This is a genomic window from Achromobacter sp. NPDC058515, assembly GCF_042721735.1.
In the GTDB taxonomy this organism is placed as follows: domain Bacteria; phylum Pseudomonadota; class Gammaproteobacteria; order Burkholderiales; family Burkholderiaceae_B; genus Achromobacter.
In genome coordinates this window covers 1-57671 of sequence record NZ_JBHXNI010000023.1, presented here as the reverse complement: position 1 = coordinate 57671, position 57671 = coordinate 1, and the positions used below count along the sequence as shown (strand labels likewise).

Annotated in this window: 48 protein-coding genes and 2 tRNA genes (1 of these 50 running past the window's edge); 26 read left to right on the top strand and 24 right to left on the bottom strand. The window is 65.7% G+C overall.

Annotated features, from left to right (window positions below; all coding sequences use genetic code 11):
- The 11 genes from ACFWP0_RS28040 to ACFWP0_RS27990 form a co-directional block, all read left to right on the top strand.
- On the top strand, positions 1–289 hold the 3' portion of the coding sequence (locus ACFWP0_RS28040) for a MarR family winged helix-turn-helix transcriptional regulator (RefSeq protein WP_377847836.1). Its footprint begins 203 nt before the window's first position; the window shows 289 of its 492 coding nt (coding positions 204–492); the start codon falls outside the window, past its left edge; the stop codon is at positions 287–289.
- Between the two features lie 188 nt (positions 290–477).
- Positions 478–1614: an NAD(P)/FAD-dependent oxidoreductase gene (locus tag ACFWP0_RS28035; protein WP_377847834.1), complete on the top strand. Its 1137-nt coding sequence runs from the start codon at positions 478–480 to the stop codon at positions 1612–1614.
- A 29-nt stretch (positions 1615–1643) separates the two neighbouring features.
- Entirely contained in the window at positions 1644–2057 is a 414-nt protein-coding gene (locus ACFWP0_RS28030) for a RidA family protein (protein WP_377847832.1), read from the top strand.
- Positions 2058–2177: 120 nt separating this feature from the next.
- On the top strand, positions 2178–3623 hold the full coding sequence (locus ACFWP0_RS28025) for a M81 family metallopeptidase (protein WP_377847831.1): 1446 nt from the start codon (positions 2178–2180) through the stop codon (positions 3621–3623).
- 54 nt (positions 3624–3677) lie between these two features.
- Positions 3678–5249, top strand: a complete 1572-nt coding sequence (locus tag ACFWP0_RS28020) for an ABC transporter substrate-binding protein (protein WP_377847829.1) — start codon at positions 3678–3680, stop codon at positions 5247–5249.
- Between the two features lie 52 nt (positions 5250–5301).
- Positions 5302–6237, top strand: a complete 936-nt coding sequence (locus tag ACFWP0_RS28015; RefSeq protein ID WP_377847827.1) for an ABC transporter permease — start codon at positions 5302–5304, stop codon at positions 6235–6237.
- 12 nt (positions 6238–6249) lie between these two features.
- Entirely contained in the window at positions 6250–7125 is an 876-nt protein-coding gene (locus tag ACFWP0_RS28010; protein WP_377847825.1) for an ABC transporter permease, read from the top strand.
- 8 nt (positions 7126–7133) lie between these two features.
- Positions 7134–8141 (top strand): ABC transporter ATP-binding protein, encoded by a 1008-nt coding sequence (locus tag ACFWP0_RS28005; protein ID WP_377847824.1) that lies wholly within the window; start codon positions 7134–7136, stop codon positions 8139–8141.
- 8 nt (positions 8142–8149) lie between these two features.
- Positions 8150–9157, top strand: coding sequence for an ABC transporter ATP-binding protein (locus ACFWP0_RS28000; RefSeq protein WP_377847822.1), 1008 nt, complete (start codon positions 8150–8152; stop codon positions 9155–9157).
- Positions 9158–9179: 22 nt separating this feature from the next.
- A complete protein-coding gene (locus ACFWP0_RS27995; RefSeq protein ID WP_377847820.1) occupies positions 9180–10637 on the top strand; it encodes an amidohydrolase family protein in 1458 nt (485 codons plus the stop codon).
- A gap of 73 nt (positions 10638–10710) precedes the next feature.
- The gene (locus ACFWP0_RS27990; RefSeq protein ID WP_377847819.1) at positions 10711–11358 is read left to right on the top strand and encodes a helix-turn-helix domain-containing protein; all 648 of its coding nucleotides are present in this window, start codon (positions 10711–10713) and stop codon (positions 11356–11358) included.
- 118 nt (positions 11359–11476) lie between these two features.
- On the opposite strand, the gene ACFWP0_RS27985 is transcribed toward ACFWP0_RS27990, so the two are convergent.
- The 6 genes from ACFWP0_RS27985 to ACFWP0_RS27960 form a co-directional block, all read right to left on the bottom strand.
- A complete protein-coding gene (locus ACFWP0_RS27985) occupies positions 11477–12952 on the bottom strand; it encodes a sodium:solute symporter (RefSeq protein WP_377847817.1) in 1476 nt (491 codons plus the stop codon).
- Positions 12949–13173 carry a DUF3311 domain-containing protein gene (locus ACFWP0_RS27980; RefSeq protein ID WP_377847815.1) on the bottom strand — a complete coding sequence of 75 codons (225 nt, stop codon included), beginning with the start codon at positions 13171–13173 and terminating at the stop codon, positions 12949–12951. Before ACFWP0_RS27980 ends, ACFWP0_RS27985 begins: the two co-directional genes overlap by 4 nt.
- Positions 13174–13298: 125 nt before the next feature.
- A complete protein-coding gene (locus ACFWP0_RS27975) occupies positions 13299–14735 on the bottom strand; it encodes an NAD-dependent succinate-semialdehyde dehydrogenase (RefSeq protein ID WP_377847813.1) in 1437 nt (478 codons plus the stop codon).
- Between the two features lie 39 nt (positions 14736–14774).
- The gene (locus ACFWP0_RS27970; protein ID WP_377847811.1) at positions 14775–16037 is read right to left on the bottom strand and encodes an MFS transporter; all 1263 of its coding nucleotides are present in this window, start codon (positions 16035–16037) and stop codon (positions 14775–14777) included.
- Positions 16034–16543 carry a flavin reductase gene (locus ACFWP0_RS27965; RefSeq protein ID WP_377847809.1) on the bottom strand — a complete coding sequence of 170 codons (510 nt, stop codon included), beginning with the start codon at positions 16541–16543 and terminating at the stop codon, positions 16034–16036. Before ACFWP0_RS27965 ends, ACFWP0_RS27970 begins: the two co-directional genes overlap by 4 nt.
- Positions 16544–16588: 45 nt before the next feature.
- A complete protein-coding gene (locus tag ACFWP0_RS27960; protein WP_377847808.1) occupies positions 16589–17959 on the bottom strand; it encodes an LLM class flavin-dependent oxidoreductase in 1371 nt (456 codons plus the stop codon).
- A gap of 162 nt (positions 17960–18121) precedes the next feature.
- On the opposite strand from ACFWP0_RS27960, the gene ACFWP0_RS27955 reads away from it, so the two are divergent.
- Positions 18122–18721: a helix-turn-helix domain-containing protein gene (locus ACFWP0_RS27955; protein WP_377847806.1), complete on the top strand. Its 600-nt coding sequence runs from the start codon at positions 18122–18124 to the stop codon at positions 18719–18721.
- An 87-nt stretch (positions 18722–18808) separates the two neighbouring features.
- On the opposite strand, the gene ACFWP0_RS27950 is transcribed toward ACFWP0_RS27955, so the two are convergent.
- The 8 genes from ACFWP0_RS27950 to ACFWP0_RS27915 all read right to left on the bottom strand — a co-directional run bounded on the left by ACFWP0_RS27950 (position 18809) and on the right by ACFWP0_RS27915 (position 26252).
- A tRNA-Leu gene (locus ACFWP0_RS27950) sits at positions 18809–18893 on the bottom strand.
- Between the two features lie 143 nt (positions 18894–19036).
- Positions 19037–20026 (bottom strand): Bug family tripartite tricarboxylate transporter substrate binding protein, encoded by a 990-nt coding sequence (locus tag ACFWP0_RS27945; protein ID WP_377847804.1) that lies wholly within the window; start codon positions 20024–20026, stop codon positions 19037–19039.
- A gap of 86 nt (positions 20027–20112) precedes the next feature.
- Positions 20113–21306, bottom strand: coding sequence for an alpha-hydroxy acid oxidase (locus ACFWP0_RS27940; RefSeq protein WP_377847802.1), 1194 nt, complete (start codon positions 21304–21306; stop codon positions 20113–20115).
- Complete coding sequence (locus ACFWP0_RS27935) at positions 21303–22700, bottom strand: VOC family protein (protein WP_377847800.1); 1398 nt, start codon at positions 22698–22700, stop codon at positions 21303–21305. The genes ACFWP0_RS27940 and ACFWP0_RS27935 overlap by 4 nt, the downstream gene beginning before the upstream one ends.
- Before the next feature lie 80 nt (positions 22701–22780).
- The gene (locus ACFWP0_RS27930; RefSeq protein ID WP_377847798.1) at positions 22781–23722 is read right to left on the bottom strand and encodes a LysR substrate-binding domain-containing protein; all 942 of its coding nucleotides are present in this window, start codon (positions 23720–23722) and stop codon (positions 22781–22783) included.
- Positions 23723–23860: 138 nt separating this feature from the next.
- Complete coding sequence (secG, locus tag ACFWP0_RS27925) at positions 23861–24343, bottom strand: preprotein translocase subunit SecG (RefSeq protein ID WP_377847796.1); 483 nt, start codon at positions 24341–24343, stop codon at positions 23861–23863.
- A 21-nt stretch (positions 24344–24364) separates the two neighbouring features.
- On the bottom strand, positions 24365–25111 hold the full coding sequence (tpiA, locus tag ACFWP0_RS27920; protein ID WP_377847794.1) for a triose-phosphate isomerase: 747 nt from the start codon (positions 25109–25111) through the stop codon (positions 24365–24367).
- A 163-nt stretch (positions 25112–25274) separates the two neighbouring features.
- Positions 25275–26252: an NAD(P)H-quinone oxidoreductase gene (locus tag ACFWP0_RS27915; protein ID WP_377847792.1), complete on the bottom strand. Its 978-nt coding sequence runs from the start codon at positions 26250–26252 to the stop codon at positions 25275–25277.
- A gap of 141 nt (positions 26253–26393) precedes the next feature.
- Between ACFWP0_RS27915 and ACFWP0_RS27910 the strand changes: the two genes are divergently transcribed.
- Positions 26394–26481, top strand: a tRNA-Ser gene (locus tag ACFWP0_RS27910).
- 53 nt (positions 26482–26534) lie between these two features.
- Here ACFWP0_RS27910 and ACFWP0_RS27905 read toward each other — a convergent pair.
- Positions 26535–27527, bottom strand: coding sequence for a polysaccharide pyruvyl transferase family protein (locus ACFWP0_RS27905; protein ID WP_377847790.1), 993 nt, complete (start codon positions 27525–27527; stop codon positions 26535–26537).
- A 228-nt stretch (positions 27528–27755) separates the two neighbouring features.
- On the opposite strand from ACFWP0_RS27905, the gene ACFWP0_RS27900 reads away from it, so the two are divergent.
- Positions 27756–28193 carry a universal stress protein gene (locus ACFWP0_RS27900; RefSeq protein WP_377847788.1) on the top strand — a complete coding sequence of 146 codons (438 nt, stop codon included), beginning with the start codon at positions 27756–27758 and terminating at the stop codon, positions 28191–28193.
- Between the two features lie 33 nt (positions 28194–28226).
- Here the strand turns inward: ACFWP0_RS27900 and ACFWP0_RS27895 are convergent, their stop codons facing one another.
- From ACFWP0_RS27895 to ACFWP0_RS27880, 4 genes are all read right to left on the bottom strand, one after another.
- On the bottom strand, positions 28227–29159 hold the full coding sequence (locus tag ACFWP0_RS27895; RefSeq protein WP_377847786.1) for a hydroxymethylglutaryl-CoA lyase: 933 nt from the start codon (positions 29157–29159) through the stop codon (positions 28227–28229).
- 27 nt (positions 29160–29186) lie between these two features.
- Positions 29187–30146 carry a Bug family tripartite tricarboxylate transporter substrate binding protein gene (locus tag ACFWP0_RS27890; RefSeq protein ID WP_377847784.1) on the bottom strand — a complete coding sequence of 320 codons (960 nt, stop codon included), beginning with the start codon at positions 30144–30146 and terminating at the stop codon, positions 29187–29189.
- A 74-nt stretch (positions 30147–30220) separates the two neighbouring features.
- The gene (locus ACFWP0_RS27885) at positions 30221–31429 is read right to left on the bottom strand and encodes a CaiB/BaiF CoA transferase family protein (protein ID WP_377847782.1); all 1209 of its coding nucleotides are present in this window, start codon (positions 31427–31429) and stop codon (positions 30221–30223) included.
- Positions 31430–31607: 178 nt separating this feature from the next.
- Positions 31608–32531, bottom strand: coding sequence for a LysR family transcriptional regulator (locus tag ACFWP0_RS27880; protein ID WP_377847780.1), 924 nt, complete (start codon positions 32529–32531; stop codon positions 31608–31610).
- Between the two features lie 176 nt (positions 32532–32707).
- On the opposite strand from ACFWP0_RS27880, the gene ACFWP0_RS27875 reads away from it, so the two are divergent.
- Both ACFWP0_RS27875 and ACFWP0_RS27870 read left to right on the top strand, forming a co-directional pair.
- Positions 32708–33769 (top strand): RDD family protein, encoded by a 1062-nt coding sequence (locus ACFWP0_RS27875; RefSeq protein WP_377847778.1) that lies wholly within the window; start codon positions 32708–32710, stop codon positions 33767–33769.
- Positions 33770–33797: 28 nt separating this feature from the next.
- Entirely contained in the window at positions 33798–35333 is a 1536-nt protein-coding gene (locus ACFWP0_RS27870; RefSeq protein WP_377847776.1) for a tetratricopeptide repeat protein, read from the top strand.
- 581 nt (positions 35334–35914) lie between these two features.
- Here ACFWP0_RS27870 and tssM read toward each other — a convergent pair.
- Genes tssM through tssH form a run of 5 tightly spaced genes read right to left on the bottom strand, consistent with a single transcriptional unit; the run spans position 35915 to position 45955 of the window.
- Positions 35915–39655, bottom strand: coding sequence for a type VI secretion system membrane subunit TssM (tssM, locus tag ACFWP0_RS27865; protein WP_377847774.1), 3741 nt, complete (start codon positions 39653–39655; stop codon positions 35915–35917).
- Between the two features lie 25 nt (positions 39656–39680).
- Positions 39681–41123, bottom strand: coding sequence for a type VI secretion system protein TssA (tssA, locus tag ACFWP0_RS27860; protein ID WP_377847772.1), 1443 nt, complete (start codon positions 41121–41123; stop codon positions 39681–39683).
- The gene (gene vasI / locus ACFWP0_RS27855; RefSeq protein WP_377847770.1) at positions 41120–41809 is read right to left on the bottom strand and encodes a type VI secretion system-associated protein VasI; all 690 of its coding nucleotides are present in this window, start codon (positions 41807–41809) and stop codon (positions 41120–41122) included. Before vasI ends, tssA begins: the two co-directional genes overlap by 4 nt.
- The gene (locus ACFWP0_RS27850) at positions 41806–43431 is read right to left on the bottom strand and encodes a sigma 54-interacting transcriptional regulator (protein ID WP_377847866.1); all 1626 of its coding nucleotides are present in this window, start codon (positions 43429–43431) and stop codon (positions 41806–41808) included. Before ACFWP0_RS27850 ends, vasI begins: the two co-directional genes overlap by 4 nt.
- The gene (gene tssH, locus ACFWP0_RS27845) at positions 43382–45955 is read right to left on the bottom strand and encodes a type VI secretion system ATPase TssH (RefSeq protein WP_377847769.1); all 2574 of its coding nucleotides are present in this window, start codon (positions 45953–45955) and stop codon (positions 43382–43384) included. The genes ACFWP0_RS27850 and tssH overlap by 50 nt, the downstream gene beginning before the upstream one ends.
- Before the next feature lie 450 nt (positions 45956–46405).
- Between tssH and tssB the strand changes: the two genes are divergently transcribed.
- From tssB to ACFWP0_RS27795, 10 genes are all read left to right on the top strand, one after another.
- The gene (gene tssB, locus ACFWP0_RS27840) at positions 46406–46912 is read left to right on the top strand and encodes a type VI secretion system contractile sheath small subunit (RefSeq protein ID WP_377847767.1); all 507 of its coding nucleotides are present in this window, start codon (positions 46406–46408) and stop codon (positions 46910–46912) included.
- A gap of 48 nt (positions 46913–46960) precedes the next feature.
- Complete coding sequence (tssC, locus tag ACFWP0_RS27835; RefSeq protein ID WP_377847765.1) at positions 46961–48433, top strand: type VI secretion system contractile sheath large subunit; 1473 nt, start codon at positions 46961–46963, stop codon at positions 48431–48433.
- Positions 48434–48439: 6 nt separating this feature from the next.
- Positions 48440–48868: a type VI secretion system baseplate subunit TssE gene (gene tssE / locus ACFWP0_RS27830; RefSeq protein WP_377847763.1), complete on the top strand. Its 429-nt coding sequence runs from the start codon at positions 48440–48442 to the stop codon at positions 48866–48868.
- A gap of 27 nt (positions 48869–48895) precedes the next feature.
- Entirely contained in the window at positions 48896–50662 is a 1767-nt protein-coding gene (gene tssF / locus ACFWP0_RS27825; RefSeq protein WP_377847761.1) for a type VI secretion system baseplate subunit TssF, read from the top strand.
- Positions 50626–51645, top strand: coding sequence for a type VI secretion system baseplate subunit TssG (gene tssG / locus ACFWP0_RS27820; RefSeq protein ID WP_377847759.1), 1020 nt, complete (start codon positions 50626–50628; stop codon positions 51643–51645). Before tssF ends, tssG begins: the two co-directional genes overlap by 37 nt.
- Positions 51642–53006, top strand: a complete 1365-nt coding sequence (gene tagH / locus ACFWP0_RS27815; protein ID WP_377847757.1) for a type VI secretion system-associated FHA domain protein TagH — start codon at positions 51642–51644, stop codon at positions 53004–53006. The genes tssG and tagH overlap by 4 nt, the downstream gene beginning before the upstream one ends.
- Positions 53003–54031, top strand: coding sequence for a type VI secretion system lipoprotein TssJ (tssJ, locus tag ACFWP0_RS27810; protein ID WP_377847755.1), 1029 nt, complete (start codon positions 53003–53005; stop codon positions 54029–54031). Before tagH ends, tssJ begins: the two co-directional genes overlap by 4 nt.
- Positions 54028–55365 (top strand): type VI secretion system baseplate subunit TssK, encoded by a 1338-nt coding sequence (gene tssK / locus ACFWP0_RS27805; protein ID WP_377847753.1) that lies wholly within the window; start codon positions 54028–54030, stop codon positions 55363–55365. Before tssJ ends, tssK begins: the two co-directional genes overlap by 4 nt.
- Before the next feature lie 126 nt (positions 55366–55491).
- On the top strand, positions 55492–56193 hold the full coding sequence (gene icmH / locus ACFWP0_RS27800; protein WP_377847751.1) for a type IVB secretion system protein IcmH/DotU: 702 nt from the start codon (positions 55492–55494) through the stop codon (positions 56191–56193).
- 126 nt (positions 56194–56319) lie between these two features.
- Positions 56320–57671, top strand: a 1352-nt coding sequence (locus ACFWP0_RS27795) for a type VI secretion system Vgr family protein (RefSeq protein ID WP_377847749.1), incomplete at its 3' end; no start/stop codon positions are given.

The following is a 57671-nucleotide window of genomic DNA, read 5'->3' as shown; positions in this document are numbered from 1 at the left end:
GCTGATCGCCGCCAACGCCGGCATGAAGCTCGCCGACCTGGCGCGCATCCTGGGCATCGCGCGCTCGGGCGCCGTGCAGATCGTCAATCAGCTTCAGGACTTGGGATATGTGGAAAGGCTGGAGGCGGAACGCGACAAGCGCGCGTATGCGCTGGCCATGACGGCGGCGGGAGAAGCGGCGCTGGCCGCCATCACGCAGGCAGTGCAGCAGCACGACGCCCGGATGAGCACGAAGCTGAGCGCGGCCGAGCGGCGGCAATTGATCGGGCTGCTGGGAAAACTGGGATAGCCGGAGCCGCCCCCCGTCCGATTGCCCGACGAAGCACCGCGCCCGCTGAGATCGGATCCCAGCGGGCTTTTCTTCGCGGTTGAACGCCCTGGCGCCCGCCATCAGGGCAATCCCCTATTACTGCGCGGCCGTCAAAAAACTATCGTATTCGAGAATTATCAAATAAGAGAATTCTCGCTTCCGACAAAATGACAGCTGAATCCCTATACGATTACGCCGTGATCGGCGCCGGCATCGCCGGCGCATCCGTGGCCTACCGCCTGAGCGCCACGGCGTCCGTGGCGGTGCTGGAACGCGAGCCCCAACCGGGTTATCACTCGACGGGCCGCTCCGCGGCCATGTTCATGGAAACCTACGGCACGGCGCAGATCAAGGCGCTTACCCGCGCCAGCCGCGCCTTTTACGAGCACCCGCCGCAGGGCTTCAGCGAACACCCGCTCCTCAGCCCGCGCGGCGTGCTGTACATCGCCACGCCTGAGCAGAAAGGCCTGCTGCAGGAGGTCTTCGAGGATTTCCACCGCCAGTCCCCCAACGTGACGCTGATCGACGCCGAACAGGCGGTTGCACGCGTGCCGTGCCTGCGCGCCGATCAGCTTTGCGGCGCGATCGAAGAGCCGGACGCGCGCGATATCGACGTGCATGCGCTGCACCAGGGGTTCCTGCGCGGCATGAGCAAGCAGGGCGCGGTGCTGCACAACAACGCCGAGCTGGTGTCCGCCGCCTATGCGGACCAGGTCTGGATGCTGACGCTGGCCGACGGCCGCGCCATCCGGGCACGCGTGCTGGTCAACGCCGCCGGCGCCTGGGCCGATCACACCGCCGCCCTGTGCGACGCCGCCCCCATCGGCCTGCAGCCCTGCCGCCGCACGGCCTTCACGTTCCCGGGGCCGCAGGACGTGGATTTCGCCCACTGGCCCGCCGTGGTCGGGGTGGACGAAAGCTATTACTTCAAGCCCGACGCCGGCCAGTTGCTGGGCTCGCCCGCCAACGCCGACCCGGTCGCCGCGCACGACGTCGTGCCCGAAGAGCTGGATGTCGCAACCGGCATCTACCGCATCGAATCCGCCACCTCGCTTACGATCCGCCGCCCCAAGCACACCTGGGCGGGCTTGCGCTCGTTCGTGCGCGACGGCGACTTCGTCGTGGGATGGGATGCCGATGCCCCGGCCTTCTTCTGGCTGGCGGCGCAAGGCGGCTACGGCATCCAGACCGCGGCGGCCACCTCCGAACTTGCCGCCGCGCTGCTGACGCATCAGCCCGTTCCCGCCCATCTGCACGCGCACGGCGTCAACGCCGACGCGGTGCGTCCCGAGCGCCTGCGCTGACCCTTATCCCCGACCACCGAGAGCCCGACATGACCGCCATCACCCGCTATCCCAGTTCCCTGCCCCTGCCGTTCTCGCGCGCCACCCAGGCGGGCGGCTTTCTCTTTCTGTCGGGGCAGATCCCGATGGATGCCGGCGGACAGGTCGTTCGCGGCGATATCGCCGCCCAGACCCATGCCGCCATCGAACGGATCAAGGAAACGCTGGCCCTGACGGGCGCGACCCTGAAGGACGTGGTGCGCGTGACGGTATGGCTGTCGGACCTGACCCTGTTTGCCCAGTTCAACGAGGCCTATCGCAGCCATTTCGCGACGGACTTTCCGTCGCGCTCGACCGTCGAGGCCAAGCTGGCCATGGATGTGGACGTGGAAATCGAGGTACAGGCCTGGCTGGGCGCCGCCCAAGCCACGGGCTTTGTCCCCGGCCCGACATCGGAAGCCTGACGCCGCATCCATTTGATTGCATGACACCGCCAGGCCCGGCGCCTGGCGGGGCGGCACCCCCCTCGCGCGCGCCACGATGCCCGCGCACCTTGTCCACCTTCTTGCGCGGAGCGGCACACCATGAAAATTTTCTCCGGGTCCCTGGCGACCGAGACCAACACTTTTTCTCCCATCCCGACCGGCCTGTCCGCGTACCGGGCCCGCGGCTATTACCCCGCCGGCCAGCACCCGGACCGCATGCAGATGTTCTCCGGGCCGCTGTGGGCCGCGCGCCAGCGCGCCGTGGGCAAGAACTGGACGCTGGTCGAAGGCATGACGGCGGGCGCGACGCCGGCAGGTACCACCACCCGCCACGCCTACGAAACGCTGCGCGACGAGCTGCTTGAAGACCTGCGCCGCGCCGGCAAGGTAGACATCGCCCTGTTCGGCCTGCATGGCGCCATGGTGGCCGACGGCTACGACGACTGCGAAGGCGACCTGCTGCGCCGCGCCCGCGAGATCGTCGGCCCGGGCGCCGTCATCGGCGCCGAGCTGGATCCGCACTGCCATTTGACGGACGCCATGGTGGACAGCGCCGACTTCCTGGTCTGTTTCAAGGAATACCCCCACACCGACATCCTCGACCGCGCCTACGATCTGGTGGACCTGTGCGTGGCCCGCGCCGAGGGTCGCACCCAGCCCGCGCGCGCGGTCTACGACTGCGAGATGATCTCCATCATGCACACCAGCCGCGAACCCATGCGCAGCTTCGTGGACCGCCTGATGGCCATGGAAGGCAAGGAAGGCGTGCTGTCGGTCTCCATCGCGCATGGCTTTCCCTGGGGCGACACGCCGGACATGGGTTCCAAGGTATTGGTCTACACCGACGGCGACCAGCGCCAGGCCGACGCGCTGGCGCGCGCCCTGGGCGAAGAGATCATCGGCTTTCGCGACCAGCTCGCGCCGCCCTACCCCGGCGCCGACGAGGCGCTGGACCAGGCCTTGGCACAAAAGGAATTCCCCGTGGTGCTGGCGGACTCCGCCGACAACGCGGGCGGCGGCGCGCCCAGCGACGCCACCTTCATCCTGGAACGCGTGCTGGCGCGCGGCATCGCCGACGTCGCCACCGGCCCCTTCTGGGACCCGGTAGCCGTCCAGCTCTGTTTTGAAGCGGGCGCAGGCGCGCAGATCAAGCTGCGCGTGGGCGGCAAGGTGGCGCCCGTGTCCGGCCAGCCGCTGGACCTGGACTGCGAAATCCTGGCGCTCAAGCGCGACGCCGTCATGACGGGGCTGGCCGGCACGCCCGCGCTGCTGGGCGACGTGGCCGTCGTGCGCACACGCGGCGTGACCATCGTCATGACATCCTCGCGCACCCAGGCCATGGACACGGACCTGTTCACGCAGTTCGGCGTGGACCTGCAGGCGATGAAGCTCATCATCGTGAAGTCGTCGCAGCACTTCTACGCCTCGTATTCGAAGGTGGGCCGCCACGTCATCTACGTCGAGACGCCGGGCGCCATCACGCAGGACGTCAACGCGCTGCCTTTCACCAAGCGCAAATTGCCCAAATGGCCGTTCAAGGCCTGAGGCGACATCCATTGCCGCCCATGCCGGGCATCCAGAATGACTAAGGGGATAACAATGATCAGACGTTTCAGTTTGCTGGGAGCCGCCGCGCTGCTGGCCATGACCGCCGCCACGGGCGCGCTCGCGCAATCCAAGACCTTGCGCATGGTGCCGCACGCGGACCTGAAGACGCTGGACCCGCTGTTCAACACGGCCTACATCACGCGCAACCACGGCTACATGGTGTTCGACACCCTGTTCTCCCAAGACAGCAAGGGGCAGGTCAAGCCCCAGATGGTGGACGCCTGGACCACGTCCGACGACGGCAAGACCTGGACCTTCACCCTGCGCCCCGGCCTGAAGTTCAACGACGGCACGCCGGTGACGGCCGAGGACTGCATCGCCTCGCTGCAGCGCTGGGCAAAGAAGGACACGCTGGGACAGGCCATGATGGCGGCGGGCGCCGAATTCGCCGCCACCGGGGACAACGCCTTCACGCTGACACTCAAGGAGCCCTTCGGCCTGGTGCTGGACGCCTTGTCCAAGCCCTCCGGCATGCCGCCGTTCATCATGCCCAAGCGCCTGGCCATGACGGACCCGAACACGCAGGTCACCGAGATGGTCGGCTCCGGCCCGTTCCTGTTCAAGCGCGACGAATGGGTGCCCGGCAACAAGGTCGTCTATGTGAAGAACCCGGCCTACGTGCCCCGCGCCGAACCGGCCGACGGGCTGGCCGGCGGCAAGAACGTGAAGGTGGACCGCGTGGAGTGGCTGTACATCCCCGACGGCAACACCGCCACCGCGGCGCTGATGAACGGCGAGGTCGACATGATCGAGCAGATCACGCCGGACTTCCTGCCCGTCGTGGAAAGCAACCCCGACATCACGCTCAGCACCTCGGTCGCCTCGCAGGGCATGGTCATCGTCAACGCGCTGCACCCGCCGTTCAACAACCCCCTGGCCCGCCAGGCGCTCTACCACCTGGTGAGCCAGAAGGAAATGCTGTCGGCCATGGGCTACCCGGAGAAATACCGCGTCGACTACTGCGCCACCATGTTCATCTGCGGTTCGCCCCTGGCCACCGATGCGGGCGCCGCCCCCTACGCCAAGCCGGACCCGGCGCGCGCCAAGCAGCTGTTCCAGGAAGCCGGCTACAAGGGCGAGAAGGTGGTGCTGCTGTATCCGACCGACCACCTGAGCGCGCCCGCCGTGATGGTGCTGGCGCAGAACATGAAGAAGGCCGGCCTGAATGTGGACGTGCAGTCGATGGACTGGGCTTCGCTGGCGGGCCGCCGGCTGAAGAAGGACGCGCCCGAAAAAGGCGGCTGGAACATCTTCCTGACCTGGGGCGGCTACTACGACGCCAGCACGCCGGTGACCAATCCCTGGATGTCGGCCGCTTGCGGAAACAGCCTGCCGGGATGGCCCTGCGACAAGGAGCTGGACACGCTGCGCACCAGCTGGATCCGCGAGACCGAACCCGCCAAGCGCAAGGACATCGCCGCGCAGATGCAGGCGCGCGCCTACCAGACCGTGCCGTACGTGATGTGGGGCGAATTCAAGCCCGTCTTCGCGGTCCGCGGCCTGACGCACACCGAGCTGGTCAAGGCCGGGATCCCGGTGATGTGGAACATCGAAAAGCCGTAAGGCAGACGCCGGGCGCCGCGCGCGCCCGGCCACAAGCCGGGGGAAATCCAGCGTGAAATACATCCTGCGCCGCATCGCGGCCGTCATTCCTGTCATGGCCGTCGTGGCGGTCGTGGTGTTCCTGCTGATACACCTGTCGCCGGGCGATCCGGCGGCGGTGATCGCGGGCGACAACGCCACCGCCGACGACGTCGAGAAAATCCGGCAGAACCTGGGGCTGGACAAGCCGCTGCTGCAACAGTTCGGCATCTGGCTCAGCCACATCGCCGTCGGCGACCTGGGCACCTCGATGTCCACGCAGATGCCGGTATCGCAGCTGATCGGCCAGCGCATGGGGCCGACGCTGTCGATCGCCGCCTTCACGATGCTGTTCGCCGTGCTGGCGGCGGTGCCGCTGGGCGTGCTGGCCGCGTGGAACGCCGGGCGCTGGCTGGACCGGCTGGTGATGATCGGCGCGGTCTGCGCGTTCTCGGTGCCGGTGTTCCTGATCGGCTACTGCCTGGTCTACGGTTTTTCCATCAAGCTGGGCTGGCTGCCCGTGCAGGGCTACAAGCCGATGGCGGACGGGCTGGTGCCCTACCTGCGCCACCTGGTGCTGCCCTGCCTGTCGCTGGGCCTGGTGTACATGGCGCTGCTGACCCGCATGACGCGCGCCACCATGCTGGAGGCCCTGTCCGAGGACTACATCCGCACCGCGCGCGCCAAGGGCCTGTCGGCGGGCCCCATCGTGTGGCATGCGCTTAAGAACGCGGCCAACCCGATCGTCACCACCATCGGCGTGGGCGTGGCGCTGCTGATTGGCGGCGTGGTGGTCACGGAAACCGTGTTCGCCATTCCCGGCCTGGGCCGCCTGACCATCGACGCCGTGCTGCGCCACGACTATCCCGTGATCCAGGGCGTGCTGCTGGTGGCCTCCGGCATCTACGTGCTGATCAACCTGCTGGTCGACCTGAGCTACCGGCTCTTCGATCCGCGCATCCGCTACTGAGAAGGGCAACGCATGACTACGACCACCCTGCCGCTTCCCGTACCCCGCCCGCGCCTGCGCCGCGCCTTCCGGTCGCTGCGCCGCCATCCCATGCTGTATGCGGGCGGCGCCATCCTGCTTCTGCTTGCGGCGATTGCGCTGGCCGCCCCCTGGCTCGCCACCGTCGACCCGCAGGACATCAACCCCATGGCCCGCATGAAGCCGCCGTCGGCCGAACATTTCTTCGGCACCGACGCGCTGGGCCGCGACGTCTATTCGCGCACGCTCTGGGGCGCGCGCGTGTCGCTCCTGGTCGGCATCGTGGTGGCGGTCGTCTCGACCGTGGCCGGCGTGGTGCTGGGCATGCTGGCCGGCTACTTCCGGCGAGTCGACGCCTTCATCATGCGCATCATGGACGGCCTGATGGCCATCCCCGGCGTGCTGCTGGCGATCGCCCTGATGGCCACGCTGAAGGGCGGCCTGGGCACTGTGATCGTCGCCATCGTCATCCCCGAGGTGCCGCGCGTGGTCCGCCTGGTGCGCGCCCTGGTGCTGACCATCCGCGAACAGCCCTATATCGAGGCGGCCGTGTCGGTGGGCACGCGCGTGCCCTCGATACTGCTGCGCCACATCCTGCCCAACCTGTTCGCGCCCCTGATGGTGCAAGCCACCTTCATCGCCGCGTCGGCCATCCTGACCGAAGCCGTGCTGAGCTTCCTGGGCGTGGGCATTCCGCCGCAGATCCCGAGCTGGGGCAACATCATGGCCGAAGGCCGCAACTTCGTGGCCGTGGCGTTCCACATCATCCTGTACCCCGGCCTGTTCCTGGGCGTGGCCGTGCTGGCCGTCAATCTGGTGGGCGACGGGCTGCGCGACATGCTCGATCCCCGCCTGGCCAAAAAGCTGTAGGAGCGCCCATGCAACCCAATCCTGTCTTGCGCGTGCACGACCTGACCACCTGTTTCGACGGAGACGACACGACCGTCGTGGCCGTCGACAAGCTGTCGTTCGACCTGCTGCCCGGCGAAACCCTGGGCCTGGTCGGCGAATCCGGCTGCGGCAAGAGCGTCACGTCCCTGTCCATCATGCGCCTGCTGCGCGCCCCGGGGCGCGTCGCGGGCGGCAGCATCGAATTCGACGGGCGCGACCTGCTGGCGCTTCCCGAGAAGGCCATGCGCGCCATCCGCGGCAACCAGATCTCGATGATCTTCCAGGAGCCCATGACTTCCTTGAACCCCGTGATCACGGTGGGCAAGCAGATCAGCGAATCGCTCATGCTGCACCAGGGCCTGTCGCGCCGCGAGGCCATGGCGCAGGCCGAGGCGCTGCTAGAGCTGGTGCAGATCTCCGACCCGGCGCGGCGCGTGCGCGAGTATCCCTATCAGCTCTCTGGCGGCATGCGCCAGCGCGCCATGATCGCCATGGCGTTGGCGTGCCAGCCCAAGGTCCTGATCGCCGACGAACCCACCACGGCGCTGGACGTCACCATCCAGGCGCAGATCCTGCACCTGCTGCGCGACATCCAGGCGCGGCTGGGCACCGCCATCGTGCTGATCACCCACGACCTGGGCGTGGTCGCGCAGATGTGCCAGCGCGTCATCGTGATGTACGCGGGCCGCAAGGTGGAAGAAGGCAGCGTGGACGACGTGCTGGACCGTCCGCAGCATCCCTATACCCAGGCGCTGATCCGCTCGCTGCCGGACTTCGTCGATGGCCAGGATCACACGGCGCGGCTGGCCGAGCTGCCCGGCATCGTGCCGGTGATGACGCCCGAATCGCGCGGCTGCGCCTTCGCCGCGCGCTGCCCGCAGGCGCTGCCGCGCTGCACCGCGGAGGCGCCGCCCGCCATCGACGCCGGCAGCCGCCACCGCGTCTGGTGCTGGGCGCGCCAGTCCGAGCCCGCGCCCAGCGCAATGACCGCGTGAGATCCGCCATGAACCTGCATGACATCCCTCTTTCGTCCGCGGCGCCGGCTGGCGCCGCGCCCGCCGCCGTTCCCATGCTGGAAGTCATCGGCCTGAAAAAGCACTTCCCCGTGGACAGCGGGCGCGGCGCAAAGGTGCTGCGCGCGGTCGACGGCATTTCCCTGTCCGTTCCGCGCGGCCAGACGCTGAGCCTGGTGGGCGAATCCGGCTGTGGAAAATCCACCACCGGCAAATGCCTGATCCGGCTCGCCGACCCCACCGAGGGGCGCATCCTGCTCGAAGGCCAGGACCTGGCGAAGATGAACGGCAGCCAGCTGCGCGCCATGCGCCGGCGCATGCAGTTCATCTTCCAGGACCCGTTCTCTTCCATGAACCCGCGCATGCGCGTGCGCGACATCATCGGCGAGCCGCTGCGCAACTTCGGCCATGACCGCGCCGCCATCCGCGAACGCGTCGCCCAGCTGCTGGCCCGCGTCAGCCTGCGCCCCGACGCCGCCGACCGCTACCCCCACGAGTTCTCCGGCGGACAGCGCCAGCGCATCGTCATCGCGCGCGCGCTGGCGCTGGACCCCGGCCTGATCGTTTGCGACGAGCCGGTGTCGGCGCTGGATGTCTCCGTCCAGGCGCAGGTCATCAACCTGCTGATGGACCTGCAGCGCGACCTGGGCCTGACCTACGTGTTCATCTCCCATGACCTGAGCGTGGTGCGCCATATCAGCCACCGCGTGGCCGTGATGTACCTGGGCAAGATCGTCGAAACCGGCACCCGCGACGCCATCTTCGACCGCCCGGCCCACCCCTATACCCGCGCCCTGCTGGCCGCCGTGCCCTCCGCCCGCCACGGCGAGCGCGCGCCTGTCGAGGTGCTGAAGGGCGAGATCCCCAGCCCCTTGTCGCCGCCGTCGGGCTGCGCGTTCCGCACCCGCTGCCCGATGGCGCAGCCGCGCTGCGCCGAAGAAGCCCCTGTGCCCCGCCAGGTCGCCCCCGAACAGCAGGTTGCCTGCCACTTTGCCTGAGCCCCTTTAGCCGGAGATCCGCATGTCCCAGCCCGACGCCACCCCGTTTGACTACATACTTGCCGGCGGCACCGTCATCGACGGCGCCAACACCCCTGGCCAGCGCGCCGACGTGGGCGTGCGCGGCGACCGCATCGCCGCCGTGGGCGACCTCTCGGCCAGCGCCGCCCGCCGCCGGATCGACGTGTCCGGCAAGGTCGTGGCGCCCGGCTTCATCGACTCGCACACGCACGACGATAACTACCTGCTCAAGCACCGCCACATGACGCCCAAGATCTCGCAGGGCGTCACCACGGTGGTCACCGGCAACTGCGGCATCAGCCTGGCGCCGCTGGCCCACGCCAGCCCGCCCGCGCCGCTGGACCTGCTGGACGAAGGCGGCTCCTACCGGTTTGAACGCTTCTCCGACTACCTGGGCGCGCTGCGCGCCACGCCCGCCGCCGTCAACGCCGCCTGCATGGTGGGCCACTCCACGCTGCGCGCGGCCGTCATGCCCGACCTGCAGCGCGAAGCCACCGCCGACGAAGTCCAGGCCATGCGGTCGCTGGCCGACGAGGCCCTGGCCAGCGGCGCCATCGGCATCTCGACCGGCGCCTTCTACCCGCCCGCCGCCCGCGCCACCACGGAAGAGATCATCGAGGTCTGCCGGCCGCTCAACACCCACGGCGGCATCTACGCCACGCACATGCGCGACGAAGGCGAGCACATCGTCCAGGCGCTGGAAGAGACCTTCCGCATCGGCCGCGAACTGGACGTGCCCGTGGTGATCTCCCACCACAAGGTGATGGGCCAGCCCAACTTCGGACGCTCCGCCGAAACGCTGCCCCTGATCGAAGCCGCCATGGCGAAGCAAGACGTCTCGCTGGACGCCTACCCCTACGTGGCGGGCTCCACCATGCTCAAGCAGGACCGCGTCCTGCTGGCCGGCCGCACGATCATCACCTGGTGCAAGCCCTACCCCGAACTGAGCGGACGCGACCTGGACGAAGTCGCCGCCGAACGCGGCAAATCCAAGTACGACGTGGTGCAGGAGCTGCAACCGGCGGGCGCCATCTATTTCATGATGGACGAGCCCGACGTCCAGCGCATCCTGAGTTTCGGCCCCACCATGATCGGCTCGGACGGCCTGCCCCACGACGAACGCCCCCATCCCCGGCTGTGGGGCACCTTCCCCCGCGTGCTGGGCCACTACTCGCGCGATCTGGGCCTGTTCCCCCTGGAGACGGCCGTCTGGAAGATGACGGGCCTGACCGCCGCCAAGTTCGGCCTGGCCGGACGCGGCCAGGTGCAGCCCGGCTACTTCGCCGACCTTGCTGTTTTCGACCCCGCCACGGTGGCCGATGCCGCCACCTTCGAGCGCCCCACCGAACGCGCCGCCGGCATCCACTCGGTCTACGTCAACGGCGCCCCGGTCTGGGAAGACCAGGCCTTCACCGGCCAGCATGCCGGCCGGGTGCTCAACCGGAGCCGCATGACCTGAGCCGGGCCACCCCTTACAATCCGGCGTAGACGCGGCGGGGCTTGCGGGCCCTGCCCCCAACCTCAACCCCTTGATGCCAGACCGCTACATGGCCCTATCCGGCAATACATCCCCGCCCGAAATCGTGGGCAAGGAAGAAATGGGCGCTCGCCTGCGCGCCGAGCGCAAGGCCAGGAAGATGACCCTGCAGGCGCTGTCCCAGGCCAGCGGCATCGCGGTATCGACGCTATCGAAGGCCGAGCTCGGGCAGATCGCCCTGAGCTACGAGAAGTTCGCCGCGCTGGCGCGCGCGCTGGACATCGACATGACGCGCATGTTCATGCTGCGCGATGCCTCCCAGGCCGCGGTCGCCCCCACCTTCGTCAAGAACAAGCTGAGCGACGCGCGCGACTACATCACCGAGAACTATCACTACCGCCTGCTGATGGGCGAATACCCCGGCAAGAAGATGCTGCCGATGGTCGCCCTGATCGATTCGCGCAAGGTGGTGGAGTTCGAAGATTACATCCGGCACCCGGGCCAGGAATTCGTCGTGGTGCTGTCGGGCAAGGTCCGCATCCAGTTCGAGAATGGCGACAGCGTCGTGCTCGGCCGGCTGGAGTCCGCGTATTTCGACAGCAGCATCGGGCATGTGTATCTGTCGCTGAGCAGAAAACCGGCGGAAGTGCTGGCGGTGTGCAGCGATGTGGAGGAAGTGCCTTCGAGGTTGAAGGCGGGCTGAAGGCCGGGCGATACGGCGCCTGGCCCCGGCGCGGGCCTTCGGATATTCCTTCCAAACAGCCCGCGCCGGGCCAGCCGCTGCGCGAACAGCCTTTTTTTATCAGGGCAAGAGACCAGGCTCAGGACGCGCGGACCGCCACGTCGCGCGCATCCGCCGCCTTGCGGGTCAGCATCGTCACCAGCGCCAGCGTGATCAGGTTCAAGGTCAGCGCCACGATGCCGACGTTCAGGTCCTTGAGCGCGTCGGGCAGGAACGGAAACAGCGCGGCGACCGAGGACTTGGTCAAGGACACCCAGGCCACCGTCGCCACCCCCACGGTGATGCTGGCGAACGCGGCGGCCTTGGTCACCGGGTTATTGCGCAGCAGGCTGGCCACCAGCACCGGGAACAGCTGCGTGACGAAGGCATAGGCCATCAGCAGCAGCGACACGATGGTCTTGCCCCCTTGCAGCGCGAACGCTATCGCCACCAGCATCACGCACGGCACCAGCCATTTCGCCACGCGGGCAATATGGGCATCGTCGGTTTGCGGCCGGAACGTCCGGTAGACGTTGTTGGCGAGCAGCGTGGACGCCGTCATCAGGATCATCGAGCCGGGCACCAGCGCGGTCAGCACGCCGGCCGCGCCGATGACGCCGATGAACCATGGATCGAAGGTCTGCAGCGAGATCTTGAAGAGCGCCAGGTCGATGTCGCTGCCTTCGAGCCCGGGCACCTGCAGCACCGCCGCAAAGCCGACGAAGAAGATGAACAGCAGCATCAGCTGGTAGATCGGCAATACGTAGGCATTCTTGCGCAGCACGTCCTCGCGCTTGGCGGTGTACGTCGCCATGAACATGTGCGGCCACATGTAGAAGCCCAGGGTGGACAGCAGCACGGTGGAGACCAGCCAGACGGGGCTCTCGCCCACGCTGGGCAAGGCAAGAAATCCAGGCTTGGCTTTCTCGATGGCCGCGAACATCTCCCCGATGCCGCCATAGTAGTGATACGGCAGGTACAGGCCGAGGAAGATCGCCACCGACATCACCAGGATGTCCTTGACCACCGAGTTCCAGGCCGAGCCATGCACGCCGGACAGCGCCACGTACAGCGCCACCACCACGGCGCCGATCCACAATCCCTGCGTGGCCGACAGCGCGGAGTACGAAGCCACACTGACGATGATGCCCAGCCCCTTGAGCTGCAGCACCAGGTATGGCATCAGCGCAATGAATCCCACCACGGCCACCAGCACGCCCAGCGCCGGGCTGCGGTACTTGGCGGCGAAGAAGTCGGGCTGCGAGATCAGGCCGCGCTCCTTGGCGTAGCGCCAGATCGGCGGCAGCAGCCAGTACGAAAGCACATAGCACAAGCTGCCGTAGCCAAGCATGTAGTAGGCCGGGCCGCCGTGCCCGTAGGCGTAGCCGCTGCCGCCCAGGAACACGAAGGTGGTGTAGATCTCGCCGGCCATCAGCAGGAACACGATGGCGGTGCCGAAGCTGCGCCCGCCCACCGCCCACTGCTCCAGGCTCATGTCCTTGCCGCGCCGGGCGCGCAAGCCAAGCCCGAGCGCCAGCGCCATGGCGCCGAAGATGAATATCAGTGCGGTGTTCATGCCTTTCCTCCGGTGCTGCCGGCTTCGTTCGAGGGCTCCGCCGACCTGCTGTCGGAGACATAGATAATGCGCATCACGATGGAGGTGACGACCAGCGCAAGCGCCAGCCATCCCAGCAGGAAAGGCATGCCGAGCAGGAACGGGGTGACCCGGTTGAGGAAGAACGGCCCCACCAGGACGGCGGCCAACGGCAGCACTGCGAGCGCGCGAACAAGGCGCATGGTTTGTCTCCTTTCAGCGAAGAAAAGACGAGTACCCCCGCAGCGCTCTCAATGGCGCCGTTCTGTCGATACCCGTCACGGAATCCGGTGCGGCCAGACCGGCCAGGCACCGGCGATGGCATGGCCTAGGAAGCCCAGCTCATCAGATGCGAGATGCTCTTGACATGCGTGTAGCACTCCAGGCCCTCGACGCCGCCTTCGCGGCCGTAGCCGCTTTCCTTGACGCCGCCGAACGGCGTTTCCGACACCGCCGAGACCAGGTGATTGATGGCAAGGTTGCCGACTTCCAGTTCGTCGCCCAGCCGGCAGGCATTGGCCGCGGATCGCGTGAAGGCATAGCCGGCCAGGCCATACGGCAGGCCATTGGCGCGCCCGATGGCCTCGTCCAGGCTGTCGACCTGCGCGATCAGGCACAGCGGGCCGAAAGGCTCTTCATGCATGGCGCGCGCCGTGGACGGCACGTCGGCCAGCGCGGTAAAGGGAAACAGATAGCCCGGGCCCGGCGCGCGCTCGCCGCCGCACAAGAGGCGCGCGCCCTGGTCCAGCGCGTCCCGCACCAGCTCGCCCAGCGCGTCAAGCCGCCGGCTGTTGGCCACGGGGCCGATGTCGCTGCCGCCTTCCATGGCATGGCCGACCCGGATGGCGCCGCCATGGCGCGCGAAAGCCTGGACAAAGGGCTCATAGACCTGGCGCTGCACATAGAAGCGCGTGGGCGCCACGCACACCTGGCCTGCGTTGTTCAGTTTGCCCCGGACGCAGGCCATGGCGGCAGCTTCCGGATCGGCGTCGTCGCAGACGATCACCGGCGCGTGGCCGCCCAGTTCAAGGATGGCGGGCTTCATCTGCTGCGCCGCCAGTCCTGCCAGATGCTTGCCAACCGGCGTCGAGCCCGTGAAGGTAATGGCCCGCACCACCGGGCTGGCAATCAGGTGGGCGGAGATCATGGCGGGATCGCCGAACACCAGGTTCAGGACACCCGGCGGCAGGCCCGCGTCCTGGAACGCCTGGGCCAGCAGCATCGCGCCGGCCGGGGTTTCCTCGGCCGCCTTCAGGATGATCGCGCAGCCTGCGGCCAAGGCCCCGCCGACCTTGCGGGCCGGAGAACTCAGCGGAAAATTCCACGGCGTGAAGGCGGCAACCACGCCGACCGGCTCGCGCACCACCGTGTGGCGCATGCCCGGTTCGGCGGGAATCACGCGGCCATACAGGCGCTTGCCTTCGTTGGCGTCCCAGCGCATCAGGTCGCAGCCGCGCAGCACTTCGGCGCGCGCCTGGGCCAGCGTCTTGCCTTGTTCCATCGCGATGGCGGCGGCGATGGGCTCGACCCGCCCCGCCAGCAGGTCGATGGCGCGCAGCATGATTTCCGCGCGCTGCGTCGGCGGCATGCGCCGCCAGGCTTGCTGACCTTGCGCGGCGGCGGCGAGGGCATCGTCGAGGTCGGCCAGGCTTGCCACCGGCACCGTGCCGATTGTCGCCTCGGTCGAGGGGTTGATGACAGGCAAGCCGAGCGCGGCGCGCCATTGGCCGCCGATCAGCATGCGGATTTCCGGATAGGAGGTCATTGCGGGTCCTGATGCGGGTGATGAAGAAAGGGGGGATCGCTAGCGCCGGCCGCCGGCCAGGCGCGCCGCGTCGGGATGGCGGCGCAACCGCCACATGGCCAGGCAGCCCAGGGCCGGCCCGATGGCCAGCAAGCCGAAGCCGCCGCGCCATCCCAGCTGGGCGACCACGTCCGGCACCAGATGGATGCTGACCAGTGTCAGCAGGAAGCCGGCGCAGGTCTGCGCGGTCAGCAGCGTGCCCACCGACGAGGGCTCGGCCAGTTCCGCCACGCTCGCCGAAAACTGGGCCGAATCCGCGATTACCGAAAATCCCCAGACGAAGGCGACCGCGACCAGCACCGCCGTGGGAGCGCTGGCTATCCAACCGATCAGGGCCGCGCACGAGGCGCTGACCGCCATGGCGCCGATGGTGACGGCGGTGCGCCCGACCCGGTCCGCCAACCAGCCGCCGAACCATGCGCCCAGCGCCCCGAAGGCGATGACGCCGAAGGTGAGCCACTCGGCTCGCGAGCGCGCCTCGGCCATGCCGCGCTCGGCGAACGTCTGCTGCAGGAACAGCGCCAGCCACGCCCACATGGCGTACAGCTCCCACATGTGCCCGAGATAGCCCAGGTTGGCGAGCCTCACCGACGGCCGGCGCCAAGCCTCGGCCACCTTGGAAAAATCGATGCGCGTGGCGCGCTTGAAGTTCGGGCCGATGCCGGCCAGGCCGATCGCCGCGGCGGCCAGGGCGGCGCACGCGGCAGCCACGCCGTAGATCGCGCGCCAGTCCAGCCCTTCCAGCCCAGCCAGCAGGTGCGGGCTGGCCGAGCCGAGCGTCAGCGCCCCGACCAGCAGCCCGATGAGCAGCCCCAGGTCGCCCTGCGCCCAGGTCGCCGCGAGCCGCATGCCGACCGGGTAGACGCCCGCCATGCACATGCCTGTAATGACGCGCAGCGCCACCACGGCCGCGCCGGTGGGCGGCAGCATGGCGAGTGCGCCCGTGGCAAGCGCGGCCACCAGCGCGGAACCTGCGAAGAGGCGGCGCAGGTCGTAACGGTCCGCCAGCGACAGCAGCGCGGAAATGACGGTGCCTGCGACGAAACCGAGCTGCACGGCGCTGGTCAACAGCGCCTCGTCGAACGGCGCGATGACGTGGGTCTGCTTGATCAGCGCGACAGCGCTGCTCGACGAAAACCAGACGCCCATGGCGGCCACCTCGGCCAGCAGCAGGATGCACAGGGACGCGGTCTTGCCCCGTCCCTTGCGCTTTCCCGGCGCTGGTTCCGCGCCGCCCGCAGCCCAGGATGACGGCCTGCTCATGCCGCGGCCGCGATGCTGGATGCCGGCAGGCCGACGCGGTGGAAGTCGCGGGCGAAATAGATCAGCCCGTCGCGTTCCGTGCTGGTCAGCGCCGCCGTGATCTGGCAGAAGAACACCGTGTGGGTGCCGACCTCGGTGACCGAGGCGATCTTGCAGTCGAGCGCGCTGACGGCGCCGCGCAGCACCGGCGCGCCGGTAGCCAGGCGATCCCATTCGGCGCTGGCGAACCGCTCTTCAATGGAGAGATCCTTGGCGGAGAAGCGCATGGCGACCTCGCGCTGGTCGGCCGCCAGCACGTTGACGCAAAGCCGCCCGTTCTCGCGCATGGTCGCGTTGTTGCGGCTGGAGCGGTTGATGCAGACCAGCAGCGTCGGCGGGTCATCGGTGACGCCGCATACGGCCGAGGCCGTACACCCGGACAAGCCGCTCGCGCCATCGGTGGTGATGACATTGACGGCGGCGCCCAGGCCCGCCATCGCTTCTCGGAAAGTGACTTTATCTATCATGGTCTTGCCCCGGAGAGGGTTCCGTATCTGGGTTGGAAGGCGGTGTCAGCGCTGCGCCCCGCCTGCGCGGTACTGCGCGGCGGCATGGGAGGCCGGCAGGCGCGCGCGGCCGAACAGCTTCTCGCGATAGCTGCCGTCCTGATAGCCCGTCTTGTAGACCCCGCGCTCTTGCAGGATCGGCACAAGCAGCTCGATCACGTCGTCAAAGCACTCGGGCGCCACGGTGCGCGACAGATTGAACCCGTCGACGCCAGTCTCTTCGCTCCAGGCCACCATCAGGTCCGCCACCTGCTCGGCCGAGCCCACCCAAGGCGTCTGGCGGCTGCCCAGGACCATCTGCTCCAGCAGCTTGCGGCGCGTCCATTGCGGTCCTGCCGCGCGCGTCATGGCCTCGACGTTCGAGACGATGGCCTCGCTCTTGCCCGTGTCGATGGGCTCGTCGATGTCGTAGCGCGCGAAATCGATGCCGAGCGACGCTGCGGCGTGCGCCAGCGCGCCTTCGGAACTGGCATGGCGGCGGTACTCTTCGAATTTCTCCCGCGCCTGCGCTTCCGTGCGGCCGATGATCGGGGTGGCCCCGAGAAACACCTTCACGTCCTCTGCATGGCGCCCGAGCCCGACCGCCTGGGCGCGGATATCGTCGACCACGATCTTCACACCGTCCTTCTTCTGGCCGTTCACAAACACGCATTCCGCGTGCGTGGCGGCAAAGCGCCTGCCACGGGTGGACGAGCCCGCCTGGTAGAGCACCGGGGTGCGCTGCGGCGACGGCGCGCAGAGGTGCATGGCGTCGACCTTGTACTGAGGGCCGTGATGGTGGATCACGCGCACCTTGGCGGGGTCGGCATACACGCCGGCGGCGCGGTCGCCGCGCACCGCGTCGTCGTCCCAGCTCCCCTCCCACAGCTTGTAGACCAGGGACATGTACTCGTCCGCCAGGTCGTAGCGGTCGTCGTGGGCCATCTGGCCTTCGATGCCGATCGCGCGCGCGGCGCTGTCGAGGTATCCCGTCACGATGTTCCAGCCGATGCGCCCGCCGGTCAGGTGGTCAAGCGTGGACATCCGCCGGGCGAACAGGAAGGGGGATTCGTAGGTAAGGTTGGCCGTGACGCCGAAGCCGAGGTGGCGCGTGACCGCCGCCATGGCCGGAATCACCAGCGTCGGGTCGTTGACGGGCACCTGCACCGCGCCGCGCAGCGCGGCGTCGGCATTGCCGCCGTAGACGTCGTACACGCCGACCACGTCGGCGAAGAAAATCCCGTCGAACAGCCCCCGTTCCAGCTTCTTCGCATAGTCGGTCCAGTATTGCAGTTCGCTGTAGCGGCTGGACTGGTCGCGGGGATGCGTCCACAGACCCTGCTGGATGTGGCCCACGCAGTTCATGTCGAAGGCGTTCAGACGAATTTCACGTGGCATGTCGATTCCTTTCTACCGGTTGACGTTGCAAGCGCTGGCTGCGCGTTTCGTCCACTATAGTGGACGATCAAACACTGGTAGATTGGTGTTTTCCCGGAGGAAATTGCCCACGCCCGCAAGGCGGCTCCCGTGTCGCGCAGGCCGGCGCTCCTATAATGGCGCATGCCAAATTCAGACTTTTGCCCGACCCCAAGCGTGTCCGCGGCATCCAACGATCCCTCTGGCGCGATCTCCGCACGGGTACGCATCGAGCGCGAATCGCGCAATTGGTCTCTGGGGGATCTGGCGGAGCGCTCGGGCGTGTCCAAAGCCATGATCAGCAAGATCGAGCGCGGCGAGGCCAGTCCCACCGCCACCGTCCTCGGGCGGCTCTCGGGCGCGTTCGGATTGCAGTTGTCGATGCTGCTGGCCTTGGCCGAACAAACCGGCGAACGGCTGAGCCGCCTGGCGGACCAGCCGCTCTGGCAGGACCCGGAAACGGGCTATACCCGGCGCGTGGTGTCCCCGCGCAATGGAGGCCTGCTGGAGTTGCTGGAGGTCTCGCTGCCGCCCCAGGTGAGGGTGTCCTATCCTTCCTCGGCTTTCACCTTCCAGTACCAGCAGATCTGGGTGCGCAGCGGCACCCTGGAATTCACGGAAGGGAATCTGTGCCATCGCCTGAATGCCGGCGACTGCCTGCAGCTCGGGCCCCCAACGGCATGCACCTTCTTCAACCCGGGAAGCGAATCGTGCGTTTATGCGATTGCGCTGGTGCGGCGCTAAATACCCTGCCCGAAACGCTTCCCCAACCGCCAAAGCAAAAAGCCCGCTGAAACCTGAAGTTTCAGCGGGCTTTTTACGAGGAATTCCTGGTGCCGACGGCGAGACTCGAACTCGCACAGCTTTCGCCACTACCCCCTCAAGATAGCGTGTCTACCAATTTCACCACGTCGGCTATACCAAACCAGAAAGGCATGCCTTCCTGGAAAGTCGAGCATTCTATCACGTAAATCGAAAACCGGGGAACCCGTCCCGATTTGTCCCGGGACGGGGGCGGGCCAAGCCTTGCCGGCCCGGCGCCGCCCAAGGCCGCCCCGATCAGTTGATCTGCAGGTTCGTCGCCTTGACGACTTCGCCCCACTTGCGGGTTTCGCTTTCCATGAAGGCCTTGAAGGCCTGCGGCGTGTTGGGCGGCGGGGGCATGAGGAAGCCGTTGCTCTGGTAGCTGGCGGCCAGGGCGGCGTCATTGGTCAGCGCCTTATTGATGGCCGCGTTCACCTTCTGCACGATTTCCGGCGGGGTGCCGGCCGGGGCGAACACGCCGAACCAGGCGGCGACGTCGAAGCCCGGCACGCCGGATTCGGCGATGGTCGGGATTTCAGGAGCGAACGGCACGCGGTTGCCGGTGGTGACGGCAAGGCCGGTCAGCTTGCCGGCGCGGACGTGAGGCAGCAGCGGCGGCAGGTTGTCGAAAATGGAATCCACCTGTCCGCCCAGCAGGTCGGCCACGGCCGGGCCGCTGCCGCGGTAGGGCACGTGCAGGATGTCGATGCCCGTCTTCATCTTGAACAGTTCGCAGCCCAGGTGGGCGGACGATCCGTTGCCCGGCGATGCGCAGGTCAGCTTGCCGGGGTTCTGCTTGGCATAGGCGATGTACTCCTGCACCGTCTTGACCGGCACGCTGGCATTGACGGCCAGGATGTTGGGCACCACGTTCAACAGCGCGACGGCGTCCAGGTCCTTGAGCGCGTCATACGACATCTTGGAATACAGCGACTGGTTGATCGCGGTGGAAATCGATCCCACGAACAGCGTGTATCCGTCGGCCGGCGCGCGGGCCACGGCTTCCGCGCCGATGTTGCTGTTGGCGCCGGGCTTGTTCTCCACCACGAAGGTCTGGCCGAATTCCTTGCCCAGCACGTCCGCGATCATGCGCGCGCTGATGTCGGTCGTGCCGCCCGGGGCGTAGCCCACGACCAGCCGCACCGGCTTGGCGGGATAAGCGCCCGCCTGGGCCTGGACGGGCCCGGATGCGATGCAGGCGAGCACCGCCGCCACGCCAGCCAGTTTGGAATAGATTTTTCTCATGTTTCCTCCTTTTGAGAACGGATTGGCGCGACGGGACGTGCGCGCCATTTTTTTGTTGTTGTCCGGGCCTTGCGGCCCGGCCGGGCTCACGCCGCGGCGTGTAGGTCCCGGGAGCCTGCCGCGCGCACCGGCGCGATCAGGTCCGGCGTAACGTCGGCCAGCGTGCGGCAGCCGAGCAGCGCCATGTTGGTCGAGATCTCGCTGGCGAAGATGCCGGCGACTTTGCGGATGCCGGCGCTGCCGGCCACCGCGGCGCCAAAGAGCTGGGGCCTGCCGGTGAAGACCAGGCGCGCGCCCAGCGCGACGGCTTTGAGCACGTCGGAACCGCGCCTAAAGCCCCCGTCGACCATCACGGGAAAGCCGGCCGGCACGGCCGCCACGATCTCGGGCAGGGCCTGCAGGGGCGAGATGCAGCCGTCGAGCTGACGGCCGCCGTGGTTCGACACGATCACGCCGTCGGCGCCGGCCTCGCACGCCTGCCGCGCGTCGTCGGGATGCATCACGCCCTTGAGCACCAGCTTGCCCGGCCAGCTCTCGCGGATCCAGCGGATGTGTTCCCATGACAGCTTGTCGCGTTCGCCGCGAAAGCCGTTGGGCGGATCCTGGGTGATCGGCGGGCCGATCTCCTCGTACAGGTTCGAGAACCGGGGCACTCCGCTGCCCAGCAGCGTGCGCATGAAGACGTTCAGGCTCCAGCGCGGATGCAGCATGCCGTCCAGCACCACGCTCGCGCTCATCTTGAACGGCACGGTGAATGCCAGCCGCTGCAGATTCTCGCGGTTGGCGCCCACGCAGGTGTCGATGGTCACGACCAGCACCGGAATCTCGGCCTTGCGCAGGCGGGCCATCAACTTGGCGATGCGCTCGATGTTGCCCGGCAGGTAGGCCTGATACCAGCATCGATTGCCGGTGGCCTCTTGCAGGCGCTCCAGCGGCACGCTGGAAGCGCCGCTGATGATGAAGGGGATCTGCGATTCCTGCGCGGCGCGCGCCAGCGCCAGGTCGCACTCGTGCATGACGATGGCCGAAAATCCGGTCGGGGCGAAGCCCACCGGCATGGCGTAGTCCTGGCCGAACAGGCTGACCGCGCTGCTGCGCTGATCCACCACGCGCAAGCCGCGCGGGCGAAAGCCGACGTCGCGCAATGCGCGGACGCTTTCGTCGAGCGATGCGCCGTCTTCCGTGCCGCCGCAGATGTAGCCTTCGACGCAGCGCGGCATGATGCGCCGCGCCTCGCGTTCAAAGTCCCGCACCGACAGGCAGCGGTCCAGCCGGCTCATGCGGCCACCGGCGCACCGGCCTGCGCGCGCAGCGCCTGCATGCAGGCGGCCAGCGAACGCGCCTGGGTGTCTTCGTACAGCGCCAGCTCGTCCTTCACCGGCGCGCCCAAGGCCTGCTCGAAGGCGGCCTGGCTGGCGTTCTGCGCATACTCGGCCTGCGCCTTGTCTCCCAGGTTCGATTGGAAGATGCCGGCGGCGCTGACGGGAAGGAAGTCCTCGTACACCAGCGGCTCGAACTGGATGTAGCCCTGCTCGATGAGCGTCCGCGGGTCCGAAGCGTCCGCAGCGCCCTCCTTGCCGGTCAGGAAATAGCGGAAATACGCCAGGCCCTGGTCATGCAGTTGCGCGTAGTCGTCCGGGAACGCCGCAAAGCACTCTTGCAGGTTCTGCATGTAGGCGGCCGCATTGCCTTCGTTGGGCGCGCCGCTGATGCGGCTGCGCGCCAGGTCCAGCAACTGGTCGTACAGCGCGCGGCCCTTGCGGGTCAGCGCCACGCCGCGCTGCTCGATCTCGCCGAAACGGGCCGTGTGGCTGCCCACTGAAGTCGTGCCGTCGGGGCCGGCGAAGCGCACGGGCTCCTCCAGCGCCTTGAAACTGGTCTGGCGCAGCAGGATCGGGCACTTGCGCGGCGGCGGGCCTTCGATCACGGCCTTGGCCGATACGCCGCGCCTGGGCATCTCGGCCTGGGCCTCGTCGATGTCCAGCGTGCGCGGCGTCAAATGGTTGATATGCGGGCCCTTGAAGGCCACCACGTCGGCGATCAGGCGATGCAGGCCGTGCAGTTCGCGGTAGTCGTCCAGGCTGACGGTGGCCTCGCTGTGCCAGCGGAAGGTGTGCAGGGCCTCGGCGACGAATTCCTGCGCATCGACCTCGTCCAGGCCGCCCTGCGCTTCAAAACTCGCGGCCAGTTCCAGCACGCGGTCGGTGAAGATCCGGCGCGCCGCCAGGATGCGGGCGGCCTTGTCGCGCAATGCCGCGTCATCGATCAGCTCCAGCCGCAACAGCGAGGTAAAGACACGGAACGGGCTGGCCTGCAGCGCGCTTTCGTGCGTGGCCCGGAACGCCGTCGAATGGACGGGAACGCCGGCGGGCGACAGATCGTAGTAGCCCACCGGCTGCATGCCCATCACGGCGAAGACGCGCCGCATGTTGGCCAGCTCTTCCGGGGTGCCGACGCGGATCGCGCCGTGGCGTTCGATATCCAGCCGCTCGATCTCGCCCGTGCGCGCGAGTTGCGCGGCCAGTTCGGGCTGCTCGGCCATCGTCTTGGCGTTCACCTGGGCAACCAGGTCCAGCAGCGTGTCGTACAGCGGGACTTCCAGCTTGTACATGTCGGACATGGCGCGGGAAAACCAGGCGCGGATTTGATCGGGATTGACGAAACTCTGACTCATGGCGGACTCGGCGCATCGGTAAACAGGGATGGCCGCATGAAATCATGCCCGGCGGGGGCAATCAAATGAAAAAATTCGGCCTAATCAGTCCGTTTTTTCATGGACCGCGCCTGCGCGGCGCGGCGCCCCCCTTGCTGTCCGGCCTCGTGTTCCACCCAGGCGACGAATTGCTTGATCTTCGGCACCTCGGCCGAGTGTTCCGAATACGCGACGAAGTACGCGCCGTCGCTGGGCTGCACATAGTCCCAGGGAATCACCAGCTTGCCGGCCTGCAATTCTTCCTCGGCCAGCAGGCGGGGCGTCAGCGCAATGCCGCAGCCCCCTTCCGCCGCGCGCACGCACATGTAGAACGTGTCAAAGCGCGGGCCGTGGTAACTGCGGTCGGACTGGAATTGCTGGCGCGAAAAATAGTCATGCCACGCCTCCGGGCGCGAGGCGCACTGGATCAGCGCCTGTTCGCCCAGTTCCTTCAGGCTGCCCACCCTGTCGCCGCGCAGGAAGCCGGGCGCGCATACAGGCACGACCTCGGCCTCGAACAGTTCGCGGCATTGGGCGCCGGGCAAGGTGCCGTGGCCGAAGAAGAACGAGATGTCGATCTTGGCCTGCATCAGGTCGAACGGCCGGGTCTCGCTGCGCACCTTCACCTGGATGTCCGGATGCGCCGCCATGAAGCGCTGCAGGCGGGGAATCAGCCAGCGCGCGCCGAATGTGGGCTGGGTGCCAATGGTCAGCACCTGAGTCTCGCTGCCATAGGTCAGGATATAGCGCGAGGACATGTCCACCTGGTTCAGGATCGCCCTGACCTCGGACTGGTAGAGCGCCCCCGCGGGAGTCAGCTGCAGGCGGCGGCGCACCCGCAGGAACAGCGGATTGCGCAAGAGCGCCTCCAGTTGCGCGATCTGCTTGCTGATCGCGCTCTGGGTCATGTGCAGCTCCTCGGCGGCGCGCGTAAAGCTCATGTGGCGCGCCACCGCCTCGAAACACTGGAGCGCCATCATCGACGGCATCAAACGCTTTTCCATGGAGCTCCCTCAAAAAATGCCCCCATGCCGTACACGCTACGCTTGTTTGCCGCCCCCGGGGAGGAGCGCTTTTGCCTTGGGGCGGCCAGGCGGCAAAAAAAAAGGCCGGCATGCGCCGGCCTCTTTTCCTGCTGCCGCTTACTTTGCCGGCGCGGCGGGCGTTTCAGCCGGCTTCTGTTCGCCGGCGGCCGGCGCTGCGGGAACCGACGGCACCGACGCGTCGGGCTTGGCGGCGGGAGCGGGAGCCGCGCCGGGAACCGACGAGGCGCCAGGCACCGACGATGCGCCAGGAGCGGCGGGCGCCGAGCCCGGCACTTGCGGCACCGAGCGGTCGGCCGGGAAGCTTTGCATCACGCCCGAATCGACGGCGGGGCCGCTGGTGCCCTTGTGGCTGACATAAGCCAGGCCGGCGGTGGACGCGAAGAACACGACGGCGGCCCACTTGGTGGCGCGCGACAGGAAGTTGGCCGCACCGGTGGCGCCGAACAGGCTGCCGGACGAGCCGCTACCGAAAGCGGAGCCCATGTCGGCGCCTTTGCCCTGCTGAAGCAGGACCAGGACGATGATAGCCAGCGCCGAGATCACTTGGACGGCCAGCAAAATTTTGAGCATCAAGGGCATTACAGACTCCGGAACGGAAACTTAGATGGCGGCAATTCGCAAAAATTCTTCGGCCACGAGCGACGCGCCGCCGACCAGGGCTCCGTCGATATCAGTCATGGCGAACAAACTGGAGGCGTTGGCGGCTTTCACGCTGCCGCCGTACAACACTTGCACCTGCGCGGCGCCCAGCGCGCGCAGGGCGGCGCGGATGGCGCCGTGGACTTCCTGCGCCTGCTCGGGGCTGGCGGTGCGGCCGGTGCCGATGGCCCAGACGGGCTCATAGGCCAGGACCATGCGCGACACGGCCTCGGCGCCCAGGGCCAGCACGGGCTTCAATTGGCGTTCGATGACGGCCAGCGTGTTGCCGGCCTCGCGATCCGCCAGGGACTCGCCCACGCAGACCACGGGGGTCAGGCCGGCGGCAAGCGCGGCCTGCGCCTTGGCGGCGACGGCTTCGTCGGTTTCGCCGTGCAGCACGCGGCGCTCGGAGTGGCCGGCCAGCGCCCAGCGGCAGCCGAATTCCTTCAGCATGGAGCCGGACACTTCGCCGGTGTACGCGCCCTTGTCGTGCGCGCTGACGTCTTGCGCGCCCCAGGACACGCTGCTGCCGGTCAGGGCCGACGCGGCTTGCGCCAGGTAAGGAAACGGAACACAGATGCCGATTTCGCAGTGGCCCGCAGCATCCGCGGCACGCAGCTCGGTCAGCAACGCGGCGTTTTCGGCCAGGTTGCCGTGCATCTTCCAGTTGCCCAGCACGAGGCGGGCGCGGTTTTCGACTGAAGTCATGGCGAATTTGTCTGAAGTGGGTGAGCCAGGGTAGCGGGCCCCATAAAGGGGCCTAATGCAGCAACCGCGCGGCAACCGCCCACGGGCCTGCCTGGAAAAAATTCCAGGCGAAACCCGAGATTGTATCCTGTTGCGCGGCGATACGCCGAACGCCGCGCGTTTCTTACATTGTCAGGATGATTTTGCCGATGTTTTCACCGCCTTCCATCATGGCGTGCGCCTTGGAGGCCTCGGCCAGCGGGAAGGTGGCGTGCACGATCGGCTTGATGGCCCCTTTTTCAAGCAGGGGCCAGGCCTGTTCGCGCAGGGCGCGCGCGATAGCGCCCTTGAAGGCGACCGGACGGGGACGCAAGGTAGAGCCCGTGATGGTCAGGCGGCGGCGCATGACCTGGGACGTATCCACATTGGCGTGCGAACCGCCCAACTGGGCGATGATGACGATGCGGCCGTCGTCGGCCAGGCACTGCATGTCGCGGGAGATGTAGTCGCCGGCCACCATGTCCAGGATCACGTCCACGCCGCGCCCGCCGGTGGCGTCCAGGACTTCCTTCACGAAATCCTGGGTCTTGTAATTGATGCCCTTGTCGGCGCCAAGCGCTTCGACGGCGCGGGCGCGGTCATCGCTGCCAACCGTTGCGTAGACCTTGTGGCCCATGGCGCGGGCCAATTGGATCGCCGTGGTGCCGATGCCGCTGGCGCCGCCGTGCACCAGCAGGGCCTCGCCTTCGGACAGGCGGCCGCGGTCGAACACGTTGCTCCAGACGGTGAAGTAGGTTTCCGGCAGGCCGGCCGCTTCGATGTCGGACAGGCCCTTGGGAATGGGCAGGCACTGCGCCACGGGCGCGACGCAGTATTCGGCATAGCCCCCGCCCGCCACCAGCGCGCAGACCTTGTCGCCCACGGCAAAGCCGCTGCCGGCCACGTCGCCGCCGACGATCTCGCCGGCCACTTCCAGGCCCGGCAGGTCGGACGCGCCGCGCGGCGGGGCGTAGTTGCCCTTGCGTTGGAACACATCGGGGCGGTTGATACCCGCGGCGCTCACTTTGATCAGAACTTCACCGGCGCCGGCTTCGGGCGTGGGGCGCTCAACGGGGACCAGGACCTCGGGGCCACCGGGGCGAGAGATTTCTACGGCGTGCATCGCGTGCCTCCTTTGCGGCAAATGGATTATTATTGCGCCCTTTACGGCATCTCGCGCTGTCGTTCGGGCAGAATGTTTGCCTGACGGCCGGATTGCCCGGCGACAGCCAAGCAGTACCCAGCAATACCAAGGCAATACCCCGGAAGCGTGGCAGAGTGGTCGATTGCACCGGTCTTGAAAACCGGCAACGGGCAACCGTTCGTGAGTTCGAATCTCACCGCTTCCGCCAACAGGCCTTTATGCCCGCCAAACGCGTGCCGACGCGCCCGCCCGCCCCCTCGCTCAGCGCCTGCCGAAGATTTTCCTGAAACGTCGGCCCAGCTTCGAGGAACGAGGCGCCTGCAAGACAGGGGCAGCCTCGAAGGTTCTTGAAAGCACGGCCAAATCTCCGGCCACGGGCTTGGCGCCCTGAAGCAGCTTTTCAGCCACATTGGCCATGGCGCCTTTAAGCGCCTCGACTTCGTGCGCATGCGCCGTCCAGTCAATCGACGAAAACTCCGCCGGCGTATATACCGGAAGCAGCCGGTCGATCGCTGTGAAGCGATCATCCCTGTCGCGTCTCGCAAGCACGACGGGAATGCCCATCGCAACGCAAGGACTCGCCACATGCAGCAGCGGCGTCACGACGATGGAGGCTTCGTTCTTGTAGAGGTCAAGATAGGTTTGCGCCAATGCGTCCATCTTCTTGACCGCGCCATCGTTCAGCGGAACCGCGGACACCGGCTCGCGCTGATAGACAAGTCGCGCATCTTCGAGAATAGGCTTGGGTATATTTTCAAGCAGGTTCTGCTGAAGCACCCCTGATCCCGCGCCAAATGCGATGACCGGCTTGCCGTCGACCACGGGCTTCTCTCGCCGTTCCAGCGTCAGCGTCGCGCAGCCCGTCACAAACGCCGCAATGCGGTGCTTATCGAACATGCGTTTCGTGGCGTTGTCCCGACAGCCGATGGGCTGATGTTTCTGAAATAGCGCTTTGTTCTTGGTAATGACGGATTCGGTTTCCGCATTGAATCCGAAGAATATGGGCTGGATCTGCGGGGGCAGCGGGAAACACTCGTCATGAAAGCACCCGTTCATGATGAGTTTTACGGGTTCTCCCTCGTATTCGCGCAGCGAGTCCCGATCGATCCCTACGACGTTGGCGCGCTCTATATTCAAGCGGTTGAGCAATCTGCGCACGGCGATGGATTGAATGTTGTCGCCGACATTGACGGTGCGCCGCTTGGCGTTATTCCCGTATCGGAATTCCAGGTACCCGATTTTTTGGGTGTGCATGAGTTTTGTATTTTGAAGGTCCGGACGGACGACACCCGCCTTTGGGGTGATCCGGAGTGCGCTTTGCGCACCTAAAACAAGTGATAAGAACGGTAATATTCCGCATCAATTCTAAACTATTCCCCACAATCACGTTTCAGACGAGCGGCATGCACCTCGTGCGTGGGAAGCGAATGCGTCCGAATGGGGCGTCAAGTACGATGGATGCAGGTTCCCCCGGCGGTAGTCATGTACAAGCACATTCTTATCCCCATCGACGGATCCAGCCTGGCCAACGCCGGCCTGGAACAGGGGCTGGGCCTGGCCCGCGCCCTGGGCGCAAGCGTCACCGTAGCGACAGCCTATGGCACCTTCCACATGCCATCCATGGAAACCGTGCAGCTGGAGGGAGTGCGCAAGACCTATGAACACCAGGCCAGGGAACTGGCCAGATCCTATCTGGCGGAAGCGGAACTGCGCGCCAAGGCGCTGGGCGTGCCCTGCACCACCGAGATGCGGGAAAGCGACACGCCCTACCAGATGATCATCGACATCGCCATGACGCAGGGCTGCGACCTGATCGCCATGTCCTCGCACGGGCGCAGCGGCATGGCCGCCCTGCTGCTGGGCAGCCAGACGCAAAAAGTGCTGGCGCATTCCACGGTGCCGGTGCTGGTGTACCGCTGACGGCAGGTTCCGGACGGACGGCGGCGCGGCCTATCACCCGGCGGCCGCGGCGCCCTCATGAAAAGTCCTGGGAATTCCCGCGGCTGCGACGCCGCTGCGCAGGCTTTCCTGCGGCAGCGAGGCGGCCAGCAGCGCCCGCGCCTCGAGCAGCCGGGGCAGGTCGACGCCCGTGCGGTAGCCCATGCTCTCCAGCATGAACACCAGGTCTTCGGTGACGATGTTGCCCGACGCGCCCGGCGCGAACGGGCAGCCGCCCAGGCCGCCCAGGCAGGAATCAAAGCTGCGGATGCCCTCGTCCAGGCCCGCCAGGGCGTTGGCCAGCCCCAGCCCCATCGTGTCATGCAGATGCAGCTTGGTCAGCTGCTCGCCCACCGCATCCTGCGTGGCGCGCACCGCCTCGCGCACCAGTGCCGGATGGGCATAGCCCACCGTGTCGGCCAGCGCGATCTCATCGACGCCCGCGCGCGCCACCGCCGCGGCCACCAGGGCCACGCGCCGCACCGGCACCGCGCCCTCCATGGAGCAGCCGAACGCCGTGGCCACCGCCGCGTCTATCCGCATGGGCCGCGGCTGCGCCCGCACCCAGTCGACGATGGACGCCATCATCTCCACCTGCGCATCGGTGCCCTTGCCGACATTGGCGTGGCTGTGGGTGTCGCTGACCGAGATCGGAAACGACAGTACGTGCGCCCCCGCCTCATAAGCCGCGATGGCGCCCTTCAGGTTGCAGGCCAGCGCGCAGACGGTCAGTCCGTCCACCTTCAGGACCTCGGGCAGGATGACGCCCGTGTCCGCCATCTGCGGCACCAGCCTTGGCGACACGAAGCTGCCCACCTCGATCTCGCGCAAGCCCGCCTCGGCAAGCTGCCGTATCCAGCGCAGCTTGTCAGCGGCGGGCATCATGCCCTTGGCCATCTGCAGCCCGTCGCGCGGGCCCACTTCGCAAAGCCTGACTTCCTGGTTCATATGCTGTCCTCTCCTGCGTGCCGGGGCCTATTGCTGGACCACGATGCCCGCGCTCTTGATGGTCTGGCGCGCCTTGCCGATGTCCGACTGGATCAGCGCGGCGAATTGCTCGCTGGAGATCGGGTCGGTTTCCAGGCCCTGGGCCGCCAGCGCCTCTTGCACATCCTTGCGCGCCAGCAGCGTGTTGAAGTCGGTGTTCAGGCGCGAGACGATGGCGGGAGGCGTCTTGGCCGGGGCCAGCACGCCGTAGTAGGTCACCACGCTGAAGTCCTTGTATCCCAGCTCCGCCACGGTGGGCACATCGGGCAGCGCGGGGTTCCGCTTGGGCGACGTCACCGCCAGGGCGCGCACCTTGCCCGACTTGATGAGCGTTGCCGCCGACGAGATCGACGAACCGGCGAATTGCAGGTGCCCGCCCATCAGGTCCGCCAGGGCCGGCGCCGATCCCTTGTACGGCACATGCTGCATCTTGAAGCCGGCCTCGTGCTGCAGCATCTCCATGGCGATGTGCACGCCGCCGCCGGTGCCGGAGGTGCCGTAGGAGATTTTGTTGGGCTCCTTCTTGGCGGCCTCGATCACTTCAGGCAGGGTCTTGTAGGGCGAACCGTCGGCCACCAGCAGCACCATCGGCGTGGTCCCCACCAGCGCCACCGGCGCCAGGTCCTTGACCGGGTCGTACGCCACCTTCATCAGCAGCGGGATCAGCGTGACGTTGTCGGATTGGCCGATCACCAGGTCATAGCCCTGCGCGGGCGAGCGCGCCGCCTCGGCCAGGCCCAGCGCGGTGCCCGCGCCGGGCTTGTTCTCCGGCACGACGGCCCAGCCGTTCAGTTCATGCAGCTTGGTGCTCATCAGGCGGCCGACGTAGTCGGTGCCGCCGCCCGGCGTGGACGGGATGATGATGCGGATGGGCTTGTTGGGATAGTCCTGCGCGTGCGCCGTGCACGCGACGGCCAATGCGGCCAGCGCCACTAGTTTGCGGATCATCGGGTTGTCTCCTCTTTGATGGACGTCTTGGCGGTCTGGCGCCGCTTCGACAAGGCCCAGGCGCTATGGCCTGGTCAAGCAATGACTCCTGCAGCGCGCAGGGCTTCGATGCGAGCGGCATCCAGGCCCAGGCCCTGCAGAATGGCGTGCGTCTGTCCGCCTTGGGTGGGCGGATCAAACCGCTTGCCCGCCTTGCGGCCATCGAACTCGATGGGCAGCGCGGCGGCCGATATCTCGCTGCCGTCCGGCAGCCGGGTCTTGAGCAGCGCGCCGCCGGCATTCAGGTGCGCGTCGTCCAGCAGGTCGTGCGGCTGGCGGATCGGCCCATAGGACAGATTGGCTTCTTCCAGCGCCGCGCACAGCGCATCGGTCTTCCAGGCTTTCAGGATCTCGCCCACGCCGGGCACCAGCCAGGAGCGCGCGGCCTCGCGGTCCACGGCCGTGGCCAGGCGCGGATCGGCGGCCCATTCGGGCGGCAGGAACTTCTGGGCGAAGCTGCGCCATTGCGCATCGCCCACCACCGCGACGAACACGCGGCCGTCGGCGGTCTCGAAGACGTCGTACACACCCCATGGCGGCTTGCGCTCCGCGCCCATGGGCTTGGGCGCCGTGCCAGTCAGCTGGTACTGCGCGATGAACTGCGCCACCAGCAGCAGATTGTTTTCAAACAGGCCCGACCGCACATGGCGTCCGCGCCCCGTGGCATGGCGGTCGTGCAGCGCGGCCAGCGCGCCCACCACGCCGAAGGTGCCGCCCAGGATGTCATTGACGGATGCCGCCACCCGTTGCGGCGTATCGGCGCCGCCATTGATATAGGCCAGCCCGCCCATCATCTGCACCACTTCGTCCAGCGCGGTGCGGTGCTTGTAGGGGCCCGACAGGAAACCCTTGAGCGACACGTAGATCAGCCGCGGGTTCCCGGCGGCCAGCGACTCGTAGTCCAGCCCGTACTGCGCCAGGCTGCCGTCGCGGAAGTTCTCCACCACCATGTCGGTCTGCAGGGCCAGCTTGCGCACGACCTCCTGCCCCTCGGCGGACTTCAGGTCGATCGCCAGGCTCTGCTTGTTGCGGTTGAAGACGGGAAAATAGCCGCTGCCGGAGCCCTTCAGCCGGCGAGTGCGGTCGCCGTCCAGGGGTTCCACCTTGATCACGTCCGCGCCCAGGTCGGCCAGCGACAGGCCGGCGGCCGGCCCCATGATCATGTGGGACAGTTCCAGGACCTTGATGCCGCGCAGGGGCAATTCAGAACTGTCCATGAAGGGTGAAGCCGGTGCTGCGGTCATCAGCGTTTCCTCTAGCCTGCCTGTTGAGCGGACGGCGCGGGCAAGAATGCAATCAGGCCTGCCGCCGCCGGAATGCATTCATGATCGCGGGCATGGCGGCGCTGCGGGTAGCGGTCTTTCAGCACGGGGGCATTCTCGTTTCGGAACGTCCGGGTTAGCCCTGAGCCGGCGCCGCGCCTCAGGGCTGGGCCGCGGGCAGCACGCCCAGGTGCGCCAGCAGGGCGCGGGCCGCGGGCGACAGCGCCTCCGGGTCCCGCACCGCAATACAGATAGGCGTGCTGGACCAGGGGCCGGCCAGCGGAATGAAGCGGATATCCAGGTGCGCGTGGCGCGGCTTCAGGTAATGCGGCACCACGGCCACGCCCATGCCGCGCGCCACCAGCATGCAGATCGTCTCGTGCGAGCTGACCCGCGCGCTGATGCGGCGCGTCATGCCGGCATCGCGCGCCGCCTGTTCAAACACACTGCTGATGCCGTTGTCGCGGTTCAGTTCGATCTGCTCGAACGGCAGCAATTGCGCATAGTCCAGGGTCTCGCGGTCGGCCAGCAGGTGCTGGCCCGGCACCACGGCCGCCAGCTCGCAATGGCCGCAGGGAAACACCTGCAGGCCGTCGTGGCCGAAATCCGATCCTGCCGCCACGTCAGCCTGGCCCTCCAGCACCGCGCGGAACGCCGCCTGGGTCGTGTCCTCTTCCAGCGAGATATCGATTTGCGGATACGACCGCCGGAATGACTGGATCTGCGCCGGCAGCTCGCCGGACAGGGCCGCCACGCTCACCGCCAACCGGATGCGCCCGCGCACGCCGGTCGCAAATCCGGCCATGTCGCGATGCATGCGGTCCATGTCCTGCAGCACCCGGCGCACATGCGCGGCCAGGGCGCTGCCCGCCGGAGTCGGCTGTACGCCCTTGACGCCTCGCGCCAGCAGCAGCACGCCAAAAGCCTCTTCCATTTCGGACATGCGCTTGCTGACGGCGGACGGCACGATGTTCTCGCGGGCGGCGGCGCGCGCCAGGCTGCCCTCCTCGAGCGCGGCGAGGAAGAGGCGCAGGGAAACTGGATCGATGTCGCGGGACGGCGGGGTGGGCGGAGTCGGCTTCATGGCGCAAAGTGTCGTGCTTTGCCCGCCGGCTCAGGGATCGGGGTTTTCCCGGGAGCACCGGATTTGCTGTCGCGCAGCATTTCATGCGGCCCGCCATTCGCCCGATCGGGGCGACATGGGTATCATCCGCACTCCCGCCGCCCGCCCGGCATACGCCCCCTGATTCCAACCGCCTCATGCAATGCCCCCGCTGTAACTGGCAGAATCCGGCCGCCAACACGCAATGCTTCAGCTGCAACGCCCCCCTGCCGGCAAAACCCGCAGCGCGCGCCCAGCCCGCCGCCAAGGCCAGCAATGCCCCGGTCTTTCCCAGTATCTGGCCCCGACTGGGCGCCACGGCGATCGACGCGCTCTTCATGGCGGCGGCGATGGCGGGCTTGGGCATGGCCGCCGCATTGACCTATCAGGGCCTGGCCGGAGAATCCCGGCCCGTGCTGCTGGTGGTCGCCGCCGCCCTGGTCGGCTGGCTGCTGCCCGCCTTCATGGACGCCTGGGGCAACGGCTCGCCCGGCAAGCGGCTCCTGAAGCTGCGGGTCGTGACGCGCAAGGGCGGCGCGCCGGGGCTGCTGCGCTCGATCTGGCGGCACACCCTGAAGTACACGCTGAACCTGGCGCTGCCGGGCCTCTTCCATCACATACAGCAGACCATTTTTGGCGAGCGCGCCATGCACAATTCCCTGGCCGGCACGCACGTCGTGTCCGGCCAGGCCGATCCGAGGGCCGTGCTGCGCGCAGTGGCGCAGACCCGCGCCGTCACGGGCGCGGGCAGATTCCTGTTCATCGTTTTCGGCGTGCTGGCCCTGGTCTTTGGCGGAATGGTCATCGGCGTGGTCGCCCTGGACAAGGACAACGGCGACAACCCCTTGCGCGCCGAGGTCATCCACCTGGACCTGGTGTCGGACCCCGTTCGCATGCTGGCCGAAAGCCACTACCAGCGCACCGGCGCGTTCGCCCCCGACATGGCGGCCATCGGCGTCACGCAGGAATCGCTCAAGGCCAGCGGCTTTACCAAGCTGGAGATGAACCCCGTCAACGGCGTGCTGCGCTTTACCATCGCGGGCGACCCGGGCACCGCGGACGCGCCGTCGCTGGGCGGCAGGCACCTGGTCTATCTGCCCGAGCTGCGCTCGGAAAAGAAAGGCGGCGGCATGCGCCGCTGGCGCTGCGGCAGCGACGACATCCCCCGCGAAGACCGCCCCTACAGCTGCCGCCACGAAGCCGGCGCGCTGGCGCGCTAGCCCGACTTTCTGAATACGGAACCGCCGCATGTCCAGCCTGATCGAATCCATCCACCGCGCCGACGACGGCAACGACCACGCGCAGATGCTCGCCCTGTGCGAGCAGGGCCTGCGCGAACAGCCCGCTTCGGCCGTGATGTGGGCGCTGCGCGCCCGCTATCACGACAAGCGCCGGATGCATGCCGCGCGCGAAGCCGACCTGGCGCGTTCGCTGGCCCTGGATCCGCAATGCGCGGACGCCATCCGGGTGCAGGCCACCGCGCTCTACGACGCGGACGAACAGCAGGAAGCCTGGCGCATCCTGCGCGATGCCCGCAAGCGCGCGCCCTCGCATTTCGGGCTGCTGATGTCCGAAGCCTATCTGCTGATCAACGACCGCCGCCTCGAAGACGCCATCGAATGCTGGACCCGGGCGTCGCAGCTTCGCCCCTCCGCCGCGGCGCCGCATTGCTATATCGGCTCGAACCTGCACAACGCGGGCCGCTACCAGGACGCCCTGCCCTACCATCAGCGCGCCGTGGCGCTGGCGCCCAACAACGGCGGCTTCCTGTATGACGCCGGCAACAACTACCGCCGCCTGGGCGACCTGAACAACGCCATCGCGATGTTCGACCGCGCCCGCGCCATCCTGGGCGAAGAAAACGCCATCCAGCACAACCGGGCCTCGTGCCTGCAGGCGCTGGAACGCCATGAAGACGCGGTGGAGGAATGGACCAGCCTGCTGCGCCGCGAGCCGAACTGGGACTGGCCGCTGGAAGGCAAGGCGCGTTCCCTGCACCGGCTGGGCCGCGCGTCCGAAGCGGCGCCGCTGTGGCGGCATCTGGACGCGCTGTCGGACACCGGCTGGGAAGGCCGCAAGGAACAGGCCCGCGAATACGTGCGCAGCCGCGAACCCGAGCTGGCGGAACAGGCCCTGCAGGGCCTGGACCCGCTCGCCAGCGGCGATGCCCAGCTGCTGTTCGTGGCCGGCAACGCCCAGCGCGACCAGCGCAACTGGGAACAGGCGCTGGAGTGCTACCAGAAAGGCTACGAGCTGGCCCCCGACAACGATTTTCTGCCGGGCAACGCGGCCGACATGCTGAACCGCCTTGGCCGGCACGACGAAGCGCTGCCGCTGTCCGAAGTGGCCATCTCGCTGGATCCCGACTGGCTGAAATGGCGCCGCGCCCGCATCGAGGCCCTGATTGCGCTGGGCCGCGGCGACGACGCCGTGGCCGACGCCGACCGCGCAATGGCGCGCTGGCCGGACGACAGTGCGCTGCTCGCCGAACGCATCAATGCGCTGACCGCCGCCAAGCGCCACGACGAGGCGCTGAGCGCCTGCGACCGCCTGATCGCCATGGATCCGGAGTACCGAAGCTGGTCGCTGTTCTCGCGCGGCGAGATCTATGGCGCGATGAACCGCCACGCGGAGTCCGCCTCCGCGTTCCGCCAGGCCTCGGCCGCCTACCAGCAGAATGGCAAACCGCACTACCAGGAACTGTCCATGAACAACGCGCTGGCGGCGGAAAAAGCAGCCGCCGCGCCGCGCGGCCTGCTGGGCCGGCTGTTCGGACGCAGGTAGATCGGTGCGCCATGCTTCTCGCGCTTACCCTGGCCGCCAGCTTGAAAACGAATATCCCTGCGCCCAAAATGGTATAGTCTCGCCCGCTGCCGGCCCTGCACGGGCCGCGCATGCCCGAGTGGTGAAATTGGTAGACACAAGGGACTTGAACTAATTTGAGCCCTTTGGGGGAAACTCCAAAGGTGTAGCCCGTCAAACTCGGCGAAGGCCCTGGACCCGTTCCGCGCTAACGCCGAGCCAAGCCCCGGTTGAAAAACCAGGGAAGGTGTAGAGAGCAGACGGCGGGCACCTAAGGCCGACAGGCTATGGTGAAGGCGTGCTCCAGACCACGAACAGCGACCCCCCGCTGGCGGCGAAAGCCGAAGTGGTAAGAAAATCCCTCGGCCTCACGGCCGTACCGGTTCGATTCCGGTCTCGGGCACCATGGATTCCTTCCCTCAAGCACGACGGGCCGGACATTCAAAATCCTGGGCGACCGGAACAACGTTCCGGCCGCATATGAACAAGAAGGCGCCATGACCGATACGCATCCACGGTCACGGGCGCCGACTTGATTCAACCTTCCCTGCTCAAGCGCATATTCAACGTTCCAGCCGTTCGGCCGCAGGCTTGCCCTTGGCCACTTTGGCCGCCGCCGCAGAGGGCGGGATGGCCTTGGGTTTCGGCGGGGGCTCCATGAGCAGCGTGCGTGGCAGCGCGAAGCCGTCAAAGATGGCCTGCGTGAACGGGTTGTTGGATTTCTCGGCCATGACGCGGTAGCGCATCGCTCCGTCGCTGGCCCCAAAGCTCAGGTCCACGGTATTGCCCGTGGCGCTGTCGAGCCGGGCCTGGCTGAGCAGGCGGAACATGGACCAGGATCCTCGATAGACCAGGCTGCTGCTCGTGCCGCTGCTGCTGACCAGCGTGAGGCGGCTCTCGGTGTTGGCGCCCAGGCTGTTGGGCCAGATCAGCCCCACACTGTTGGCGGCGCCATGGCTGTAGGAAATCAGCTGGCCTTCGACGCTCAACACGCTGCTGCGCCGGGTCGGCGTCAAACCCAGAGGCTCGACGCTGAATTGAACGCCCAGCGCGCCCCGGCTGTTGAAAAACGCGTCCCGGATGCGGTCCGCGGCCTCGAGCTGCTTAAGGACGTCCATGCGCACCAGGTAGCCGCCGCGCCGTTCGGAATACAGCGCTTCCAGATTGTCCTCCAGGAACAGTTTCAAGTACTGCTCCTTGAACTGCGCCAGCCGTCCTTGCGGCCCAAACATGACGGTGAAGTCTTCCAGAGAGGCATCGACCCGGCCCGCAGGATTGAACGGATATCGATTGGCAAGCCGCTCGTCGTAGTAGCGGTAGACCTCGGTGTTCCAGCGGCGTTCCAGTTCCTTCAATGCCTCGATCAGCAATACCTGGGACGATTCGTCGGCAAGCTTCTTGACTTGCCTGTTAAGCGGCTCCGGCATGCCGGCCGCCATGCGCTGCAGGTTGCCGATGGGATCCGTGCCCTTCAGCGCGAAGCGGTCCAGCACGACGCTCAAGGCGGCCTTGCCCGGTTCGGGGCTGTCCTGGACGCTTTTCATGGTGTCGTAGACGCGGGCGATGGCCGCCATGCTCTCGTCCAGATACGAAGGCTTGTTGTCCGCGGCAATCAGCACGTCCGTCAGCGGCGCGAAGGGGCGCGCAATGGAGACGACCTGCTGCGCCTTCGCGGCTTCGACGGACGACATCGCGGGGATCTCCGGCTTGTCCCCCGCAACGGCGGGCGCGACCGGCTGCAGGTTGGTGTTTTCGCGCACGGTCTCCACCAGGCGGCGCAAGGGCGCGGCGGGGCTGGTCACGCTGCCCAGGACGCTGACGGCTTGCGCGATGTCATCGAAGTCGACGACTTCGAGCCGATTCAGGCCGCGCTGCCAGGTGTCGATGTAGTCGCGGCTGTAGATGGCGCGGACCCGTTCGGCCAGGGCCTGTTTGTCGGCCTCGGAATAATCGATGCGCTGGCGCTCGCCCAGCGTCCATTGGTCGATCATGGCAAGATCGGTGAAGTCCTTGCTGCGCGGATCGAAATACCCCCGAAAGCCCTTGGCCGTCAGCAGGGCTTCGATGCGCGTGTTCTGCCTGTCCGCGGCGGGTTGCGAGCCCGCCCCGGGGCCATAGACGATGTCAAAGGCCGGGCCGACCTCGTTGCGCAGGTCCAGCGGCGTTTGCAGGGCTCTTGCGGCCTGCTCCCGCATGCTCATGTACACCCGTTGCGCCATGGGCACTTGCCGCAGCCGCTGCTGGACTTCCGCCACGCGGTCGCGATATTGCGGAAGATCGGCCGCCGCGTACTTCATGGCGTAGGCAAGATGGCGCATAAGCCCGTTCTGCACGGTGCCGTCGCCCGGAAATGCGGCCTGCCATTGCTTGCTCATCCAGTCTTCCACGATGGGCGCGCGGCGGTTCTCGCGGTCCTCGATCATCCGGTAGACACGCAAGGCGGCAAGCTGCTGGTCGCTGTCGGCGGGCGCCGCGTTCACGGCATTCATCACGCCGCCGGCCAGCTCCGGGAGGAATCGCTTGGAAAGCAGCTGCAGGTAAGCCTCGTCGACTTTCGGGCCGATCTTCCGGCCTTGGTACAGGCCCAGGTCGGACACCACGGGCCACGCATTCCGGTAGTCGCCAAAGACCGCGACGGCGCTCCTGATCTGGTCCAGCGGAACCAGCAGATTGCGGCCGGTCGGGTCGGCGCGCCCATCGATCTGGTTGGCGCTGAACTCCCGGCTCTTTTCCAGCACCCGAGTGACCATGTCGCGATTGATGCCGTAATAGTGGTACCAGCCGCCGAACAACAACAGGCTGCCCAGCGCCGCCACGCCAAATCCCACCCTCAGCACACGCCGCTTATCGGCCAGGACCTTTAGGTTGTCGCCGGCCAGGCCGGCTTCGGGGTAGATGATCCGCTGGAAGACTTGCTGAGCGAAGTAGACCACTGAACGCCCGCTGGGCTGAACGTCCGCCACCGGTTCGTTCAGGCCATAGGACTGCGAAGCCGCGTTGATGAAGGCGTTGCACAGCAGTCCTTGCTGATACACCGACGAGAAATACACGCCGCGCGGCAGCGCGGGGGTGGTGTAGCGATCGCTCCCCAGCACATCGGCCAGAAAGCTCAGCAAGACCGGGCGCATGCCGGCCAGCTGCCTTACCAGGGAGAACAGCGCCTCTCGCGTCTCCACCGCGTTGGTAATGCTCAAGGCGTCGAATATCTGTTCGTTCAGACGGGTGATGAAGCCATCGTAGCGTCCGGCCAGTTCGTCCAGCCAGGCGTCATAGTTGTTCACGGAGTCCAGCGTGAACGTAAACCCGAAGATGTCTTCGCGCACGGACCGCGGAAGGCGGGCGAAGAAGGGTTCAAAGCCGTTCAACAGATCGAATTTGCTGAGCACCACGTAAAGTGGCGGACGCGTGCCGAGCTGCCGGCTGAGCTCGCTCAGGCGGGTGCGCAACAAGATGGCGAGCGCCTTGCGGTCGCTGGGCTTCTGGTTCAGCAAGGTAACCATGTCGACCATCAGCACGACACCGTTAAGCGGGCGGCGGCTGCGGTTGCGGCCCAGCCAGTCGACCAGGCTTTCCCACAGGCGGCCGTGGGTTCCAGGAGGCAGCTCCCGGCGCGGGGCGACGGGTTCCGCGGCGCGGGCGCTGCCCTCCGCCGCCGCGTCCGGCGTCGCCTCCGACGCCTCGGCAACGGCCTCCACAACGGTGGCCTCGATCTGGCTGATCAATTCTCCCGGCGGGTCGATCAGCACCGCTTCATCTCCCATCCACCAGTCGATGCCATAGGCGAGATCAGGGTCGGCAAATACGCGCCGGCTGCCCGCCTTGAGTTCGCCGGTCAGCGAAAAGTTCTGATTGGATCGGTTGATGAAGCTGGTTTTCCCGGAATTCTCCTGCCCCAGGACCAGATACCACGGCAGTTCATACAGGTCATTGCGGCCCTTCAAATTGCTGCGCAGGGCAATCAGGCTGAGATCCAGCGCCCGCTCCTGCGCCTGCACGTAGCGCAGGGTCGGATCTTCCTGCAGCTTCGCGGTTTGCTCGCGTTCGGCTTCCAGGCGGCGGTTGCGGCGACGCAGCGCGAACACCCAGACCAGCATGGGGATCATCAACAGAATCATCGTCGACAGCACGCGCACCGACAGGTCGGCCAGCGGCTGGCGTTCGCGCCAGGTCCAATGCGGACCCAGCCACCAGATTCCAATAAGGAGAAATACAACGCCCAACAGCAGCAGCACAGGCATGGCGCTCTTGAACTGGCGCAGCATGGGCAGGCCAAAGCGCTTGATATAGGCCCAGATCTTCGACATCGTGATTCCCTCTTTGACTCTAGCTTTAGCGTTCTTCTTCGGCGGCCTGTCGCGCGGGCGCGTACTTGCTCAGCGGGCCGAACAACTCGGGTTCCCATAGGCTGGCGGGCGTGTTCTGCATGATCCGGCCGACGGTGGCATACAGGTCTTGCGCCAGCCAGGAAAGCCCGCGCGCGGCAAGAATGTCGGCGGCAATGACCGTGGCATGGCCGCGTTGCCGGGGCGCGGCGGCGGCGCCTTGTGTTTCTTGCAGTCGACGCAGCACCACTTCCACGCCCTCGCTTTCCAGTTGCGCCACCAGTTCCTCGCGCAGGGCGTGGAACTCCTGGGCGACGTGCTGCTCGCCGCCGCGCGCGTCCGCGCCGCTTAGCCAGCCCAGTGTTTCGCTGTCGACAAACGGCCGGCCATCGTTGAATTGCAGCTCGACCAGAATAGGAATGCGGCGTACAAAGCGCTCGGTTGCCAGGCGGATGGCGACCGCCACTTCCTTCATTTCCAGGCGCGCGGCGATGCTTGCGGCAAGAAAGCTGCCCCGTATCCAGTACGGCGAGGCGACAACGCTCTTCTCCACGCGCTGGAGCAAGGCGGGGTTGATCGTGTTGGCCGATAGCGCCTCGCGATAGCCATCGGCGATGTCGGCGGGCACCGCCATCAATTCGGTGCGATATTCCTTGCGGGCCGGCGGGGCCGCGTGCAAATGCGCCCACAATGCGAAGCGGCGCAGTTGATAGCCGGTTGGATCGTAGGCGTCCTGCTGGTTGATGAATTCGGCCACGCTCAGCAGGGAACGCCTGCTTTCGCGCTCGTCGCCCAGCTTCAAGGTATCCCCCGAGGTGCTGAAGAACGCTTCGCTGATCGCCTGGCCGCCTCGCTGGCCCGTATTGGCGGCTAGCGCAGGCGGTTCGGGGTAGCGGGCCTGTTCGACGCGGCGGGCAAACTGCGCTTCCAGGCGGTTGAGCATGGCGGCGTCCAGCTTTGCCGCGGCCGCATTGGCCTGAAGGCGATCCAGCGCTTGCTGCGCCGCCGCCTGATGCTCCTTGGCCATGCCCCCCGCGCTTAAATCGGCCAGCCCCTCGTACAGGCGGTCGACTTGCAGGGCGACCAGTTTGCGCTTGCCCAGATAGCCGGTCGGGCCCGGTTTCGGGTGGCCCGTCTCCCAATAGTCTTCCACCATGCGCGCCAGCACGCCGGCAGCTTCGCCCCATGCGCGCCATGATTTGGCGCGCAGGCGAGCCGCGATCAAGTGGCCAGCGACGCGGAAGTGCTTGCATTGGGTGCCCAGATACTGGCGCGACGCTTCATCGACATACGCCCAATCCATGCGCGGCTCTTGCAGCCCGCCTAGCTTGACCATTTCGTGGTCGATGGCCTGAAAGGTCTCATCCTCTTCGTCGAAGTAGCCCGCCGGGTCGATTGCGTCCAGCGGGGCCAACAGCGTTTCCAGGTCGAGCGGGGGATAGTCGATCACCAGTGACAGGCCTCACGTTGTTGCGCAACAAGTCCCTGCAGGCCCTCCGCGTCGAACATCAGCCCATTGACGGGCGCATAGTCGCTCTCGACACGCAGGCGTCCGCCAGACGAAAACTGACGCAGCAGTTCAATCGCGACCAGTCCCCGCCCGGCGTCGGCCACATTGCCCTCTTCCAGGACCTGCCAGGTCCTCGCCGCCGACAGCGGCCGGTCGTCGATGAACAAGCGGATGCTTATCTGGTTCCGGTCAAAGGGACGATGCGCGAGCAACTGCAGCCGGGATATGTTCGAAACGCAGCTGATCGCTAGGTAGGTGCGTTGGGCTGCGGCGTCCAGCGCCGGCGCCGAGATCACAACCTGTGTCTGCCCGGGCTGCTGATCCTCGGCAAGGGAAATCAGAAACGAATAGTTCCTTTCCTGACGCGCCGCCTCGTTGCGCCGGACCAGTTCGGTCACGCCGGGCGCCGCCGGCGAGGAAGCGGATTTCGCCCGCGCGCCAGCGCCTGGCTGCGCAGCGGGCGGAACGGGCGATGGCGGCGTGCCTGCGGTGGCGTCAAAGCACCCAAGCCGCTCCACGTCGGATACGATCGCGGTGCAATTTCCCAAGGCGTGGCCTTGCGCTTGCCCGGCATGACAATTGGCGGCGGCCAGCAACAGTAGCAGCAGTGTGCTTGGTGATTTCATTGAAGGGTGTCCTCCTGGTCCAGATTCCAGGCCTGGCATCTGCGCGCAAGCGTGCGCTTCGGAATGCCGAGGCTTTGCGCCGTACGGCTGCGCGACCCGTCAAGCGCCTGCAGCCTGGCCTTGATGAGCAGACGCTCGAATGTGTCAAGCGCGTGGGGCAGATTGTCCGTTTGAAGCAGGCCATGCAGATGATGGCCAAGCACGACGGCATCGCCCGTCCCCTCCCGATCCGTCTGCAGTTGCCGCAATGCCTGTCCGCTGATGGACGCGCCCCGCGCTGTTCTCTCGGCGGCAACCAGCAACAGGCTGCGCAGTTCCCGCACGTTGCCGGGCAGCGCGTGGCTTTCGAGCATCGCCAGGGCGTCGGGCTCGATCCCCGCGACGTGGGCCTGGCGTTCCCGGTTGTGTTGCAGTATCACGTGCGCCGCCAGCGCCGGGATGTCGTCCGTGCGCTCTCTCAGCGGCGGCAGTTGCAGCGTCTGCTGCCGGATCCGGAAGTACAGGTCTTCGCGGAATCGCCCTTCGCGGATCAATTGCGGCAGCGGCTGATGGGTGGCGCAGATCAGGCGAAAGTCCGATGCCTGTTCACGCGAGGCGCCCAGCGGGCGGTACTTTTTTTCGTTCAACAGGCGCAGCAAGGCCGCTTGCAACGTGAAGGGCATATCGCCGATTTCGTCGAGGAACAACGTGCCGCCGTCCGCTTCCGCCACGAGGCCGCCGCGCGCCTGGGTTGCGCCGGTGTAGGCGCCGCGGACGTTTCCAAAGAGCTCTGCCTCGATCAGATCCTTGGGAATCGCCGCGCAGTTCACCGGCACGAATTTCCCGCCACGCGACGAGGCCTGGTGAATGAGCCAGGCGGCGTGGTCCTTTCCCGTGCCCGTTTCGCCCGTGAGCAGCACCGCCAACGTGGAGTCCGCGAAACGCAGCATATCCTCCCGGATGCGCTGTGCCGCTGCACTGACGCCGATGAATTCAGCCGCCAGCAAACGCGCCGCGCGCACGCCCCTGCGCTCTTCCTGAGGTTGACGAACGCTGCGTTGATAACGCGCGTCTTCGGTCGCGCTCATTTGCTCGTGCAAGCGGGCGTACAGGCATTCATGGATTTGCAGGAGCATCATCCACAGGGGCTCGTCCCTCCACGCTTGCAAGGAGAGCGCCTCGCCTGCCAGCACCAGAACGCAAAGCGCTTGCTGGCGGCTGTCTCGCTGCGGCACGACCAGCAAGGCATTTCTTGGTCCCAGGCATTCAGCCAGCCGTTCGAATCCGATGCCCACGCCCACCAGCCTGGACAAGCATTCGATGTAGCAAGGCTGGCCCCCGATCAGGCTATAGACCAGCGGATCGTCCAGGGCGTCCATGCTGATCGCCGGCAGCTGCCCCACCCCGGGCGAAATGCTCAGCAAAGGCAGCAGTTTGTCGCCTGCGGCATCGCGCCCGTACAGGCAGGCGTGACGCAGACCGGCCGCGCGGACCGCCGCCGCAAGGAAAGTGGAGGCCAGTGCGTCCGAGCTTGCGGCCAGCGCCAAATTGCGCGCAATGCCTGCCACTTCCAGCGCGTTCATCGGCACTGCCTCAGTCCAGACTGGCCGAGAACGCGCCGTCGCGCCACTGCAGTCGCGCATTGCCAAACGGGGCGCCGGCGGCCAGACGCTGCAGGACCGCCAGGGACAGTGGCGGCAGCAGCTCGCCATCGATGCTGGCATCCAGCAGGCGGGCGCCGTTTTCGTGGCGGCTGCAACGGCTGCGCAGTTCGTCCCGCGCGTCGGCGTCGATATGCAGCGAGGCGTCATAGCGCGCGCCGAATTGCCTTTGCAGGCGTTGCAGCCGACTATCGATGATCTCGCCCAGCACGGCCTCGTCCAGGTACCGGTACGGGATCAGCTGCATGCGCGCCAGCAGCGCCGGCTTGAAAAACGCCAAGAGGCGATGACGCAACGCCTGTTCGGACAGGTCCGTCAAGGCGCCGTCCTGCTGATCGAAGCCCAGATTCGAAGTGAGGAAGAACAGGACATTCTTGCAATCGATCTGGCGCCCCTCGCCATCGGCGAGCTCGCCCTTGTCGAAGGCTTGATAGAAGATGTTCAACACTTCTGGATGGGCTTTCTCCACCTCATCGAGCAGGACCACTGAATAGGGCTGTTTGCGTATGGCTTCGGTCAGCACCCCTCCTTCGCCATAGCCGACATAGCCGGGAGGCGCGCCTAGCAGGCGAGACACGGTGTGCTTCTCCTGGAACTCCGACATATTGATCGTGGTCAGGAAATGCTTGCCGCCGAACATGGCGTCGGCCAGCGCCAGCGCGGTCTCGGTCTTGCCGACGCCACTGGGGCCAACCAGCAGAAACGCGCCCAACGGCGTGCCCGGCCGGCGCAGGTCGGCCATGGCGGTGAGCAGGTGCTTATGCACGCGCTCTATTGCCACGTCCTGCCCCTTGACCCGCTCATGCAGCAGCGCAGGCAATTGCGCCAGACGCTCCATCTGGTTCCGGTTGATCGTGGTGGTCGGGATGCCGGTCCAGTCGGCGATGACCTGGGCGACCTGTTCGTAGCCGACATCGGCGTGCAGCAATGCGCCGGCGCGCTGCAATTCGGACAGTTGCGCAACCTTCGCGGCGAGAACGTCGTCGCGGTCGGCAGGCTCGTCCTCGTCCTGCCGGCTTCGCACCTCGAGGATTTCGTCTATCAGGTTCTTCTGCTGCGTCCAGGCCTGCCGCAGTTCGTCGATCTGCTGTTGAATGTCCTGCCCCGCGCTCTCCAGCGTCGCCAGGCGGCGCGGGTTGGGCTTTCTTCCCGCCCGCGCGTCGCGCCGCAGCAACTCGATTTCCGCGTCGATCTGAATCTGCTCGTGCTCCAGGCCCGCCAGGCGCCGGGGCGGCTCCGCGAGCGCGGTGGCGACACGCGCGCATGCCGTGTCCAGAACGTCGATCGCCTTATCCGGCAGTTGACGCCCGGACAAGTAGCGGGCGGAAAGGGAGACCGCCGCCTGCAGCGCGTCGTCGCCGATATAGACGTGGTGCGCCTGCTCATAGATCTTGCGCAGGCCGCGCAGGATATGAACGGCCTGCTCCTGGCTGGGCTCATCCAGCTTCACCAGCTGGAAGCGCCGCGTAAGCGCCGGGTCCTTTTCAAAGTACTTCTTGTATTCGGACCAGGTGGTGGCGGCAATGGTGCGCAGTTCACCCCGCGCCAATGCGGGCTTGAGCAGGTTGGCGGCATCGGAGCCGCCGGCGGCATTGCCGGCGCCGATCAAGGTGTGGGCTTCGTCTATGAAAAGAATGATCGGCTGCGCAGAGGCCTTGACCTCGTCTATTACCGATTTCAGACGCTTTTCGAACTCGCCTTTGACCGAGGCGCCGGCTTGCAGCGCGCCCAGGTCCAGCCCCCACAACGCGACTTGGCGCAAAGGCTCCGGAACACGCTCCTGCACAATGCGCAGCGCCAGGCCCTCGACCACGGCGCTCTTGCCTACCCCGGCGTCGCCCACCACGATAGGGTTGTTTTTTCTGCGGCGCGACAGGATGTCGATCATCAAATCGATTTCCGCGTCCCGGCAGAGCACGGGGTCTATCTGGCCCGCGCGTGCTTGCGCCGTGAAGTCGTGGCCATACTTGGCAAGCGCGGTATCGCCGCCGGGCGCTTGCAGCGCGGACGGCGCCGAAGAGGGTCCGGGCGCTTCCGAAGAGTCCGCCAGCAAGGTGGTGAAGTTCTTTCGCAGCGCTTCGCGGTTGATGCTGTCGAAAAGCGCTACGGCGGGTAGCGGCAGATAGCGCGCCGGATTGAGCAAGGCCGCCAGGAAAAGACTGCCGCCCCGGATATTCTGCAGGCTCATTTCAAGGGAGCCGAGCAACCAGGCTTCTTGCAGCAGCTCGACCAGCAGCGGGGAGAACGTGGGGTATTGACCCTGATTCTCGTCCTGAAACGGACTGTCGCTGGACAAGGCCTGCCGCACTTCGTCGAGATCAAGCCCTGCCTGTTTGATCAGCAAACGGGCATCGCTCAGCGGCTGATCCAACAATTTGAAAAATACTTGCGCCACGGTTACTTCGGAACCGTGCTGGCTGATGCACAGGCTTGCGGCCTCCTCCAATGCCTGGCGGCAGACGAGGTTCAGGCGCTGGATCACCGCCGGTAATTCAATTCTGATCATGGATTGCACTCGTCCAATGATGTGGCGAACATTTTCCGAAAGAGAAAGACCGCAGGCGCGTGGTTAATCGCCTTAATCATTCCCTGCCATTTCTTTGTATTGGCAGCTCGCCACAAGACCACTTATTTTTTGCGAAGTCTATAGGATAGTTTGAAAATACGCATAGAAAATATGCGACAAGTACGAAAATAATTAGATTTTCCGTATTCGAATTTTTCTTATTGACCACGCACAGCAAAGGCCCTTAGGATCGCCCGCACCCACTGCTCGCTGGAAAATAACAATCAGCGCTTTCAGGTATTCATTTGGCGACTTGAGGAATTCCTTTTTCTTATACAAGAAGCCAGAACTCGATTGAAACCCGGTTATTAGTTAGTATTTTTTAAAGGCGCCTGGCCATTTAGCATGGCCAATTCTTTACTTTTCCCGTGGTTATAACAAGGAGCTCCCATGGCAAAAAAAACCGCATCAGTCGCCCCGCAGGAACGCATCAACATTAAGTACGTGCCTGCGACCGGCGACCAACAGGCCGAGATGGAACTGCCGCTGAAGCTGCTCATAACCGGCGACTTCAAAGGTCATGGCGAGGAAACGGCGCTTGAAGAGCGCCCTACCGTCCGCGTCGACAAGGACAATTTCGACGAGGTGATGACCGGCGCAGGGCTGCAGCTTGCCATGCAGGTGCCCTCCCGCCTGAGCGAAGGGCAGGAAGACGACACCTTGAGCGTCAATCTGCAATTCAACTCAATGAAGGACTTTTCTCCGGATGCCGTTGCCCGGCAAGTTCCGGAACTCAACAAACTGCTGGAATTGCGCGAGGCGCTGGTGGCGCTGAAGGGGCCCTTGGGTAATGTCCCCGCGTTTCGCAAGCAACTCCAGGCGTTGTTGACCGACGAAAAGGCCCGCAGCACCCTGGCCAAGGAATTGAACCTGGTATTGGAAAAATCGGCTTCCTGAGCCCCACTTTCTAATCCCTTCGCCCCATCTGCTTAAAAGGATACGAGCATGAAGGCTCAAGCTAGCGTTGCACCGGAAGTAAAGCAAACCCAAGGATTGCTGGAACAGATCATGGCCCAGACTCGCATCGAGCCGAGCCATGAAGGCTATGCCGTCGCCGAGCGAGGCGTCGCCGCGTTTATTGGCGAGATTCTCAAGAGCCAGGAACGCGAGCAGCAGGTCAATAAGCAACTGGTCGACCAGATGATCGCGGAAATTGACCGCAAGATCGGTTATCAGATGGACGCGATTCTTCACCAGAAGCCCCTGCAGGATCTCGAATCCGCCTGGCGCGGCCTGAAATTGCTGGTGGACCGCACCGATTTTCGTGAAAACATCAAGATTGAAATCCTGCACGTCACCAAAGACGAGATGCTGGAGGATTTCGAAAGCTGCGGCGACATCACCCGCAGCGGCCTCTACAAGCATGTCTACACCGCGGGCTATGGCCAGTTCGGCGGCGAACCCATCGCAAGCATCGTCAGCAACTACACCTTCGGCCCTTCCGCGCCGGACATCAAACTGCTCAGCTACGCGGCCTCGGTCAGCGCCATGTCCCACGCTCCGTTCCTGGCGGCGGCAGGCTCCGAATTCCTGAATATCAAGAGCTTCCAGGACCTGCCGAACCTGAAGGAAGTAAAGGACATCTTTGAAGGCCCGCGCTTTGCAAAATGGCGCAGCCTGCGCGAGTCGGAAGACGCTCGCTATCTCGGCCTGACGATGCCCCGCTTCCTGCTGCGCCAACCCTACGACCCGCTTGAGAACCCGACCCGCAGCTTCGTCTATCGCGAGACGATAGACGGCGACCACGAAAATTACCTGTGGGGCAACACGTCCTATCTGCTCGCCAGCCGCATCACCGACAGCTTCGCCCGGTATCGCTGGTGCCCGAACATCATCGGACCTCAGTCGGGGGGCAGCGTCGATGACCTGCCGGTGCATCTTTACGAGTCCCTGGGACAGCTGCAGGCCAAGATCCCTACCGAAGTCCTGGTGTCCGACCGCAAGGAATTCGAGTTGGCCGAGGAGGGCTTCATCCCTCTGACGATGCGCAAGGACAGCGACAACGCCGCGTTCTTCTCCGCGAATTCGGTGCAAAAGCCCAAGCTGTTCCAGAAGACGCCCGAAGGCCAGGCTGCGCAGACCAACTACAAGCTGGGCACGCAACTGCCTTACATGTTCATCATCAACCGCCTGGCCCACTACATCAAGGTGCTGCAGCGCGAACAGATCGGCAGCTGGAAAGAGCGCCAGGATCTGGAGCGCGAGCTCAATGGCTGGCTCAAGCAATACATCGCCGACCAGGAAAGCCCGTCGTCCGACGTGCGTAGCCGCCGTCCCTTGCGTGCCGCCCAGGTCCAGGTCCAGGACGTGGCGGGCAACCCGGGCTGGTATCAGGTGTCCCTGGCCGTACGTCCCCACTTCAAGTACATGGGCGCCAATTTCGAGTTGTCGCTGGTCGGACGCCTGGACAAGGAATAACCGGAGATGCCCAGATCGCCAGGGCAAGGCAGCCTGTTCGAACGGCTTGATCCGGATGCGCTCCCCCGGCGCTCCCGGTCGCGCCAGGACCTGGCGATTGCGCGCATTCATGCAATCAAGCGGCATCTCGAACTCCTTCTGAACAGCCGCCGGGGCTGCTCGCAGAGCAGCCCCGGGCTGGGTCTGGAGGACTTCAACGACGCCGCGATGGGCAGCGCCGATCTGCTGCTGCAAGTGAGCCAGGATATCCGGCGGTCAGTGGAGGCGTTCGAACCCCGAGTCAAGGTGCTGGGCGTGCACGCACGGCCTGACGGGTCGCAGCCCCTGAATTTGAATTTCCGGCTGGACTGTCTGGTGCCTGTCGCCAATACGGAAGAGCAGGTGGAGATCGATCTCGTGATCCACCATCGGGACCGATACGCGCGGATCGTTTAGCGCAACGCCAAGGGAGGCGGAAACAACATGCCGCTGCGGGGAAAGTTCCGCGAAGAAATGGATTATCTGCGTCGACTCGGCCGCGAGTTTGCGCGCGACAATCCGCAATTGTCGCAATTTCTGGGCGATGAGGCAGCCGATCCCGACGTGGAGCGGCTGCTGGAGGGTTTTGCCTTTCTGACGGCCAAGCTGCGGTTGAAGATCGAGGACGATCTTCCTGAGCTGACCCATTCGTTGTTGCAGCTGCTGTGGCCCAATTACCTGCGGCCATTGCCAAGCGTGACCATCATGCGCTTTGACCCGATTGAACGGGCCATCACGACGCGCCAGGTGATCCCGAAAGGCACGCGTGTCTTGTCGCGGCCCGTGGAAGGCGTACGCTGCGAATTCCGCACCTGTTCGGATGTCGCGGTGTATCCCCTGCGCATCCTGGAGGTCAGCGACGCGCACACGCGCGAAAAATCCATCATGCGCGTCGATCTGGCGCCGATGGCGGGCAACGGGCTGGACAGCTTCGATTGCGACCAGCTGGATTTTCACTTGAGCGGCGACGATACCACCGCCCTCACCTTGTATCTGTGGCTGTCCAAGTACCTGGCCGAGATCCGGATCGAGGTCGGAGGGCAGACGCGCCGGCTGTCGGCGCGCCAGGTCAAGTTTCCGGGGTTCTCGCCGGACGAGGCGCTGTTGCCCTATCCAAGGAATGTGTTCGATGGGTATCGCATCCTGCAGGAATATTTTATTTTCCCGCGCCGCTTCCAGTTCTTCAGCCTGACGGGGCTACGCTCCCTGTGGCCGGAGGGCAGCACCGAAAAAGTGCGCCTGGAGTTTCATTTCAACCGCCCCATGCCGGTGGATATCCGCCTGCGCAATGCAGACCTGATGCTGTATTGCACCCCTGCGGTGAACCTGTTCGAGCATGACGCCGAGCCGATCAACCTGAACGGCCGCTCGGTCGACCAGCGCCTGCGGCCCAGCGGACAGCGGCAGGACGCCCATGAGATCTTCAGTATCGATGAGGTAAGCGGCTGGCACCGCAAAGCCGACGGACAGCGCGGAAAATTCCTGCGCACCTTTCATCCCTTCGAATCCTTGCAGCACGAAATCGAGCACGCGCAAGGACGCACTGCGCTCTACTACCGGACGCGCATCGAGAATGCGATGACCGAAGGCGGCGTGCTGCACCGCGTGGCCTTTATCCGTAGCGATGAGACCGATTACATCGACGAAGATGAAACGGTGTCGCTGGCCTTGACCTGCACCAACAGGGATCTTCCCTTGTCCCTGGGGGTAGGCGATATCAGCCTGCAGACGCAGACCACCCCCACTTTCGCAAGCTACACCAACGTCACGCGCCCAACCCCGTCCTATCGCCCGGTCCTGGACGGCGCGCTGCAATGGACGTTGATCTCCAACCTGTCTCTGAATTATCTGTCGCTGCTGTCTACGGAGCCGCTGAAGGCGGTGTTGCGCGGCTATGACTTCGCCGCGCTGCACGATATCCAGCGTGCGCGCGCGACGCGAAAGCGGCTGGACGGCATCGGAGATGCCGTCACCACGCCAACAGACCTGCTGATGAAAGGCTTGCCCATACGTGGCCTGAAGACGCGGCTCAAGCTGGATCCGGAGGCTTTCCTCTGCGAGGGCGACCTTTACCTGTTCGGCACCGTCCTCAGTCACTTCTTCGCGTTGTACGCAAGCATCAATTCCTTCCATTTGCTGGAAGCCACCAACACCGGCAACAACGAGCACTACGAATGGCCATTGCAGACCGGCAAGCAACCGCTGATCTAGCCGACCTTCTGCTGGCCGACGCGAAGAATTACGACTTTTTCCGTTTGCTCGAGCAGTTGCACGGCTTGCACGACGACAACCTGGAAGCCGCCGAGAGCGCGGATCCGGAGCGTCACCGCGTGCGCTTGAGCAGCTATGCGGGGCTTGGTTTTCCAGCCTCGGACGTAGCGCTGGCCGAACGCATGCCGGACGCCGCCAGTAGCGATTACCGCGTCCAGGCGACCTTCTTCGGCCTGCACGGACCTGACTCTCCGCTGCCGGGCTATTACCTGGACCGGCTGGCGTATGAGTACGGCCAAGGCGTGGGAATACGCCCGGCGTTCCTGGATTTTTTCAATCACCGGTTGTTGACGCTGCTGCACCAAGCCTGGCGCAAGTATCGCTACTACGTGCGCTTTCGCCGAGAAGCCCGGGACCGGTTTTCGCGCTATGTCTTTTCAATGGTGGGGCTCGGCGATGTCGAGCTGCGCGGCGTCACGCCCATTGCCTGGAGCCGCTTGCTGAGTTATGCGGGCGCCATCGCCAGCCGCAGCCGCTCGCCGCAAGTGGTGGCCGGCATCATCGCGCACTGCTTTGACCTGAAGACGGTGCAGGTGCGCGAATTCGAACTGCGCTACATGCACATCCCGGATAACCAGTTGCTGGCGTTGGGCGAACGCAACGGGACATTGGGCGACAGTTTCGTGATCGGCAGCCGCGTGCGCACCCGCTACAGCAAGTTCACCATCGCCATTCCCGACCTGGACCAGAAGCGCTTTCGGGAGTTTCTGCCCAGCGGCGAGAATTTCGAGCGCTTGCGCAAACTGATCGACTTTCTTCTGCGCGACCCCGCCGCGTACGACCTGGACTTGGGTTTGCGTCAGGAAGAAGTGCCGCCGTTCAACCTGGGACGCGCCAGCGGCGCCCACCTGGGCTGGACGAGCTTTGTCGCGCATACCGTCGTGCGCCGCTCTTCCAACGTCAAAATAAAGGCGCGCTTATGAACAAGCTTCAAACGGAGCGCAGCGTCGCGCTCGTCGTCACCAACCCGCAGGCGCTGCAGCACGGCAGCACGCCCCGCCATCGATTCGACGTTTCAGGCGGGACCATAGGCGGCCATGGCGCCAACTGGACCTTGGTTGACAAGGCAGGCCGGGTACAGCTGGTTCATTGCGAAATCCGCTTCAGCGACGGCGCCTTCTGTGTGATCGACCGGTCAGGCCAGACGCATATCAATGACGCTCGCGATCCATTGGGCAGATCGGTCGGCGCACGCCTGAGCGAAGGGGACATTCTCCACATAGGCCCGTACATGGTGGCAGTGCATCTGCACGACGAACGCCACGAATTGCCGGATTCGTCGCGCCATCTGGCGCAGTACGAGGTCAGCGAGTTGCTCAACGAACAGCGTGGCGGTTCGGACGACCTGCCGTCTGGCGCCTACTCGTTTGACCAGGAGCAAAGCACGCCCGGCGCGGACGCGGCCTTCCAGGCCCTGGCCACGCAGCGGGACCCCCGCTCTGACCTTGACCCCTTGCGGGCCCTGGATGTGGCCGAACACGCGGCAGCGCCAAAACACCCTGGCGTGGATCCTTCCGACGCCGCGCGATGGAACGTCGCGCACACGCCAACCCAGCCGGACCTCGCCTCAACCCGATTCGCAGCCGTTTCCGGCTCGCCCCAGACTACTTCCGGAGATTCCCGCATGTCGAAGTCACGCGATCATTTCCTTTCCGACCAAGATTGGGCAGGTTCCATGCCTGCCGTCGACGCCGACCCCTCGCAGGCAGCCGCGCCCTTGCTCCAGGGACTAGGCGTTTCACTCGGCTCCCTTGACACGCAAGCGAGCCATACCCTGATGCTGGAGGCCGGCCAGGCCCTCGGCGCGGCGATCCGCGGAATTGCCGAGCTGTACGGCAGCCAGGCCGGAGATCAGCGACGCATGGCCTTGAGCGCGCTTACTTTGCAGCCCATCGAGGACAACCCGCTGCGCCTGGGGCAGAGCTATCAGGATACGCTGCGCGCCATGTTCTCCAGTGAACGCAGCGTCGTTCACCTGTCGCCAAAGGCAGCGATCGACGAGAGCATGACCCAGCTGCGCGCGCACCATGCGGCCGTCATGAAAGGGATAGAAGCCAGCCTCGAAGCCCTGCTGCGCGCCTTTTCGCCTGATCTGCTGCTGCAGCGCTTTCATCGCTATCGGCCCGAGCAGGCCCAGAAGGCGGGCGCCGACGATTGGGCGTGGCGCATGTATACCCATTACTACGAAGAACTGAGCTCCGTGCGCCAGCGTGGCTTTGAAAAACTCTTCTGGGAGATTTTCGAACAGGCATACGACCGCGCGCTCCGCGCGGAAGTGCAATGACGCGCCTCTTTCCCGCGCTGCTGGCAACCTCGCTCCTGGCCGGTTGCGGCACCGTGGGCGATGTCCTGACGAAGACGGGCCAGATCCTGATGGACCCCTCGATTCCTGTCGGGGCGCCCGAGGACCAGCCTAGCCAGATCGGCTTGAGCCTGTACGCGGCGGATGACGTCAACCCGAATCCCTTGGCCGCCGAAGAACCGCGGGCAAAAGATGCGGACCCCGCCGAGATGGTGTCGCGCAAGAGCGCCGAAGGGCCTTTTGAACTGGTCCTGAAAACGGGAAGCCGGCGCGAGCTTATCGATAGTCTGCGCGGCCTGCTGGGCGAGCTGGAAGAGGACAGCCCCTCCTCGCGGTCCCTGAGCCGCGTGGACCGGGCCTCTTCGCGCGTGGTGCAAACCACTGGCGCGCCCGGCGCCGCGCCGTTTGATTCGACGCAGCCGCCGGTAAACGCGGTCTCTCCCTATTTTCTTCCGGATCGGCGCTTCGGCGCCAAGCCGGTCATCGCGAACCAGGGGGTGACGCGCGCGCCAAAGCCGCTGGCGCTTGTCTCTGAAGACGTGCCCGACACGGGCGCCGAGAACGCTGGCGAAGACCGGGGTCTCGGACAGTACAGCCAGGGCCAGAGTTTTTCCGAGGCCGAGCCTGTTGCCGTTCCCCGAGGCGTGTCCACGCCGATCGCGTTCAAGGTGTTTCAACTCAAGGACGATTCGCTTCTGTTGAACGCGGACCCGCTGCAGTTTGCCCAGGACCCCAAGAAGGCATTGGGCACCACTTTCGTAGCCCAGGACGACTACGTCCTTCTTCCAGGCCAATTCAAATACATCGATTTCTCCCGCATTCAGGCGGATACGCGATACGTAGCCATCGTGGCCGACTTCCATGACCAGAATGGGGCGGTGTGGAAGCAGGCGTTCCGCCTTGAGCCCAGAGGACGCAAGTATGCGCTGCTGCTGACATTGCGCGGCAATCGCGTCGCCATTACCGACGAAAGCTATCGACCATCGCAACCGGGTTCCAAGCCATGACTACACGCAATCCCGTTATCTGGAGCGAGGGGCTGTTTGTCAAGCCTCAGCATTTCCAACAGCAAGCCCGCGTGTCGGAGCATCACGCCAACCAGCGGTTCAATGGCGTCAGCGAATATCTCTATGGGTTCAGCGAGCTGGAACTGAACCAGGAGTACCTGAGCTTCGGCAAGATCGCGATCGTGCGCGCGCGCGGGGTCATGCCTGACGGCAGCGTGTTCGACATTCCCAACGATCAGCCGCCCCCCGTGCCATTGCCGATCACTGACGCGTCCGCGGTCAACCAGACCGTGTACCTGACCTTGCCGTTGCGTTCGGACGGCGTGCTGGAGGTGCAATGGCCGGACACGTACGCCAATGCCCGATATCTGACCCGCAACGAAGAGGTCCGCGACACGCACAGCCAGGAAGGCGACTATGTGCCGATGAACCTGGCTGCATTGAATCTGCAGTTGGCGCTGGAACGCGACGACCGCAGCGCGTTCACCGGCATTGCCGTGTGCCGCCTGCTGGACCGTCGTCCGGACGGCAGCCTGCTGCTGGACGAGTCCTTCTACCCCACCGGCATTTCGCTGAACGCCATCCCTCCGCTCAAGCGCTACCTCGGCGAGATTGCCGGGCTCATGCGCGAACGCGCGAAGAATATCGCGGAACGCATCGGTTCCCCCGGCCAGGCCGGCGTGGCGGATGTGACCGACTTCAACCTGCTGCTTGTGTTGAATCGCCTGCATCCCCTGTTCCTGCATATGTCCCGCCTGCGCCGCGTGCATCCCGAGCAGGTATATATCGCGTTCAGCCAGGCTTGCGGTGAACTGGTCACCTTTACCGATGAAGGCCGCCTGCCGCAGGAGTACCCGGCCTATCAGCATGACGATCCGCGCGCGTCGTTTCGCGTGCTTGAGGAAACGCTGCGCCGCGCGCTGAGCACGGTGCTTCAACCGCGCGCGGTGTCGCTACCCATCGAGCGCCAGCAATACGGCGTGCTGACAGCCGCCGTGCACGATCGCCGCCTGTATGCCGAAGCCGATTTCATTCTGGCCGTGCGCGCCCGCATGCCGCTGGACAAGCTGCGCCAGCAATTCGTCCAGCAGGCCAAGGTGACTTCCATGGAGAAGCTGGGCGAGCTGGTCAGCCTGCAGCTGCCGGGCATTCCGCTCCTGCCTTTGCCGGTTGCGCCCCGCCATCTTCCATTCCATGCCGGGTTTACCTATTTCCAGTTTGACCGCAGCCATCCCAGTTGGCAGATGATGCGCGAGACGGCCGGCTTCGGCTTCCACATCGCGGGCGACTATCCAGAGATGGAGTTGCAGTTCTGGGCTATCAGGAGCCAATGACATGAGCACCACCGAGACCACTCGCCGGGGCGGCGAGACTTTCCGGCGCACGAGCCGGTCGCGGCCATCGACCAGAAAGGGAGGATTGCCTTTGACACCGTCGAGCATATCGACCAGGACGACGACTTGGGGTTTCAACTCCGCGGCCATGGCTACAACCCCTTGGTGGACGGGGCGCTCCCGTTGTTCGGTCTGGTTATCCGCCTGCGCAAGCTGACGCACTACGAAGGCATTGAACTGCTGTACGGGACCGTTCGCGACCAGATTGCCGCGCTGGACGAAGAAATCCGCCAGCACGGATACGACAGCGCAACGCAGCTCGCTTATCGCTACGCGCTGTGCAGCTTTATCGACGAGGCGGTGATGGGCACGCCATGGGGCGCGCATTCGCCTTGGGCTGAACGGTCTTTGCTCAGCGTGAACCACAACGAGACCTGGGGCGGCGAGAAGTTCTTTACCGTCCTGTCGCGCATGATGATGGACGCGGCCAAATACCGCGACGTCCTGGAGTTCAAGTATCTCTGTCTCTGCCTGGGTTTCAAGGGCAAATACGGCATGCAGCACAACCAGAACGAAGCCTTGCAGGCCATTATCGTCAAGCTTCACCGCGAGCTTCGAGAAATGCGTGGCGAGGTTCCCGAGGTGCTTACCGATGCGCAGGAAAACATCGTATCGCGCCGCTATAGCGTGGGTCGCCTGTGGCCCTGGTGGACACCGTGGCTGAGCGCCCTGGTTGTGCTGGTGATCGCCTATGTGCTTTTTGCGACGAACCTTGGGAGCACGAGCGAGCTGGTGCTGCAGTCGCTGGACGAAATCCTCAAAAAATGAGGCGAGTGTTTTCGCGGCCGGACCAACGTGCGCTTGTGGCCTACGAAGGCCATCGGCCATGACCACTTCTTGTTCGTACGCAGCCTGAACGCCTTTCCTGGCGTTCTGCCTGTTCAGGATTCCGACATGCCCCGATTATCCGATGTGCGCTTTACCTTTACCCCGTCCGCCGCTGGCGTGGACTTCGAGGTCGTCGAGTTCACGCTCGACGAAGCCTTGTCCGAGACATTTCTACTGCGCGTGGAGCTATCGAGCTTTGACGCCGCAGTGGATTTTGGCGCGCTGCTGGATCAGCCTGCGCTCTTTACGATCTGGCGCGGCGATACGCCCGTGCGCCATGTACATGGAATCCTGACCGGCTTCGAGCAAGGAGACAGCGGGTTCAGGAGAACGCGCTATCGGGCGATGGTCGAACCGGCCCTGGCGCGCACGGACCTGTGTTCGGACTGGCGCATTTTTCAGCAGCAGTCGGTGCCGGAGATTCTTGCGCAGGTCCTCAAGTCGCACGGCATCACGGACTACGAGCAGGTCACAACCAACACGCACCTGTCGCGTGAATATTGCGTGCAGGCCGGCGACACCGATTTGCAGTTCCTCGCCCGCCTGGCGGCTGAAGAGGGATTCTTCTACCGTTTTGCGCATACGGACAAGGGCCATCGGCTGATCCACGGCGACCGCATCTATGTGCATGGGGAGATTGACGGTGGCCCCGTCACCTACAACCCTGCTCCCGGCGGCGATCAGCCCGAACCCGCGTTGCGCAAGTTCACCTACGCCGAACAGGTGCGCACCGCGCGCCAAACGCAGCGCGACTACACCTACACGCATCCACGGTACGACCAGGAGCATTCGCCGGTCGCCGCGGACCTGGACCACCAGGACAAGCGCTACGAGCGCTACGCCTACCCTGGGCGATACAAGCGCGACGAGGCCGGTAAACCGTTTACGCAAAGTCGTCTTTTGGGCCTGCGTCGCGATGCCCGCATGGCTCGTGTCGAAGGCGACGATGCGCGCCTGGTGCCAGGGGTGGCGTTCGACCTGACCGGCCACCCGCGCGAAGACTGGAACCACGGCTGGCGCCCGGTGCGCATGCAGCATCACGGCGTGCAGCACACCAGCCAACAGGAAGAGGGAGCAGAAGCCTCGCAAGGCACGCAGTACCGCTACACCGCGGACATCGTGCCTGACCGCGTGGACTGGAAGCCCGAGCCCGCCTGCAAGCCGCGCATCGACGGGCCGCAGATTGCGTCGGTCGTGGGTCCGGCAAATGAAGAGATCTACTGCGACGACTTCGGCCGCATCAAGGTCCAGTTCCCCTGGGACCGCCTGGGCAAGAACGACGAGCACAGTTCCTGCTGGATCCGCGTGTCGCAGAACTGGGCGGGCGCGGCCTGGGGCCACATGGCGATACCGCGCATCGGACAGGAGGTAATCGTCGACTTCCTGGATGGCGATTGCGACCAGCCGATCGTGACGGG

Bases quoted from the DNA above. Each gene is read 5' to 3' on its own strand.
- ACFWP0_RS28035 (WP_377847834.1), top strand. From the start codon at position 478: ATGACAGCTGAATCCCTATACGATTACGCCGTGATCGGCGCCGGCATC.
- ACFWP0_RS28030 (WP_377847832.1), top strand. From the start codon at position 1,644: ATGACCGCCATCACCCGCTATCCCAGTTCCCTGCCCCTGCCGTTCTCG.
- ACFWP0_RS28025 (WP_377847831.1), top strand. From the start codon at position 2,178: ATGAAAATTTTCTCCGGGTCCCTGGCGACCGAGACCAACACTTTTTCT.
- ACFWP0_RS28020 (WP_377847829.1), top strand. From the start codon at position 3,678: ATGATCAGACGTTTCAGTTTGCTGGGAGCCGCCGCGCTGCTGGCCATG.
- ACFWP0_RS28010 (WP_377847825.1), top strand. From the start codon at position 6,250: ATGACTACGACCACCCTGCCGCTTCCCGTACCCCGCCCGCGCCTGCGC.
- ACFWP0_RS28005 (WP_377847824.1), top strand. From the start codon at position 7,134: ATGCAACCCAATCCTGTCTTGCGCGTGCACGACCTGACCACCTGTTTC.
- ACFWP0_RS28000 (WP_377847822.1), top strand. From the start codon at position 8,150: ATGAACCTGCATGACATCCCTCTTTCGTCCGCGGCGCCGGCTGGCGCC.
- ACFWP0_RS27995 (WP_377847820.1), top strand. From the start codon at position 9,180: ATGTCCCAGCCCGACGCCACCCCGTTTGACTACATACTTGCCGGCGGC.
- ACFWP0_RS27990 (WP_377847819.1), top strand. From the start codon at position 10,711: ATGCCAGACCGCTACATGGCCCTATCCGGCAATACATCCCCGCCCGAA.
- ACFWP0_RS27985 (WP_377847817.1), bottom strand. From the start codon at position 12,952: ATGAACACCGCACTGATATTCATCTTCGGCGCCATGGCGCTGGCGCTC.
- ACFWP0_RS27980 (WP_377847815.1), bottom strand. From the start codon at position 13,173: ATGCGCCTTGTTCGCGCGCTCGCAGTGCTGCCGTTGGCCGCCGTCCTG.
- ACFWP0_RS27975 (WP_377847813.1), bottom strand. From the start codon at position 14,735: ATGACCTCCTATCCGGAAATCCGCATGCTGATCGGCGGCCAATGGCGC.
- ACFWP0_RS27970 (WP_377847811.1), bottom strand. From the start codon at position 16,037: ATGAGCAGGCCGTCATCCTGGGCTGCGGGCGGCGCGGAACCAGCGCCG.
- ACFWP0_RS27965 (WP_377847809.1), bottom strand. From the start codon at position 16,543: ATGATAGATAAAGTCACTTTCCGAGAAGCGATGGCGGGCCTGGGCGCC.
- ACFWP0_RS27960 (WP_377847808.1), bottom strand. From the start codon at position 17,959: ATGCCACGTGAAATTCGTCTGAACGCCTTCGACATGAACTGCGTGGGC.
- ACFWP0_RS27955 (WP_377847806.1), top strand. From the start codon at position 18,122: ATGCCAAATTCAGACTTTTGCCCGACCCCAAGCGTGTCCGCGGCATCC.
- ACFWP0_RS27945 (WP_377847804.1), bottom strand. From the start codon at position 20,026: ATGAGAAAAATCTATTCCAAACTGGCTGGCGTGGCGGCGGTGCTCGCC.
- ACFWP0_RS27940 (WP_377847802.1), bottom strand. From the start codon at position 21,306: ATGAGCCGGCTGGACCGCTGCCTGTCGGTGCGGGACTTTGAACGCGAG.
- ACFWP0_RS27935 (WP_377847800.1), bottom strand. From the start codon at position 22,700: ATGAGTCAGAGTTTCGTCAATCCCGATCAAATCCGCGCCTGGTTTTCC.
- ACFWP0_RS27930 (WP_377847798.1), bottom strand. From the start codon at position 23,722: ATGGAAAAGCGTTTGATGCCGTCGATGATGGCGCTCCAGTGTTTCGAG.
- secG (WP_377847796.1), bottom strand. From the start codon at position 24,343: ATGCCCTTGATGCTCAAAATTTTGCTGGCCGTCCAAGTGATCTCGGCG.
- tpiA (WP_377847794.1), bottom strand. From the start codon at position 25,111: ATGACTTCAGTCGAAAACCGCGCCCGCCTCGTGCTGGGCAACTGGAAG.
- ACFWP0_RS27915 (WP_377847792.1), bottom strand. From the start codon at position 26,252: ATGCACGCCGTAGAAATCTCTCGCCCCGGTGGCCCCGAGGTCCTGGTC.
- ACFWP0_RS27905 (WP_377847790.1), bottom strand. From the start codon at position 27,527: ATGCACACCCAAAAAATCGGGTACCTGGAATTCCGATACGGGAATAAC.
- ACFWP0_RS27900 (WP_377847788.1), top strand. From the start codon at position 27,756: ATGTACAAGCACATTCTTATCCCCATCGACGGATCCAGCCTGGCCAAC.
- ACFWP0_RS27895 (WP_377847786.1), bottom strand. From the start codon at position 29,159: ATGAACCAGGAAGTCAGGCTTTGCGAAGTGGGCCCGCGCGACGGGCTG.
- ACFWP0_RS27890 (WP_377847784.1), bottom strand. From the start codon at position 30,146: ATGATCCGCAAACTAGTGGCGCTGGCCGCATTGGCCGTCGCGTGCACG.
- ACFWP0_RS27885 (WP_377847782.1), bottom strand. From the start codon at position 31,429: ATGACCGCAGCACCGGCTTCACCCTTCATGGACAGTTCTGAATTGCCC.
- ACFWP0_RS27880 (WP_377847780.1), bottom strand. From the start codon at position 32,531: ATGAAGCCGACTCCGCCCACCCCGCCGTCCCGCGACATCGATCCAGTT.
- ACFWP0_RS27875 (WP_377847778.1), top strand. From the start codon at position 32,708: ATGCAATGCCCCCGCTGTAACTGGCAGAATCCGGCCGCCAACACGCAA.
- ACFWP0_RS27870 (WP_377847776.1), top strand. From the start codon at position 33,798: ATGTCCAGCCTGATCGAATCCATCCACCGCGCCGACGACGGCAACGAC.
- tssM (WP_377847774.1), bottom strand. From the start codon at position 39,655: ATGTCGAAGATCTGGGCCTATATCAAGCGCTTTGGCCTGCCCATGCTG.
- vasI (WP_377847770.1), bottom strand. From the start codon at position 41,809: ATGAAATCACCAAGCACACTGCTGCTACTGTTGCTGGCCGCCGCCAAT.
- ACFWP0_RS27850 (WP_377847866.1), bottom strand. From the start codon at position 43,431: ATGCGCGACTGCAGTGGCGCGACGGCGCGTTCTCGGCCAGTCTGGACT.
- tssH (WP_377847769.1), bottom strand. From the start codon at position 45,955: ATGATCAGAATTGAATTACCGGCGGTGATCCAGCGCCTGAACCTCGTC.
- tssB (WP_377847767.1), top strand. From the start codon at position 46,406: ATGGCAAAAAAAACCGCATCAGTCGCCCCGCAGGAACGCATCAACATT.
- tssC (WP_377847765.1), top strand. From the start codon at position 46,961: ATGAAGGCTCAAGCTAGCGTTGCACCGGAAGTAAAGCAAACCCAAGGA.
- tssE (WP_377847763.1), top strand. From the start codon at position 48,440: ATGCCCAGATCGCCAGGGCAAGGCAGCCTGTTCGAACGGCTTGATCCG.
- tssF (WP_377847761.1), top strand. From the start codon at position 48,896: ATGCCGCTGCGGGGAAAGTTCCGCGAAGAAATGGATTATCTGCGTCGA.
- tssG (WP_377847759.1), top strand. From the start codon at position 50,626: ATGGCCATTGCAGACCGGCAAGCAACCGCTGATCTAGCCGACCTTCTG.
- tagH (WP_377847757.1), top strand. From the start codon at position 51,642: ATGAACAAGCTTCAAACGGAGCGCAGCGTCGCGCTCGTCGTCACCAAC.
- tssJ (WP_377847755.1), top strand. From the start codon at position 53,003: ATGACGCGCCTCTTTCCCGCGCTGCTGGCAACCTCGCTCCTGGCCGGT.
- tssK (WP_377847753.1), top strand. From the start codon at position 54,028: ATGACTACACGCAATCCCGTTATCTGGAGCGAGGGGCTGTTTGTCAAG.